The 56,541-nt window shown below is 66.1% G+C and carries 54 protein-coding genes and 1 tRNA gene (2 of these 55 running past the window's edge); 24 read left to right on the forward strand and 31 right to left on the reverse strand.

Translation table 11 applies throughout. From position 1 onward, the window contains the following. From C8J45_RS03475 to C8J45_RS03500, 6 genes are all read right to left on the reverse strand, one after another. Positions 1-667 carry the 5' portion of a hypothetical protein gene (locus C8J45_RS03475; protein WP_107961863.1) on the reverse strand. It extends 104 nt beyond the left edge of the window, so the window shows 667 of its 771 coding nt (coding positions 1-667); its start codon is at positions 665-667; its stop codon lies beyond the left edge, outside the window. A 106-nt stretch (positions 668-773) separates the two neighbouring features. Then, entirely contained in the window at positions 774-1,283 is a 510-nt protein-coding gene (locus C8J45_RS03480) for a GNAT family N-acetyltransferase (protein WP_107961864.1), read from the reverse strand. Beyond that, positions 1,280-1,879, reverse strand: coding sequence for a 4'-phosphopantetheinyl transferase superfamily protein (locus C8J45_RS03485; RefSeq protein WP_107962232.1), 600 nt, complete (start codon positions 1,877-1,879; stop codon positions 1,280-1,282). Before C8J45_RS03485 ends, C8J45_RS03480 begins: the two co-directional genes overlap by 4 nt. Then, on the reverse strand, positions 1,876-5,901 hold the full coding sequence (locus C8J45_RS03490) for a Pls/PosA family non-ribosomal peptide synthetase (RefSeq protein ID WP_107961865.1): 4,026 nt from the start codon (positions 5,899-5,901) through the stop codon (positions 1,876-1,878). The genes C8J45_RS03485 and C8J45_RS03490 overlap by 4 nt, the downstream gene beginning before the upstream one ends. Before the next feature lie 283 nt (positions 5,902-6,184). Next, positions 6,185-6,406, reverse strand: coding sequence for a hypothetical protein (locus tag C8J45_RS03495; RefSeq protein WP_107961866.1), 222 nt, complete (start codon positions 6,404-6,406; stop codon positions 6,185-6,187). Between the two features lie 184 nt (positions 6,407-6,590). Continuing rightward, positions 6,591-6,803: a hypothetical protein gene (locus C8J45_RS03500; protein WP_107961867.1), complete on the reverse strand. Its 213-nt coding sequence runs from the start codon at positions 6,801-6,803 to the stop codon at positions 6,591-6,593. Positions 6,804-6,833: 30 nt separating this feature from the next. Here C8J45_RS03500 and C8J45_RS03505 point away from each other — a divergent pair, with 30 nt between their 5' ends. The 9 genes from C8J45_RS03505 to C8J45_RS03545 all read left to right on the forward strand — a co-directional run bounded on the left by C8J45_RS03505 (position 6,834) and on the right by C8J45_RS03545 (position 14,173). Continuing rightward, positions 6,834-7,079, forward strand: coding sequence for a hypothetical protein (locus C8J45_RS03505; RefSeq protein WP_107961868.1), 246 nt, complete (start codon positions 6,834-6,836; stop codon positions 7,077-7,079). A 153-nt stretch (positions 7,080-7,232) separates the two neighbouring features. Next, the gene (gene rpsM, locus C8J45_RS03510; protein WP_056015521.1) at positions 7,233-7,601 is read left to right on the forward strand and encodes a 30S ribosomal protein S13; all 369 of its coding nucleotides are present in this window, start codon (positions 7,233-7,235) and stop codon (positions 7,599-7,601) included. Between the two features lie 84 nt (positions 7,602-7,685). Then, positions 7,686-8,075 (forward strand): 30S ribosomal protein S11, encoded by a 390-nt coding sequence (rpsK, locus tag C8J45_RS03515; RefSeq protein WP_031395237.1) that lies wholly within the window; start codon positions 7,686-7,688, stop codon positions 8,073-8,075. Between the two features lie 97 nt (positions 8,076-8,172). After that, complete coding sequence (locus C8J45_RS03520; RefSeq protein ID WP_031395236.1) at positions 8,173-9,243, forward strand: DNA-directed RNA polymerase subunit alpha; 1,071 nt, start codon at positions 8,173-8,175, stop codon at positions 9,241-9,243. Positions 9,244-9,495: 252 nt separating this feature from the next. Further along, the gene (rplQ, locus tag C8J45_RS03525) at positions 9,496-9,918 is read left to right on the forward strand and encodes a 50S ribosomal protein L17 (RefSeq protein ID WP_056047937.1); all 423 of its coding nucleotides are present in this window, start codon (positions 9,496-9,498) and stop codon (positions 9,916-9,918) included. 94 nt (positions 9,919-10,012) lie between these two features. Beyond that, entirely contained in the window at positions 10,013-11,569 is a 1,557-nt protein-coding gene (gene guaA, locus C8J45_RS03530; RefSeq protein ID WP_107961869.1) for a glutamine-hydrolyzing GMP synthase, read from the forward strand. Positions 11,570-11,750: 181 nt separating this feature from the next. Continuing rightward, the gene (gene bla / locus C8J45_RS03535; RefSeq protein WP_107961870.1) at positions 11,751-12,575 is read left to right on the forward strand and encodes a subclass B3 metallo-beta-lactamase; all 825 of its coding nucleotides are present in this window, start codon (positions 11,751-11,753) and stop codon (positions 12,573-12,575) included. Between the two features lie 6 nt (positions 12,576-12,581). Beyond that, positions 12,582-13,235 (forward strand): DUF969 domain-containing protein, encoded by a 654-nt coding sequence (locus C8J45_RS03540; RefSeq protein ID WP_107961871.1) that lies wholly within the window; start codon positions 12,582-12,584, stop codon positions 13,233-13,235. Continuing rightward, positions 13,232-14,173 carry a DUF979 domain-containing protein gene (locus C8J45_RS03545; protein WP_107961872.1) on the forward strand — a complete coding sequence of 314 codons (942 nt, stop codon included), beginning with the start codon at positions 13,232-13,234 and terminating at the stop codon, positions 14,171-14,173. Before C8J45_RS03540 ends, C8J45_RS03545 begins: the two co-directional genes overlap by 4 nt. Here the strand turns inward: C8J45_RS03545 and C8J45_RS03550 are convergent. From C8J45_RS03550 to C8J45_RS03565, 4 genes are all read right to left on the reverse strand, one after another. Next, a complete protein-coding gene (locus C8J45_RS03550; protein WP_107961873.1) occupies positions 14,152-14,643 on the reverse strand; it encodes a cupin domain-containing protein in 492 nt (163 codons plus the stop codon). The two genes, C8J45_RS03545 and C8J45_RS03550, sit on opposite strands and share 22 nt — an antisense overlap. Beyond that, complete coding sequence (locus C8J45_RS03555; protein WP_107961874.1) at positions 14,643-15,740, reverse strand: Gfo/Idh/MocA family protein; 1,098 nt, start codon at positions 15,738-15,740, stop codon at positions 14,643-14,645. The genes C8J45_RS03550 and C8J45_RS03555 overlap by 1 nt, the downstream gene beginning before the upstream one ends. After that, on the reverse strand, positions 15,740-16,624 hold the full coding sequence (locus tag C8J45_RS03560; RefSeq protein ID WP_107961875.1) for an alpha/beta hydrolase: 885 nt from the start codon (positions 16,622-16,624) through the stop codon (positions 15,740-15,742). Before C8J45_RS03560 ends, C8J45_RS03555 begins: the two co-directional genes overlap by 1 nt. Before the next feature lie 70 nt (positions 16,625-16,694). After that, the gene (locus C8J45_RS03565; protein WP_181321110.1) at positions 16,695-17,219 is read right to left on the reverse strand and encodes a gluconokinase; all 525 of its coding nucleotides are present in this window, start codon (positions 17,217-17,219) and stop codon (positions 16,695-16,697) included. Between the two features lie 236 nt (positions 17,220-17,455). Here C8J45_RS03565 and C8J45_RS03570 point away from each other — a divergent pair, with 236 nt between their 5' ends. Both C8J45_RS03570 and C8J45_RS03575 read left to right on the forward strand, forming a co-directional pair. Next, positions 17,456-20,491, forward strand: a complete 3,036-nt coding sequence (locus tag C8J45_RS03570) for a glycosyl hydrolase family 28-related protein (protein WP_107961877.1) — start codon at positions 17,456-17,458, stop codon at positions 20,489-20,491. 67 nt (positions 20,492-20,558) lie between these two features. Then, the gene (locus C8J45_RS03575; protein ID WP_181321080.1) at positions 20,559-21,671 is read left to right on the forward strand and encodes a lactonase family protein; all 1,113 of its coding nucleotides are present in this window, start codon (positions 20,559-20,561) and stop codon (positions 21,669-21,671) included. A gap of 15 nt (positions 21,672-21,686) precedes the next feature. Here the strand turns inward: C8J45_RS03575 and C8J45_RS03580 are convergent, their stop codons facing one another. The 6 genes from C8J45_RS03580 to C8J45_RS03605 all read right to left on the reverse strand — a co-directional run bounded on the left by C8J45_RS03580 (position 21,687) and on the right by C8J45_RS03605 (position 30,274). Continuing rightward, entirely contained in the window at positions 21,687-23,258 is a 1,572-nt protein-coding gene (locus C8J45_RS03580; RefSeq protein ID WP_107961879.1) for a carboxylesterase/lipase family protein, read from the reverse strand. A gap of 102 nt (positions 23,259-23,360) precedes the next feature. Next, complete coding sequence (locus C8J45_RS03585) at positions 23,361-24,245, reverse strand: exonuclease domain-containing protein (protein ID WP_258191262.1); 885 nt, start codon at positions 24,243-24,245, stop codon at positions 23,361-23,363. A 69-nt stretch (positions 24,246-24,314) separates the two neighbouring features. Further along, positions 24,315-25,889 (reverse strand): alpha,alpha-trehalase TreF, encoded by a 1,575-nt coding sequence (gene treF, locus C8J45_RS03590; RefSeq protein ID WP_107961880.1) that lies wholly within the window; start codon positions 25,887-25,889, stop codon positions 24,315-24,317. Between the two features lie 69 nt (positions 25,890-25,958). Continuing rightward, positions 25,959-28,655: a TonB-dependent receptor gene (locus C8J45_RS03595; protein WP_258191263.1), complete on the reverse strand. Its 2,697-nt coding sequence runs from the start codon at positions 28,653-28,655 to the stop codon at positions 25,959-25,961. Between the two features lie 99 nt (positions 28,656-28,754). Continuing rightward, complete coding sequence (locus C8J45_RS03600; protein ID WP_107961881.1) at positions 28,755-29,741, reverse strand: FecR family protein; 987 nt, start codon at positions 29,739-29,741, stop codon at positions 28,755-28,757. Continuing rightward, a complete protein-coding gene (locus C8J45_RS03605) occupies positions 29,738-30,274 on the reverse strand; it encodes an RNA polymerase sigma factor (RefSeq protein ID WP_258191264.1) in 537 nt (178 codons plus the stop codon). The genes C8J45_RS03600 and C8J45_RS03605 overlap by 4 nt, the downstream gene beginning before the upstream one ends. Before the next feature lie 174 nt (positions 30,275-30,448). Here C8J45_RS03605 and C8J45_RS03610 point away from each other — a divergent pair, with 174 nt between their 5' ends. Continuing rightward, positions 30,449-31,114 carry a UPF0149 family protein gene (locus tag C8J45_RS03610; protein WP_107961883.1) on the forward strand — a complete coding sequence of 222 codons (666 nt, stop codon included), beginning with the start codon at positions 30,449-30,451 and terminating at the stop codon, positions 31,112-31,114. 100 nt (positions 31,115-31,214) lie between these two features. Here the strand turns inward: C8J45_RS03610 and C8J45_RS03615 are convergent. The 3 genes from C8J45_RS03615 to C8J45_RS03625 form a co-directional block, all read right to left on the reverse strand. Then, positions 31,215-31,291: transfer RNA gene (locus C8J45_RS03615), tRNA-Arg, on the reverse strand. Positions 31,292-31,473: 182 nt separating this feature from the next. Beyond that, positions 31,474-31,734: an SWIB/MDM2 domain-containing protein gene (locus C8J45_RS03620; protein WP_031394799.1), complete on the reverse strand. Its 261-nt coding sequence runs from the start codon at positions 31,732-31,734 to the stop codon at positions 31,474-31,476. 47 nt (positions 31,735-31,781) lie between these two features. Then, positions 31,782-31,985: a DUF2945 domain-containing protein gene (locus tag C8J45_RS03625; RefSeq protein WP_107961884.1), complete on the reverse strand. Its 204-nt coding sequence runs from the start codon at positions 31,983-31,985 to the stop codon at positions 31,782-31,784. Between the two features lie 119 nt (positions 31,986-32,104). Here C8J45_RS03625 and C8J45_RS03630 point away from each other — a divergent pair, with 119 nt between their 5' ends. The 3 genes from C8J45_RS03630 to fghA are packed head-to-tail and all read left to right on the forward strand — an operon-like array spanning position 32,105 to position 34,441. Further along, the gene (locus tag C8J45_RS03630; RefSeq protein WP_107961885.1) at positions 32,105-33,211 is read left to right on the forward strand and encodes an S-(hydroxymethyl)glutathione dehydrogenase/class III alcohol dehydrogenase; all 1,107 of its coding nucleotides are present in this window, start codon (positions 32,105-32,107) and stop codon (positions 33,209-33,211) included. 10 nt (positions 33,212-33,221) lie between these two features. Beyond that, positions 33,222-33,605, forward strand: coding sequence for a VOC family protein (locus tag C8J45_RS03635; RefSeq protein WP_107961886.1), 384 nt, complete (start codon positions 33,222-33,224; stop codon positions 33,603-33,605). After that, entirely contained in the window at positions 33,605-34,441 is an 837-nt protein-coding gene (gene fghA / locus C8J45_RS03640) for an S-formylglutathione hydrolase (RefSeq protein ID WP_107961887.1), read from the forward strand. The genes C8J45_RS03635 and fghA overlap by 1 nt, the downstream gene beginning before the upstream one ends. A gap of 272 nt (positions 34,442-34,713) precedes the next feature. On the opposite strand, the gene C8J45_RS03645 is transcribed toward fghA, so the two are convergent. Continuing rightward, positions 34,714-37,773 (reverse strand): TonB-dependent receptor, encoded by a 3,060-nt coding sequence (locus tag C8J45_RS03645; protein WP_107961888.1) that lies wholly within the window; start codon positions 37,771-37,773, stop codon positions 34,714-34,716. A 203-nt stretch (positions 37,774-37,976) separates the two neighbouring features. Here C8J45_RS03645 and folE point away from each other — a divergent pair, with 203 nt between their 5' ends. From folE to C8J45_RS03665, 4 genes are all read left to right on the forward strand, one after another. After that, positions 37,977-38,615 (forward strand): GTP cyclohydrolase I FolE, encoded by a 639-nt coding sequence (folE, locus tag C8J45_RS03650; protein WP_107962235.1) that lies wholly within the window; start codon positions 37,977-37,979, stop codon positions 38,613-38,615. Further along, positions 38,615-39,385, forward strand: coding sequence for an SDR family oxidoreductase (locus tag C8J45_RS03655; RefSeq protein WP_107961889.1), 771 nt, complete (start codon positions 38,615-38,617; stop codon positions 39,383-39,385). Before folE ends, C8J45_RS03655 begins: the two co-directional genes overlap by 1 nt. Next, entirely contained in the window at positions 39,378-39,728 is a 351-nt protein-coding gene (locus C8J45_RS03660) for a dihydroneopterin aldolase (RefSeq protein WP_107961890.1), read from the forward strand. The genes C8J45_RS03655 and C8J45_RS03660 overlap by 8 nt, the downstream gene beginning before the upstream one ends. Positions 39,729-39,822: 94 nt before the next feature. Continuing rightward, on the forward strand, positions 39,823-40,500 hold the full coding sequence (locus C8J45_RS03665) for a type 1 glutamine amidotransferase domain-containing protein (RefSeq protein ID WP_107961891.1): 678 nt from the start codon (positions 39,823-39,825) through the stop codon (positions 40,498-40,500). A 44-nt stretch (positions 40,501-40,544) separates the two neighbouring features. Here the strand turns inward: C8J45_RS03665 and leuA are convergent, their stop codons facing one another. The 6 genes from leuA to miaA form a co-directional block, all read right to left on the reverse strand. After that, positions 40,545-42,203: a 2-isopropylmalate synthase gene (gene leuA, locus C8J45_RS03670; protein WP_107961892.1), complete on the reverse strand. Its 1,659-nt coding sequence runs from the start codon at positions 42,201-42,203 to the stop codon at positions 40,545-40,547. Between the two features lie 195 nt (positions 42,204-42,398). Then, a complete protein-coding gene (locus C8J45_RS03675) occupies positions 42,399-43,004 on the reverse strand; it encodes a YceI family protein (RefSeq protein WP_107961893.1) in 606 nt (201 codons plus the stop codon). 444 nt (positions 43,005-43,448) lie between these two features. Next, complete coding sequence (gene ilvC / locus C8J45_RS03680) at positions 43,449-44,468, reverse strand: ketol-acid reductoisomerase (protein ID WP_093397093.1); 1,020 nt, start codon at positions 44,466-44,468, stop codon at positions 43,449-43,451. A gap of 91 nt (positions 44,469-44,559) precedes the next feature. Further along, complete coding sequence (ilvN, locus tag C8J45_RS03685; protein ID WP_056048113.1) at positions 44,560-45,075, reverse strand: acetolactate synthase small subunit; 516 nt, start codon at positions 45,073-45,075, stop codon at positions 44,560-44,562. Position 45,076: 1 nt separating this feature from the next. Next, a complete protein-coding gene (locus C8J45_RS03690) occupies positions 45,077-46,825 on the reverse strand; it encodes an acetolactate synthase 3 large subunit (protein WP_107961894.1) in 1,749 nt (582 codons plus the stop codon). An 82-nt stretch (positions 46,826-46,907) separates the two neighbouring features. Further along, positions 46,908-47,837 carry a tRNA (adenosine(37)-N6)-dimethylallyltransferase MiaA gene (miaA, locus tag C8J45_RS03695; RefSeq protein ID WP_107961895.1) on the reverse strand — a complete coding sequence of 310 codons (930 nt, stop codon included), beginning with the start codon at positions 47,835-47,837 and terminating at the stop codon, positions 46,908-46,910. Here miaA and serB point away from each other — a divergent pair. Next, on the forward strand, positions 47,830-48,711 hold the full coding sequence (gene serB / locus C8J45_RS03700) for a phosphoserine phosphatase SerB (protein ID WP_107962236.1): 882 nt from the start codon (positions 47,830-47,832) through the stop codon (positions 48,709-48,711). The two genes, miaA and serB, sit on opposite strands and share 8 nt — an antisense overlap. 203 nt (positions 48,712-48,914) lie before the next feature. Here the strand turns inward: serB and C8J45_RS03705 are convergent, their stop codons facing one another. The 3 genes from C8J45_RS03705 to C8J45_RS03710 form a co-directional block, all read right to left on the reverse strand. Next, positions 48,915-49,397 carry a hypothetical protein gene (locus tag C8J45_RS03705; protein ID WP_107961896.1) on the reverse strand — a complete coding sequence of 161 codons (483 nt, stop codon included), beginning with the start codon at positions 49,395-49,397 and terminating at the stop codon, positions 48,915-48,917. Positions 49,398-49,497: 100 nt separating this feature from the next. Beyond that, complete coding sequence (locus C8J45_RS19075) at positions 49,498-49,707, reverse strand: hypothetical protein (RefSeq protein ID WP_181321081.1); 210 nt, start codon at positions 49,705-49,707, stop codon at positions 49,498-49,500. Between the two features lie 90 nt (positions 49,708-49,797). Then, positions 49,798-50,802, reverse strand: a complete 1,005-nt coding sequence (locus tag C8J45_RS03710; protein ID WP_107961897.1) for an SPOR domain-containing protein — start codon at positions 50,800-50,802, stop codon at positions 49,798-49,800. A gap of 179 nt (positions 50,803-50,981) precedes the next feature. Here C8J45_RS03710 and C8J45_RS03715 point away from each other — a divergent pair, with 179 nt between their 5' ends. Genes C8J45_RS03715 through C8J45_RS03725 form a run of 3 tightly spaced genes read left to right on the forward strand, consistent with a single transcriptional unit; the run spans position 50,982 to position 53,503 of the window. Beyond that, positions 50,982-51,686, forward strand: a complete 705-nt coding sequence (locus C8J45_RS03715; RefSeq protein WP_107961898.1) for a ParA family protein — start codon at positions 50,982-50,984, stop codon at positions 51,684-51,686. A gap of 4 nt (positions 51,687-51,690) precedes the next feature. Then, entirely contained in the window at positions 51,691-52,146 is a 456-nt protein-coding gene (locus C8J45_RS03720; RefSeq protein WP_107962237.1) for a hypothetical protein, read from the forward strand. Positions 52,147-52,162: 16 nt separating this feature from the next. Beyond that, positions 52,163-53,503: an SPOR domain-containing protein gene (locus tag C8J45_RS03725; protein ID WP_107961899.1), complete on the forward strand. Its 1,341-nt coding sequence runs from the start codon at positions 52,163-52,165 to the stop codon at positions 53,501-53,503. 157 nt (positions 53,504-53,660) lie between these two features. Here the strand turns inward: C8J45_RS03725 and C8J45_RS03730 are convergent, their stop codons facing one another. Continuing rightward, positions 53,661-54,881, reverse strand: coding sequence for a dihydroorotase family protein (locus C8J45_RS03730; RefSeq protein ID WP_107961900.1), 1,221 nt, complete (start codon positions 54,879-54,881; stop codon positions 53,661-53,663). Further along, complete coding sequence (locus C8J45_RS03735) at positions 54,878-55,864, reverse strand: aspartate carbamoyltransferase catalytic subunit (RefSeq protein WP_107961901.1); 987 nt, start codon at positions 55,862-55,864, stop codon at positions 54,878-54,880. Before C8J45_RS03735 ends, C8J45_RS03730 begins: the two co-directional genes overlap by 4 nt. A gap of 134 nt (positions 55,865-55,998) precedes the next feature. Between C8J45_RS03735 and C8J45_RS03740 the strand changes: the two genes are divergently transcribed. Continuing rightward, on the forward strand, positions 55,999-56,541 hold the 5' portion of the coding sequence (locus tag C8J45_RS03740; protein ID WP_107961902.1) for a hypothetical protein. The gene runs 978 nt beyond the window's last position; only the first 543 of its 1,521 coding nucleotides appear in the window; it begins with the start codon at positions 55,999-56,001; its stop codon lies beyond the right edge, outside the window.

Here is a 56,541-nt window from a genome sequence, read left to right on the forward strand (position 1 = left end):
TCGCCTGGCCAAAAGCGGCATCGAACTGCGGCATCGCCATGTTCGCCAAAGCGCCTTGGCCGGGCAGCAGATCGACATGCGGATCGCGACAGTAGAGACTTCGGTCCGCCAGTACCCGGCAGGTCGCGGTGATCCGCGTTCGAGCGTCCGCGCGAAGGGCGGGCGGGGGATAGAAATCGGCAATGTCCGTAATCGATGCGGGATCGATCTTCACGTCGCCCTTGGCAACGGCACCGTTTGCCGTGCTCGGCGCCTTGTCCGCGGACGAAATGGTCACGCGAACCAGGACCGAGCGATCGGCGTCGCGCTTGGCGGGGCTCGATGCGCGAACGCGGTAGAACTGCGCCCGTGCGAGCGCTGCCCCGACGACCGGGTCGACTGGCGTACCTCTGATCCAGCCAAAGAGCCGTTGCCTGAAGACCTTGATGTCAGCCGTGCCGCCGTCGTCCGCGGGAATGCAGTCCCCGAGAGTATTATTCGGCCGAACGAGGCACTGGATCGCGACCGTCACGGGTTCGGCGGGCAACCGGGGTAGATCTTGAACGGTGATCGCACGCGCGGCCATGGAGGGGACAGCCTGCATCGCAGCTGCATCCAGCGGTTCCGGGGACGTGATCGCTTTGGCGAGCAGTGCTTGTAACATCGCCGTGATGACGAGCGTCGACATGGTGTCCTCCTTCCGGCGCGCCGCCGGGTATCAGCAGTCTCGATCCGTTCTTGGCGAGGGATACAGGATTTAGCGCGTCGGGAAACGGCCGCCATCGTCGCCCGCTCTACCTTGGCATTGCCGCGTCGCGTTTTTGGATGAGGCTGGAAACGGACACGGCCGCGAGGTCGAAGCGGAGTTCGTGCATGTCCATACCGGAACGGTAGCCGCCGGGCCAGATGCTGGTCAGTTCGAAGCCGCAATGCTGGAAGAACGGCGAGACCTGCGGCGAGGTGTCGACGGTGACGTAGCGCGTGGGTGGCTCGGCCGAGGTGGCGACGTGGAGCAGGCGCTCGAACAGCAGCAGCTTGCCGAGGCCCGAGCCATGGTACGTCCGCGCGACCATGCCCCAGAAGAGCAGCGCCTTGTTGTAATGCTCCCAGATCTCGTAGCCGCCGAACGCGGCGGGGACGCCGTCGACGTCGACCACGAATGCCGGGCCGTCGGGCTCGTCGAGCGTCTCCTCCAGCCATTCACGGTCGCCGGCGCCGAAATACTCGGGGAGGTTCGAGTCGAAGATCGCGAGGACGGCGGCGCGGTCCTTGTCCTCGTAGCGGCGGGTGAGGATTCTGGTCATGGCTGGCTCCACTGCGCGATGGTTTCGATCGCGTCGGGCATGGAACGGCTCCAGCAGCGCGATGTGCCTTCGAACGTCGCAGTCGCGTGGGTCGGATCGGTCACGACAGTTTCGATCGACTCGGGGCGGATTTGGCGGGGTTCGCCGATGAGCTTCGCGTGTGCTTCCTTGATCGTCCAGCGACGGAGCCAGGCTTGGGGCCGGGCGAGGGTGGGCAGGCGGCGGAGCGCGTCGGCTTCGGTCGGGGTGAGCATGTCCCAGAGCGGCGGGTGGTCGTCGATGACCTCACGGTCGACCGCGATCGGTTGGCGTGCAACGCCGATCAGGGCGCGTGCACCGCGACTGGAGAGGCTCAGACACCAGCCGCCGGGGGCGGAAACGATCGGCGCGCCGGCCGGACTGCGTGTCAGGCGGACGTCGACGGACTCGCCCGCCAGTTGGCGGATCAGCGCGGAGGCCAGGCCGTGTCGGATCGCGCGCGCATCGTCGGGCAGGCCGGCGGCATACGGTCCGGTCTCGGCAACACTCCATGCGACTGGCGACTGACCGTCCCAGACGAGCGCGTCGAGCGGACCGTCATGCCAGACCGGCGTCACGTCGCGACGGCGATCCGCGCCGGGCTCCCGTCCCAACTCGTGCCGTCTGGCAAGGTCTCGCCCTTCATCACCACCGACAGATCGCCGAGTTGCGCGTCCGCGCCGATCTCCGCGTCGTACAGCACGATCGCGAGCGAGCCGATCGTCGCGCGGTCGCCGACGCGGATCGCGCCGACCTTCATCACGCGATCCTCGAACAGATGCGTCTGCAGGCCGGCGAAGTCGTTGAGCGCGACGTCGTCGCCGATATCAACGAGGTCGTGCTCGGTCAGATCGGTGGTGTCGATGTAGCAGCGCTTGCCGATCCGCGCGCCCATCAGGCGGAGGTACAGCGCGATCCACGGCGTCCCGCGGAGTGGTTCGAGCAAATTGGCGACGGCGAGGTTCTCGTAGGTCGCCGTGACGAGCTCGGTGCGCCACACAAAGGTGCTCCAGAGTGGCGCGGTGGTGACCTTGTAGCGGCCGACGGCGAGCCATTTGAGCGCGAGCACGAAAATCCCGCAGGCAAGGCAGAAGCCGACGTACAGGAACGGGAAGGTCGCCGCGACGACCAGCGCACCGTTGTCGAGATCGTCGAGGTCGCCGACTACCGACAGCAACAGGCTGAAGAACACGAGGAACGCGGTCAGCGACAAGGTGGTACGGACCGCCTCGATCGACAGGCGCGTGGCGATCAGCGCGCGCGACGGATTGAACCGCGCGCCCTCGTCGAACATCGTGTTGACCTGTCGGACCGGCAGCTTGATCGCGGGCGAGCCGAACCAGGTGCTGCCCGCCTCGGTGGCGAGAGCGGGATCGCTCGGCGGCTTCGAGAGGACGCCGACGAGCACCTCGTCGCCGATCTGCGTGCCGCTCGGCAGCAGCGCGGAATTGCCGATGAAGCTGCGGCGGCCGATCTTGGTATGCGCGAGTTCGATCGTGCCGTGGCCGATCCGCGCCGCGCCGAAGATCACCGAGTCGGCGATAAAGCTCTCCTCACCGATCTCGACGAGGTCGGGGACGATCGCGCTGGCGGTCGAGATTTCCGCACGACGGCCGACTTTCACGCCAAGCGCGCGATACCACGGCACCACGTACAGCGTCGCGAAGATCGGGTGGAGCAGGCGGAGCGCGAGATCGTTGATCTGCTGGACGAACCAGTAGCGGACGTAGAATCCGCTGTTCAGCGCATAGACCGCGGGTGCGACGCGGCCGAGGATCAGGCGCTTGGCCGCCACCGTCAGCACGCACATCATCACGACATAGGTGACCGCGAGCAGCGGCGCGACCGCGACATAGGCATAGCCGCTGGTCGCCCAGTCGAGCTCGATCAGCGCGATCAGGCCGGGGGCGATCGGCAGGATCGCGACGAGCGGCAGGATCAGCGCGCACAGGAACAGGCCGATCGCCGGCCCGGCGTTGCGCGGGGCGGGGGTGGCGGGGCGGCGGGGCGCATCGCCATCACGCGCGGCGGGCGAACCGGCCCAGCGCTGGCCGGCGGGGATCGTCGTATCGGCGGGCAGCGCGGACAGGTCGTCGAGCATCGCATCGTCGCCGAGCGCGGCGTTGCGGCCGACCACCGCCATCGATCCGACGAACGCGCCCTTGCCGAGCTTTACCGTCCCCAGTCGGAGCAATCCCCGCTCGACCGAACTGGTCGACAGCACCGACTGGTCGCTGATGATCGCATCGTCGTCGGCGTGAAGCAGGTCGGCGGTGTCGATGATCCCGGTGCCGATATGGACGCGCTTGCCGATCTTCGCGCCCATCATCCGGTAATAACCGCGGATCATCGGCGTGCCCGCGAGATACGGCGTCGCGGTGACGCCGATGATCCGGCGGACCAGCCACCAGCGGAAATAGTAGCTGCCCCAGAGCGGGTAATCGCCCGCCTTGAACCGCCCGACGATCAGCCATTTGAGCACGATCGACAAGAACATCGACGCGATCGGCACGACCGTGAAAAACAGCCCGCTCAGGATCAGCGCGTCGACCCGCGGCATGTCGCCCGCGAGATGTGTGTAGGCGAGATAGGGCGAGAACCACTGCAGCCCCGCCAGCGTGTAGATCGGCAGCAGCGCGAGCGTCTGCGCGGCGACGCACAGCCGGCGCTTCCACGGCGCGATATGGTGGAAGCTGGTCTCGTCGAGGATTGCGACGGGCGTGGTGCCGCCGATCCGTAACGCCAGAGCGCGGATCGTCGGCGCGGCGTAGACGTCCTCGAGCGACAGCCCTTCGAGGCCGCGGACCTTTCGCGCCGCCGAAACGAGCCGTGCGGCCTTCAGCGAATGGCCGCCGAGATCCTCGAACAAATCGTCGAGCACCGACACCGGCTGCGGCGCGAATGCCTCGGCCCAGACGCGGTGCAGGCTTTCTTCCATCGGCGTGGCGGGTGCAACCATCTCGCGGTCCGACGTAACGGTGATCTCGGGCTTGACCAGCGCCTTGCGGTCGACCTTCCCCGAGGCGGGCAGCGTCGGCATGTGCGAGAGGATCTGATACCCTGCCGGGCGCATGTAATTGGGGAGCCGCTCGGCGACGCGGGCCTTGAGGCCGGCCATGTCGACGTCCTCGCCCGGACGCGCGATCAGGAACGCGGCGAGGAATTCGGAGCCGTCGCCGTCGGTGAAGAGCTGGACGACGGTCTGCGCGACGCCGGGCCATTCGCCGATCACCGCTTCGATCTCGGCAAGTTCGACGCGGAAGCCGCGAATCTTCACCTGTGTATCGATGCGGCCGACGAAATCGATGTCGCCCGCCGCATCGAGCTTCACCAGGTCGCCCGACCGGTAGATACGTTCCGGGGCACCGGAAGGCCCGTCGAACGGCGTCATGATGAACTTTTCGGCGGTCAGGTCGGGGCGGTTGACGTAGCCGACGCCGACGCCCGGCCCGCCGATGACGAGTTCGCCTTCCTGGCCGTCGGGGACCGGCTGCATGTGCTCGTCGACCACCCAGGCGGTGTAGCCGGGGAGCGGCTTGCCGATCGTGATGCGCTGGCCGGGGAACACCTCGGTCCAGGTCGCGGTCACCGACGTCTCGGTCGGGCCATAGGTGTTGAGCAGGCGGAGGCCCGGCCGCGCGAGCCGGCGCGGCAGGTCTGCCGGGCATGCTTCGCCGCCCATGTTGAGCAGCCGCAGCGTCGGCACCGGATGCTCGACCAGTGCGATCAGCGAGGGGACGACGTGCCAGATCGTCGTGTTGGCTTCGGCGAGCGCGATCGCCACGTCGGGCCCGCTGGTCGCCAGCGCCTCGGTCGCGACCAGCACGACTGCACCGACGAAGAACGCGCTCCACATCGTCTCGACCGACATGTCGAACGCAAGGCTGAACCCGCCGAACACCACGTCGGCAGGGGTGAGATCGAGGATCGCGCTTTCCGAGCGGACCAGGTGGCAGGCGTTGCCGTGCGAGATCATCACGCCCTTGGGCCGGCCGGTCGTGCCCGAGGTGTAGATGATGTAGGCGAGGTCCTGCGGGTTCGCCTGCGTGACGTCGCGGCCGATCGGCTCGGAGGGCTCAGCCGCGAGATCGCCCAGCGCGGCGTCGAGCGCGAGGGTTTTCCCCTTGAGGTTGGCGACGCGGCTGGCGACCGTGATCGTCAGCGCGGCTTCGCTGTCCTCGACGATGAAGTCGATGCGGTCCTGCGGATAGCCCCAGTCGACCGGCACATAGGCGGCGCCGGCGCGCAGCACGCCGAGGATCGCCATATACTGGTCGAGCCCGCGCGGCAGGCACAGCACGACACGGTCGCCGCGGCCGATCCCCATCGCGCGCAGGCGGTGCGCGAGAGCTAAGCTGCGCGTGGCGAGGTCGGTATAGGTCCAGCGCGTCTTTCGGTCGTATTCCTCGTCCGCACCGATCAATCGCAGCGCAAGCGCGTCAGGATGTGCTGCGCGCGTGGCGTCGAGCAGTTCGTGCAGCAGTTCGTCGCGCGCGTACGGCTCAGCAGCCCGCAGCGCCGGAGCGGGCGCGATCGACGCTACCCCGGTTCGGGGCATTATGGCGTGATCCGAGTGGCTTACGGGAGTGTCGCTCTGCATGCGACGGCTTTAGCCGAACTGTCGCGCGGTTTGCTACCTGATGTTGCCGCGAAATCGGTCCTAGATGTGCGACGGTCGGGAACCGACGGTGCGGTTGTCATGCGACAGGTCGTGTACGCGAGCTACCTTCGATGTCTTCCATCGCGGAGATGCCACCGGCGGTTCGGGGACGTTCGCAGGATTCATGGAATGTCCTATCTGAATCGAGACCTGACGCGATCCGGTCCTGCGGCGGATCAAGTCGGCGGGCCGTCATCGCATATGCATGACGGCCCGCCGTTGCTCAGCGGTGCGCCCGGGCTGCGGCCTTCTGCGCGCGTGCCTGTTTCGCGTAGTGGTGGTGCGCCACGACGCAACCGGCGGCTGCGCCCATGACCGCGTGTCCCTTGCCGACGAAATGGCCGCCGACGCCGCCTGCCGCTGCACCGCGGATACAACCCTTCGCCAACGCGGGCGATACCGACATCATCAACAGGGGCACGGCGAGAAGGGGAGCAAAACGCATATCGGTTTCCTCGAACTAGGGGGTTCTGACACGTTAGATACCGACGACGCGGCCGCGGTGTTCCGTGAGAAATCGTTCATGTTGCTCGGCATTTTGAAGACAATGGCCAGCAGGTCGGAATGCTCGGCTGACGGCATAAAGCGACCTCGCGCAGCTACGAGTGGCGCAGGATAAGTGGTGCCAGTCAGTCGCACGGGGGGATGGCGTCCTTCTCGGGCAGGGTGCAACTCATCTGGAACAGTAAGCAGATCGATCCGCCGATATCGTGGTCGGCGCGCAACATCCCGACGGCGGCCGTCAGGATCACGTACTCGCTGCGCGCGACCTGTTCGAGCTCGCCCCAGGGAGACGTCGCGGCAGGTGCTCGACTACGGAATGCGACCCGACGCAGTGGCATTGTTTCGCCGTTCGGGGCATTGGGTGCGTTATGGACTCCCTTTCCCTATTTGGCCTAGCCGCGGTCTCCTTCACGCTGCTATGCTACGCCAAGGAAGCCGGTTCGCACTGGTGGACGCTCGGTTTCGCATTCGGCTGCGTGCTCGGCTCGATCTACGGTTTCCTCCAGGGCGCTTGGCCGTTCGGGGTGGTCGAGCTCATCTGGACGGTCGTCTCGTTCCGTCGCTGGCTCAAGCTGCGCCAAGCCGTACCGCCTGCCGTGGAACCGCTCGCTTGACACTGCGTTCGCCCGCGCCTAGTTGAACCCTCCCCGACACGACGGTTCCGGCGGCGCTTGTTTGCGTTCGTCGCTATCGTGCGTTCGGATCATCGCTAAGAGATGGGCTTTGTGCAGCCATGCCGAAGCCCGTGGAGCAGGAGAACCAAGTTCATGGCACGTATCGCGGGTGTTAATATCCCGACCAACAAGCGCGTGGTGATCGCGCTGACCTATATTCACGGCATCGGTTCGACCAAGGCCAAGGAAATCGTCGCGAAGCTCGGCATCGCCGACACCGCCCGCGTCCAGGACCTGACCGACCAGGAAGTCCTGCACATCCGCGAGACGATCGACGCCGATCACACCGTCGAGGGCGATCTGCGCCGCCAGACCTCGATGAACATCAAGCGCCTGATGGATCTCGCCTGCTATCGCGGCCTGCGTCATCGCAAGGGCCTCCCGGTCCGCGGCCAGCGCACGCATACCAATGCGCGCACCCGCAAGGGCAAGGCCAAGCCGATCGCCGGCAAGAAGAAGTAATCCACTTTTTCAATGGATTACTCCGCCGGCGCTGGTCCCAACGGGCCGCCCGGCGTCACGCAGATACAGGTCAGGAAATACACCATGGCACGCGAACCTCAGCGCATTAAGCGGCGCGAGCGCAAGAACATCACCTCTGGCGTCGCTCACGTGAATGCCAGCTTCAACAACACCATGATCACGATCACCGATGCCCAGGGCAACGCGATCTCGTGGTCGTCGGCCGGCGCAATGGGCTTCAAGGGCTCGCGCAAGTCGACCCCGTACGCGGCCCAGGTCGCAGCGGAAGACGCCGGCAAGAAGGCCGCCGAGCACGGCGTCCGCACGATCGAAGTCGAGGTCAAGGGCCCCGGCTCGGGTCGCGAATCGGCACTGCGCGCGCTTCAGGCAGTCGGTTTCCAGATCACGTCGATCCGCGACGTGACCTCGATCCCGCACAACGGCGTGCGCCCTTCGAAGCGTCGTCGCGTCTGATTCTCCGCCTCCCGTGCGCGGTTGATCGCGCCGCACGGGTGTATTTTATTGGTCGGCGGACACACCCGTTCGCCGGCCCCCAAATTAGGGGAAGCATGTGTCTGTCAACGCAAAGAACTGGCAGGAACTCAAGAAGCCCAGCGGCCTGGAGAAAAAGGCCGGTGGCGACACCAAGCGCAAGGCGACTTTCATCGCCGAGCCGCTCGAGCGTGGCTTCGGCCTGACGCTCGGCAACGCGCTGCGTCGCGTGTTGCTCTCGTCGCTGCAGGGCGCGGCCGTCACCTCGATCAAGATCGAGAACGTGCTGCATGAGTTCTCGTCTCTGGCCGGCGTCCGCGAGGACGTGACCGACATCGTCCTCAACGTGAAGCAGATCGCGATCCGCATGCAGGGCGAGGGGCCCAAGCGCCTCCAGCTCTCGGCAACGGGTCCGGGTGAAGTCAAGGCCGGCGACATCGCCGTCTCGGGCGACATCGAGATCATGAACAAGGATCTCGTGATCTGCCACCTCGATGAGGGTGCGACGCTCAACATGGAGCTGACCGCCGACATCGGTAAGGGTTACGTTCCTGCGACCGCAAACCGCCCGGCCGATGCGCCGATCGGTCTGATCCCGGTCGATGCGCTGTATTCGCCGGTACGTCAGGTTTCGTACAAGGTCGACCCGACTCGCGTCGGTCAGGACCTGGATTACGACAAGCTGACGCTGACGATCGAAACCGACGGCACGATTACCCCGGAAGACGCAGTCGGCTATGCCGGTCGCATTCTCCAGGACCAGCTCGCGCTGTTCGTCCACTTCGACGATTCGTCGGTGACGCGCTCGTCGGCCCCGATCGGCCAGGCAGCACCCGCTGCCGGTGGTGCGGAGCCAGCAGGCGATACCCAGCAGATCAACCGTTACCTCCTCAAGAAGGTCGACGAGCTGGAACTGTCGGTGCGCTCGGCGAACTGCCTCAAGAACGACAACATCATCTACATCGGTGATCTGGTCGGCAAGACCGAAGCCGAGATGCTGCGTACGCCTAACTTCGGCCGCAAGTCCTTGAACGAGATCAAGGAAGTGCTGTCGTCGATGGGTCTTCGCCTGGGTATGGAAATCCCCGGCTGGCCACCTGAGAACATCGAAGAGATGGCCAAGAAGCTCGAGCAGGAGATCATGGGTTGATTTCGCACCGAGGCAAGCAAGCTTGCCCCGGAGACGAAACAACCCGGCCGGCGGGTCGGTTTCGACCGACCCGTTCGACGACACGGCTTCGCCGGGTCGTCACCCGGCTGGAGACGAGTGGAAGGGCCAAGGAAGCGTCCTAGGCGTGACCTTATCCTAACCTTTGAACGAATGGCGATCGGTCGCGGCCTCAACGGCGACCAGCTCCCGGGTACCTCACACGGCCCCTGAACGAACGAAAAGGTATTAAACATGCGCCATCGCGTAGGCGGCCGTAAGCTTCAGCGGACCTCGGCCCACCGTCTTGCTCTGTTCCGCAACATGAGCGCCGCGCTCATCAAGCACGAGCAGATCACCACCACCGTCGCCAAGGCGAAGGAACTGCGTCCCTACGTCGAAAAGCTGATCACGCTCGCGAAGAAGGGTGGCCTGTCCAACCGTCGTCTCGCGCACGGCAAGCTGCTCGACGACGCGCAGCTGATCAAGTTGTTCGACACGCTTGCGACCCGCTACGCGGATCGCAACGGTGGCTACACCCGCGTCATCAAGGCCGGTATCCGCATGTCGGACGCCTCGCCGATGGCCGTCATCGAGTTCGTCGACCGCGACGTTTCGGCGAAGGGCCAGGACTCGGGTCCGGTGATGTCCGACGAGGATTACAACGAAGCGGCATAATCCCCGCCTCTCGTTAGTCGAATTGCAGGCCGCGTTTCCCATCCGGGAGGCGCGGCCTCTTTCGTTACGGGTCCCATCCGGCTATGCGCCCGACATGGAGCACCCAGACAGCATTCTCATCGTCGATTTCGGCAGCCAGGTAACCCAGCTGATCGCCCGCCGCGTGCGCGAGGCTGGCGTCTATAGCGAGATCGCCCCCTTCCAGTCCGCCGAGGCCGCGTTCGACCGGATGCAGCCCAAGGGCATCATCCTCTCGGGCGGCCCCGCCTCGGTCACCACCGAGAACTCCCCGCGCGTGCCGCAGCGCTTCTTCGAGGCGGGCATCCCGATCCTCGGCATCTGCTACGGCCAGCAGGTCATGTCCGCACAGCTGGGCGGCAATGTGATCGTCTCGGGCGATGGCGGCGAGTTCGGCAGCGCGTTCATCGAGGTCAAGTCCAACTGCGCGCTGTTCGACGGCCTCTGGGCCGAGGGTGAGCGCCACCAGGTCTGGATGAGCCACGGCGACAAGGTCGACGCGATCCCGCCCGGCTTCACCCCTGTCGCCACCTCGGCCGGCGCGCCTTATGCGATCGTCGCCGACGAGGCGCGGCGCTTCTACGGCGTGCAGTTCCATCCCGAGGTCGTCCATACCCCCGATGGTGGCAAGCTGATCGCCAACTTCGCGCGCCACGTCTGCGGGCTGAGCGGCGACTGGACGATGGCCGAGTTTCGCGAGACCAAGATCGCCGAGATCCGTGCGCAGGTCGGCAAGGGGCGCGTCATCTGCGGCCTGTCGGGCGGCGTCGACTCGGCAGTCGCCGCCGTTCTGATCCACGAGGCGATCGGCGAGCAGCTCACGTGCGTGTACGTCGACCACGGCCTGATGCGCGCGGGCGAGAGCGAGCAGGTCGTCAGCCTGTTCCGCGGCGCCTACAACATTCCGCTGATCCACGTGAACGTCGAGGAGCTGTTCCTGAGCGGCCTGGCCGGGATCACCGACCCGGAGCTCAAGCGCAAGTTCATCGGCAAGACCTTCATCGACGTGTTCGATACCGAGGCGAAGAAGCTCGGCGGCGCGGAGTTCCTTGCGCAGGGCACGCTGTACCCGGACGTGATCGAGAGCGTCAGCTTCACCGGCGGCCCGTCGGTGACGATCAAGAGCCATCACAATGTTGGCGGTCTGCCCGAGCGCATGAACATGAAGCTCGTCGAGCCGTTGCGCGAGCTGTTCAAGGACGAGGTCCGCGTGTTGGGGCGTGAACTCGGGCTCCCCGAGATCTTCGTCGGTCGCCACCCGTTCCCCGGCCCCGGCCTCGCGATCCGCATCCCCGGCGAAGTCACCAAGGAACGCTGCGACATCCTGCGCAAGGCCGATGCGATTTATCTTGAGGAGATCCGCGCGGCGGGGCTCTACGACACGATCTGGCAGGCGTTCGCGGTACTGCTTCCGGTCCGCAGCGTCGGCGTGATGGGCGACGGCCGCACCTACGACAACGTGCTGGCGTTGCGCGCGGTCACCTCGACCGACGGCATGACCGCGCAGGCGTTCCAGTTCCCCGGGGACTTCCTGCCGCGCGTCGCGACCCGGATCATCAACGAGGTCAAGGGCATCAACCGGGTGACCTACGACTACACCTCGAAGCCGCCCGGCACGATCGAGTGGGAGTGAACTAGACGCACACTACGCGATCCTCCCCCGCCAGGGGGAGGTGGCTGGCTCTTGCCAGACGGAGGGGGAGGATAAGATGCAGAGGTTACCGCTGACCGCTCCCTCCGTCAGGCTACGCCTGCCACCTCCCCCTGGCGGGGGAGGATCGTTAGGTCGTCGCACCAAATCGCTGGTTGTCGCGATGGCGATCGCTGCCAGCGCACCGTTGCTCCTCGGCGCGGCCGATCCGCGTGCCTGGACGCGTCCCCAAGCGCCTTTCCCGATCGCCGGCCCGATCACCTATGTCGGCAGCGAAGGTATCGCCGCCTACCTCATCAAGACCAGCGCCGGCGCGATCCTGATCGACGGTACGCTCGCAGAGAATGCGGGCATGATCGAACGCAACATCGCCAACGCCGGAGTCCGTTCCCGCGACGTAAAGCTTATCCTCGTCACGCACGCACACTTCGATCACGCCGCCGGCGTTGCCGCGCTGAAGCGTGCGACCGGCGCTCGCGTAGTCGCCGGCGCTCGCGATGTCGGCGCGCTTGAAACCGGCGTGCCACCGGGCGAGACCAGCTACGGCGTCATCCGTTTCCCGCCCGTCCATGTCGACCGCGGCGTACGTGACGGCGACAAGGTAAAGCTCGGCAACGTCACGCTGACTGCACGCGCCACACCCGGCCACACGCCCGGCTGCACGACCTGGACGATGCAAATCCCCGCCAAGCCGCGCGCCCTCGACGTCGTGTTCCCGTGCAGCGTCAGCGTCGCCGGCAACCGCCTGATCGGCAACCGCGCCTATCCCGGCATCGTCGCCGACTACCGCCGCAGCATCGCCATGCTCGGCATGCTGCACGCCGATATCGTCCTGCCGTCGCACCCCGAACTCGCCGACGTGATCGCGCGCGGCCAGCGCCGCAAGGCCGGTGATACCAACGCGTTCATCGATCCGGCACTGCTCCCGAAGATCGTCGCCAAGGCCAAGGTCGCGTTCGACGCCGATCTCGCCAAGCAGGCGCGCTGAGCGTCGATGCTGGTCCTTTGCGGCATCGCGGTGATCGTCGCGGGCTTCCTGCTCCGGTTCAATCCGCTGCTCGTCGTCGCCGTCTCCGCGCTCGTCACCGGCCTTGCCGCTGGACTTGCCCCGCTAGCGATCCTCGCCGCGTTCGGGAAGGCGTTCAACGAGAACCGCTACGTCACCGTGATCTACATCGTGCTGCCGGTGATCGGGATGCTCGAACGCCACGGATTGCAGGAACGTGCGAGGCTCGCGATCGGCAAGCTGCGTGGCGCGACGGTCGGGCGCTTGCTGATCGGGTATCTGCTGTTCCGCCAGCTTACCGCGGCACTCGGGCTGACCTCGATCGCCGGCCCGGCGCAGAGCGTCCGCCCGCTGGTCGCGCCGATGGCCGAAGCCGCAGCGGAGGCTCAGGGCGTCGCGCCCGGCGGCGACCGCATCCCGGCGATGGCGGCCGCGACCGACAATATCGGGCTCTTCTTCGGCGAGGATATCTTCATCGCGATCGGCTCAATCCTTCTTATGAAGGGGGTCCTCGAAGGCTATGGCATCGTCATCCAGCCGCTCCATCTCTCGATGTGGGCGATCCCGACCGCGATCGCCGCATTCCTGATCCACGGCTTCCGCCTTTGGCTGCTCGACCGCAGACTGGCGAGTGCGCGATGATCGGCACCGGCTTCATCTACGGCGTCGCTGGCCTGATGTTCGCGGCATTCGCGATCCTGAGCGCGACCGATCGCACCAACCCGAAGCGTTTTGGCAACGCGGCGTTCTACGCGGTGCTGGCGATCAGCTTCCTGCTTGGCGGAAAGCTCGGCGATATCGGCAACGGCGTTCTCGTCCTGGCGCTCGTCGCGATCGCCGGCTCGGGCGCGATGGGGAGGGGCGGGCGTGCTACGACCACGCTCGACGAGCGTCGCACCGAAGCCACCCGGCTCGGCAACCGGATATTCCTCCCCGCACTGATCATCCCGGCCGCAGCACTCGGCGGGACGGTCCTGTTCCGCGCAGTCCCGAGCCTCGTCGACCCGAAGCAAGCAACGCTCGTCGCGCTGACCTGCGGCGTCCTGATCGCGCTGGTCGCGATGCACCTATGGTCCCGCCCCCGCATCGCCACGCCGCTTGCGGAGGGTGTCAGGTTGATGGACGCGATCGGCTGGGCCGCCGTGCTCCCCCAGATGCTGGCGAGCCTCGGCGCGGTGTTCGCGCTCGCCGGCGTCGGCGACGTCGTCGGCGGTATAGCCGGCCACGCGATCCCGGAGGGCAGCCTGATCGGCGCGGTGCTCGCCTACACGCTCGGCATGGCGCTGTTCACTATGGTCATGGGCAACGCGTTCGCGGCGTTCCCGGTGATGGCCGCAGCGATCGGGATCCCGCTGCTCGTGCGGCATTACGGCGGCGACCCCGCGGTGGTCGCGGCGATCGGCATGCTCAGCGGGTTCTGCGGCACGCTGATGACGCCGATGGCGGCGAACTTCAATCTCGTCCCCGCCGCCTTGCTCGACCTCAAGGACAAGAACGCGGTCATCCGCGCGCAGATACCGACCGCGCTACCGTTGCTCGCGGTCAATATCGGGCTGCTCTACTGGCTGGGCTTCCGCTGACCTGACGTCCGGATCTTCGTCCCGAGCATCACCAGCTTGCCGTCGATGCCGAACCAGTGCGGCGTCCCCGCCGGGATCAGGAAGACGTCACCGACCGCAAGCTTCCGCGTCGTGCCACCCTCGATCCGGTCGCCCTCGACCAGCCCCGGAAAACGCAGCTTTGGCGCGACCAGCGTCCCACCCGAGACGAGCGTCCCCGATCCTGCCATCACGGTCGCGTATTCGGCCTCGTCGGGATGCACCGCGGGCTTGCCCGGCGCCCTCCAATATTCGAGCGCGGCGCTTGTCCCGTCAGCCTGCACCAGCGACGCCATGGCGAACCCCTGGCCCGGCTTCATCGTCTTCTCGAGCGCAACGATCCGCGCGCGCACGTCGGCCGATCCGGCAAAGCTCGTCGGATCGCCTGCAGTCTGCGCGGGTAGGGAGGAGGTCGCGCCAATAGCTAGCACGATCGCAAGCAACGGCCGCATCACAGCTTCACCGTCCGGCCTTCGCGCACGGACCGATAGATCGCCTCGACGATCCGCATGTCGCGCAGGCCCTCTTCGCCCGAGACGATCGGTTCGCGCCCGTCGAGGATGCTTTCCGCCAGATGATCGAGCTGCCCCGCGAACTGCGTCTTGCCGGGGCCGGGCGGGGGGCTGGTGATCGCAGTCTCGCGACCGTCGCGCCCGGTCCACATCTTGTTGCCGTCATAGCGCGTCGCCGGCTCTAGCTCGATGCGGCCCTTGTCGCCCATCAGCAGGATGTGGTTCTGATTGGCGCTGTACATCGATTGGCATCCGGCGATCGCACCCGAGGGAAATTCGAGCGTCCACTCGATCATGTCCTCGACCTCCCGAAACCGCGGATCGCGGCGGTCGGTGGATTCGCGCGCGGTGACCGCGATCGGTTCCTCGCCGGTCATGTAGCGCGCGGCCTGAAGACTATAGATGCCCATGTCCATCAACGAACCGCCGCCCGACAATGCGCGCTTCAGCCGCCACTTGTTCGGGTCGCCCTGGACGAAACCATGCTCCGAACGGACGTAGCGGATCTTGCCCGCTGAACCGGACTTGGCGAGCCGCATCGCCTCCAGGTTGAACGGCTCGAAGTGGCAGCGATAACCGATCATCAGCTTCTTGCCGGCGGTCTTGCACGCCCGGATCATCGCCTCGCATTCGGCTACCGATACAGCCATCGGCTTCTCGCACATCACGTGCTTGCCGGCCTTCGCCGCGCGGATGGTGTATTCGGCGTGCATCGAATTGGGCAGGCAGACATAGACGATGTCGACGTCCGGATTGTCACGAATGCGGTCGAAGTCGGCGTAGGTATAGATCGACCGCTCGGGCACGCCGTACTTCGTCGCGGTCGCGAGCGCCTTGGTCCGGTCTCCGCTGACCAGTGCAGTCACGCGCGAATGCTCGCAATTGACGAACTGCGGCAAGATCGTCTGCAACCCGTAATAGCCGAGCCCGACGATCGCATAGCCGAGCTTGCGATCGGGGGCCGCACGAGCCACGCCGCTCGAGGTTGCGGCCAGCGTTGCCGCGGCGACCAGGAGATCACGCCTGCCGAATTCCATCAGGGTTCCCTTCGAGAAACTGGAAGCATCTTTGCCGATCCGCGCGGAATGAGCCAGCCTCCGTCGGCAAGCCAGTCGGCCAACCGATCCGGCCAATGCTGGATCGAGATCCTTTCCGATCGCGTGCCCAGATTGAACGCATGATCAGTGTCCGCGTACAGATGCAGTTCTGCGGAAACACCCGCGCTGCGAAGCTGCGAATACAGCGTCATTGCCGATGTCGCGCAGCACTGGTCGAGCGAGCCCGCGATGAGGAACGCAGGCGGCGCGTTTGCGGAGGCCTTTGCCGGCGTGCCGAGCGGCCCCGGATAGACGAGCACCTGGAAGTCCGGCCGTGCACTCACGCGGTCGACCGAGTCCGTCGGCGTCTGAGCCGGCGCGGGGTTGTCGGCGACGAGCGACACGAGTTCGCCGCCTGCCGAAAAGCCCATCACGCCGATCCGGGCAGGATCGATCGCATAGTCGCTCGCATGCGCGCGGACCCACCGGACCGCACGCCGCAGATCGGCCGCCGCGTCGCGCTCGATATCGTACGATGAGCCGACATCACGCGCGAGGCGGTATTTCAGGACGAACGTCGTGACGCCGTAGCGGTTGAGCGCTTTGGCGGGCACCTCGCCCTCGTTGATCCACACCAGCATGCGGTGACCGCCACCGGGCGCGACGATCACCGCGGCACCGTTGGCATGGCTGGGGGCGGGACGGTGGATCGTCAGCGTGGGGTTGTGGACGTTGCTGACATAGCTGTCTTTCACCGTCTCTGCCTCGGTCCGCCGCGTTTCCGATCCGGGCGCGCCGTTCGGCCAGAGCGCCACGACGGGCGCCTGTTGCGCAGCGGCGGGCGCTGCAACCAGCATAAGGGCGAAAGCAACGCGTAGCGACATCAACGACCCTCGACCGCGCTCCTGCGCGAGTACTGCCTGCGAGTGTCAGCCTTGTCGGCCGGCTTGGCTATTACGACCTTCGTCGTGCGTTCTCGGCCGCGCCGGACATTTCGCGTCCGATCCACGCGAGCGCTTCGGCGCAAAGCCGATCGGGCGCATCTTCCGCATCGAGCGTGACGGCGCGCTCGTCGGGGCCGAGCGCCTCCAACGTATCGAGCTGGCTCGCGAGCAGGCTGGCCGGCATGTAATGGTCCGCACGGTGAACAAGTCGCCGTGCGAGTTCGCCGCTGTCCTTCGTATCGAGGAACACGAACAGCAACGGCATCCCGACCGCTCGCGCCAGCCGATCGCGATAAGCGCGCTTCAACGCCGAACACGCTGCAACCGCAGTACCATCCGTCCGAGCGGCATCTTGCAATCCGGCTGCAATCCTATCGAGCCAGGGCCAGCGATCCTGGTCGTCGAGCGGCTGGCCCGACCGCATCTTCGCCACGCTGTCGGCACTATGGAAGGCATCGCCTTCGAGGAATTCGCAGCGCAGACGTCGCGCAAGTTCGGCACCCAGCGTCGACTTGCCGCTGCCACTGACGCCCATCACGATGATGGCATAGCGCGGCGCGTCACGGCCTGGGATCGGAGTTGGTTCGGAGGAAGGAGGCACTGGCTCTCCATAAGCTGCGCGCGGTCGGTTCGTCACCGTCTATCGTTGGTGCGCGCGGGATCGGCTACTACGACCTTGGTCGTGATCGCCTATGGTCGCGCGCGCCACTACCTGCGGTGCAGACTGGCGGACATCGTCCGGTGCGTCCCACAACAATCTCGGGTGAGCCTGTGAAACTGACACTAGCGATCGCGCTTCTCGGGACGACCGTTCCAGCGTTTGCAGCCTCCCGTTCGGCCTCTCCGTCTCAATCGGTATTTCTCACCGCACCGTCGGATCCACGCGCGGTGACGGTTCGCGGCCGCGGTGACGGCCGAACCGACGATACCGCCGCGATCCAGGCCGCGATCGACAGCGCGGCGAGCGCGAAAGGCGGCGAGGGCATCGTCTTCCTGCCCGCCGGCCGCTACCGCATCTCGCGAACCATCTTCGTTTGGCCCGGCGTGCGCGTGTTCGGCACGGGCAAGACGCGCCCCGTCATCACGCTCGGCGCGGCGACCCCCGGTTTCCAGACCGGCGTGGCGAACATGCTGTTCTTCACCGGTTCGCGCGCCGACACTCGCGCCGCGCCGCCAAAGGTACCTGTGCCACCACCGACCAGCGTACCGTTCGACGCCACCATCGCCGACGCCAATTCGGGGACGTTCTATTCCGCGCTCAGCAACGTCGATTTCGAAATCGGCGACGGCAATCCTGCGGCGACCGCCGTCCGGTTCCACTTGGCGCAGCACGCATATCTGAGCCATGTCGACTTCCACATCGGCTCCGGGCTCGCCGGTATCTACCAGGTCGGCAATGTCGGGCAGGACCTGCGCTTCTTCGGCGGGCGCTACGGCATCCTCAGCGAGAAGACCTCGCCCGCATGGCAGTACACGTTGCTGGATTCGTCGTTCGAGGGCCAGCGCGACGCCGCGATCCGCGAGCATGAGGCGGGGCTGACGCTCGTCAACACCAGTATCCGCAACGTCCCCGTCGGAATCGAGATCGACCGTGGCTATGGCGACTGGCTATGGGCCCGCGACGTGCGGTTCGAGAACGTCTCGGACGCCGCCGTCGTCATCAGCAACGAGGACAATGTCTACACGCAGATTGGCTTCCAGGACGCGACCGCCAGCGCCGTGCCGATCTTCGCGCGGTTTCGTGATAGTGGGAAGACCGTAGCGGGGCAGGGCGCTCGATACCGGGTCAAGGCGTTCTCCTACGGTCTGACGCTGCCGGGGCTCGGCGCGACCGGCAAGTACGAGACGCGCGTCGATGCCGCGACGATCCCGGCAATGCCGAAGCGGATACCGCCCGCGATCCGCTCGCTGCCGCCCGTCGCGCAGTGGTTCGACGTGCGTGGCGCGGGTGCGAAGGGTGACGACGCGACCGACGATACCGCAGCGATCCAGCGCGCGATCGGTACGCACCGCGTGGTCTATTTCCCGACCGGCTTCTACCGCGTTTCCGATACGCTGAAGCTGCGGCCCGACACGGTACTGATCGGCCTGCATCCGGACATGACGCAGATCATCCTGGCGGACGACTCGCCAGCGTTCCGCGGGATCGGTGCCGCCAAGGGGCTGATCGAAAGCGCGAAGGGTGGCACGGCGATCGTCTCCGGCATCGGCCTGACCACCGGCGGCATCAACCCGCGCGCGACCGCGCTGCTGTGGAAGGCCGGCGCGGACTCGCTGGTCGACGACGTCCGCTTCCACGGCGGTCATGGCACCAGCCGCGCCGATGGCAGCCGGATCGATCCGTACAACGCCGACCACACCGGCGACGCTGATCCGCGCAAGCGCTGGGACGGGCAATATGCGAGCCTGTCGGTCACCGATGGTGGCGGCGGCACGTTCAACAATTTGTGGACCCCCAACACCTTCGCCGCCGCCGGGCTCCACGTCTCGAACACCAGCACGCCGGGCCATGTGTACGAGATGTCCGCCGAGCATCACGCGCGCGCCGAAATCGTCCTTGACGGCGTCAAGAACTGGGAGTTCCTCGCGCCGCAGACCGAGGAAGAGGCGGGCGAAAGCCGCAACGCGCTGTCGCTTGAGGTTCGCAATTCGAGCGACATCCTGTTCGCGAATTATCACGCTTACCGAGTGACGCGGTCGCTCCAGCCGGCGCCATCGGCGGTGCGGATCTACAATTCCGACGATATCCGCTTCCGCAACGTGCACGTGAACGGCGAGAGCGGGCTGGCGTTCTGCGATGCGGAGGGTTGCGGCACCGACCTGCGCGCGAGCAAGTTCCCGTACGAGAACGCGATCCAGGACATGACCTTCGGGCTGGAGGTGCGCGAACGCGAGTTCGCGGTGCTAGACGTGAAGCGCGGCGCCACGCCGGTCGCGACGACCACTGGCCCGGCCGTTCGCAAGCTGGAAGACGGGTTCTACTCGATCGCGGGCGCGGCGGTGGATGCGAAGGGCAAGCTCTACTTCGTCGAGCATAATACACACCGCATCTATGGTTGGACGGCGGGCGAGGGGCTGTCGGTCGCTGCCCACGCGCCCGTCGATCCGGTCAATCTCGCGGTCGATCGCTCAGGTAACTTCATGGTGTTGTCGTCGGACGGCGCGGCAGGGACGGTCTACAGCATCAAGCCCGGTGATCCCGACAGCATCGCCGTGATCCCTCCGACGCCGGTCACTCCGCACCGCGATGCGCGCGTCGCGCTACCCGCCAATTTCTGGGTGAATGGCGAGTTCAAGGATCAGATCGATCCGACGACCTACCAGTTCACGACGCTTGGCGAGATGTTCGCGCGCGACATGGCCGTGCCCAAATCCCGCGAATATGTCTCACTGGACGGCTCGCTGGTCCTGCCCGCGTATCGCACCGTCCAGCAGGGGCCGCCCAACCATCTCGGCTGGCGCTTCTCGGACGCACTCGACACCTACGGCTTCGTGAAGGCCAAGCTCGGCGAGCGTGTGTTCGTCAGCAATGGCTCCGAAGCCAAAACGTATAGCGGGCTGGTCGGCGCCGGCGGCAGTGTCACAGACCTGAAGCCGTTCGCCAATCGCGGCGGTGAGAGCGTCGCGGTCGGGCCGGACGGCCGCGTCTATCTCGCGAACGGACAGGTGTTCGTGCACGACGCCGACGGTCGCGAGTCCGGACGGATCGACGTCCCCGAACGCCCGCTGCAACTGATCTTCGGCGGCGCGAATGGGCGGACGCTGTTCATCCTGACGCACCACGCGCTCTACGCGGTCGAAACCTGAGCCGCGTTCGTTGCCTCGGTGGTACCGCTGACGCATGACACCCGCCGATAGCTGCAAAGGAACGGGCATGACCGACTGGACCACGACACGACGGTCGGCCCTGACCGCGATGGCGGCCACGATCGCCTTCCCGGCGGTCGCGGCCGGCGGCGGCAAGCGGCGGGTACGGTTGATCGCAGGCACCTACGCCCGCGAAGGCGGCAAGGGCGTGTATCCGATCTCGTTCGACCCGGATCGCGACGCATGGCAGGTCGGCAAGCCTGTATCGGGGATCGACGATGCTTCGTTTGGCGTCGGCGGCGGCCCTGCTGGTGCGTATTACTTCGTCAGTGAGAAGGCCGCGGGCGAGATCGCTGCCTACGCGTCGGACTGGTCGCACCGCGGCACGGCCGCCACGTCGGGCGCCGACCCGTGTTACGTCGCGATCGACCGCGCCAGCGCCTGCCTCGCGGTCGCCAATTATTCGAGCGGCAGCGTGGCGTTCCACCGGCTCGACGCGCGCACCGGCGTGCCAGGCGAACCGGTCGTGTTCCGCCACACGGGGCATGGCCCGAACAAGGCCCGACAGGAGGCGCCGCATGCGCACTGGGTCGGCTTCAGCCCCGATCGCCGATGGCTGCATTCGGTCGACCTGGGGACGGACACGATCTTCGCCTATCGCTTCGATCCGCGAGCGCGCGCATTGGCCGAGCCGGTCGCGGCATGGCGTGCGCCGCCGGGCGCGGGGCCGCGCCATCTGGTCCACGATCCACGCCGTCCACTCGCCTACGTCGTATGCGAACTGTCCAACACGGTCATCATGCTAGACTCCCGCGCAGACGGCAGTTTCGCCACCCGCCATACGGTCTCGACACTGCCGAACGGGTACGAGGGCGCCTCGCAGGCCGCGCATATCGCGATCGACGAGGCCGGGCGGCGGCTCTACGTCTCGAACCGCGGCCATGACAGCGTCGCCGTCTTCGCGCTCGACGCGTCAGGCGTGCCGAGCCTGCTCCAGCATATCCCCAGTGGCGGCAAGTGGCCGCGCTTCCTGTTGGTTCTCGAAGCGCAGCGCCGTGTCCTCGTCGGCAACGAGCGATCAGGCACGCTGGCGATATTCCGGATCGAACCCGATGGCCGGCTCACCGCAACCGGACAGACGCTGTCGGTCCCAGGTGCGGTGTTCGTCGGCCAGATCTAGCACGCGCCCAATAGTTCAGGGCACCCGCCGTTCGAGCAACGGCGTCGCCGCGACATAGCGTGCCTGCTCGACGAACGGTTCCGAACGCGTCTGCACGTCCACGATCTGGCGCGGAATGACGCCCCCCGCGGGCGGTGCAGGCGACCAGTTCGGCAACCCCGCAGCGTTCGGATTGCCGGTCTTGATGAACGCGGTGAAATACCCCTGGAACACCGTTGAAATCCGGCGATCGTCCGCCGTCCATGCATAAGCCGGGTTCGTGTCCAGGTTGCCCAGCGCGTATTCGATCTCCGCGCTGTGCACTGCCCCGATCGGCGGCACGTCGGGGTTGGTCAGCGGCGGCAGCGCAGCTGGGCGAGGATGCGCGAAATGATAATAATAGGTCGGCTGTCGCGTCCGGCGGTGCAGGTCGAACCACTGCCACGTCGACGCGCCGAGAAATGCATCGCTCGCCAGCGCGGTGGCCGCGACGGGGACGCCGGCATCAGACTTCGCCGGGTACAAGGCGAGCAGGGCGTCCGGATCGGTAAAGAGCTTCGCGACGCCCGCGCGGTAATTCGCCACCGTCGGCGGTTGCCCGGCAAGAATGCTCGTCCAGCTTCCCTCTTGCGAGTTCGCCCCGACCAGCAACGGCACGCGCGCCGCGTGCCCGGCGGTGTAGGTATCGATCGGCGGCTCCGTCAGGAACTGGCCGTCGACGATGAAGTCTGCGCGGAACCGCTGCGTCCCCTGCGCAGCAAGCAAAGCCTCGGCCGGCACCGCCCGAAGTGCCTCGAGCGATGGCGCACCCGCCGCCACTGTGAACGCGTCGCCATCTTTCGTCGCCACCGCGAGCGGCTTGGGGCGGAAGGTCGGCGGCAGCACGCCACCGCTCTCGCCGATCGCCCCGGCGAACTGCGTGCGGGTGAGTGGCGAGGTCATCAGCACGCTGACCGACATAGAACCCGCGCTCTCGCCGCCGATCGTGATCCGCGCGGGATCGCCACCGAAGGCGGCGGCGTTGCGCCGGACCCAGGCCAGCGCCGCAGCCTGATCGAGCAGGCCGTAATTCCCCGCGGAATGGGTCGGTGATTGCGCCGCCAACGCGCTGGTCGCGAGGAACCCGAACGCGCCCAGCCGGTAGTTGATCGTCACGACGACGATGCCCTTCTGCGCCATCGCCGCCCCGTCATAGCGCAGTTCCGACCCGTCACCCGCGATCGCGCCGCCGCCGTGGATGTAGAACAGCACGGGCATTCGCGCGCCCGGTTTCCCGCCCGCCGGCGTCCAGACGTTGAGCGTCAGGCAGTCCTCGCTGATACCCGGCGAGCGGAACTTCATGTCGGCGAACAGCGGCTGCTGCATGCAACGCGCACCGAACCGGTCTGCTTTACGAACACCCGTCCATTGTGCTGCCGGCCGCGGTGGCTGCCACCGCAACGGGCCGATCGGTGCCGCCGCATAGGGGATGCCGAGATACGCATCAATCGGCGTTGCGGCGGTCGAAACGTGCGTGCCTTCGAGCGTTCCGCTCGCGACTTGCACGCGCTGCGCCATCGCCGGTGCGGCCAGCAAGCCGACCGCCATTACCCAAGTCGCCCACCGCATATCGCCCTCCGCTATCGCTTTGGGACAATGGTCGCACCCCATCTGGCGTTTGCCAAGGCGGACGGTCGCTATTCCTTCACATTGCCGGCAGCACGCGCCTGCTCAGCTTGCCGTAACGCTGGCAGCGATAGCCGGCAGATCGAGCTCGACTTCGGAGACCACGCGGATCGTTCCGCCAAGTCGCCGATACTGTTCCGCACGGCGATACGCGCCGCTGTTGCGCACCGAATAGCTGAACGGCGCACGCCCGGTGATGACCAGCATCGTCGTCGTGTTGCCAACCGCCGACACGATCCGTCCACCAAGCGCGGCAATCGCGCACGCAAGCCGGCCGTCGCGAGGCTCACCGAGGATCGCGATACGTTCGCCGCTGAGCGGTCCGGTTGGTGCAGGGCGCGGCGCAGGGCCGGGCTTGCGCGGCGGTTTCAGCCACTCGTCGAGCGCGATGCCGGTATGGTCTATCGCCTTGACGATCACCCAGCCGGCGGCGCGCGCATCGCTCAGCGCGTCGTGATGCTGGTGCGCGATCCCGAGATATTGCGCGAGGCCGCCTAGCCGGTGGCTCGCCAGATCGGGCCAGGCGCGCTGCGCAACGCGGACGCTGTCGAGCCACACCGTCTCGATCGCGGGACGGTCATGGATACGGCACGCCGCGGCGAGCGCGCCCTTATCGAAATAGGAATGCGCCACCGTCGTCCGGCCCGACAAATGACCATCGACGATGCCATGGATGTCGCCAAAGCATGGTTTGCCCGTGACGTGATGCTCGGTGATCCCGTGGATTCGGGTGTTGAACACGTTGAACTCGTCACGCGGGTCGACCAGCGTCTCGTATTCGAAGATCTCGCGGCCGTCGCGAAACCCGACGATACCGACCTGGCAGATGCTGCTGACGCGAGAGCACGCCGTTTCGACGTCGATGACGACGAAATCCGGGGTTAGCATGTCGGCGACGTCGGTCTGGCTGGCGGGCGCTGGGTCGAGCATTGCACGTCCATATGTGGCGCCGGGTGCCGTAAGCAACCATTGTCGCCGGAACGCTCGCTAGCGCTTGCCTTACTTCGCCTTCTGCGCCAGGTCGGGATAGCGGTCGAGGATGGCGCTGGTCACGCCGTTGGTCCACCCGAAGCCGTCCTGCACCGGATATTCACCGCCGCCGCCGGGGGTTCGTTGCTCGATATTGTATTTCTCGAGCATCTTGCCGGTTTCGGCATACGCCGCGCCGACCGTGCCTAGCCAGCGCTTGGCGATGTCCTTGGCGAGCGCCGGTTCGCCATTCCGCTCCAGCCCGGCAATCGCCACCCATTGCAGCGGCGCCCAGCCATTGGGTTCGTCCCATTGCTGTCCAGTGTTCAGAGTCGTCGTCCGCAGGCCACCCTCCGCCACCAGCGACTTGCGCACCGTCGCGGCCACCGCTTTCGCCTGCGCAGCCGGTGCGAGGCCGACGAACAGCGGATGCAGCATGGCGGCGTTGATGCTGGCGGTGGGCTTGCGCGTCGTCAGGTCCCAGTCGGCGTAGCGCGCGGTCGTCGCCTGCCAGAGATAGCGGTCTATCGCAGTCTTGCGCTTCGCTGCGAGCGTCGTGAACGCAGCCGCGCAGGGTGCGTCGTCAGCCGTACGACAGCCTTCCGCGATGCGGCGCTCCATTGCCCACAACAGGCTGTTGAGATCGACGGGCACGATGTCGGTGGTGTGGACCGTTGCGAGCGACTTCGGATCGCGGAGCCAACGCGAGCTGAAATCCCAACCGCTCTCCGCACCCGCACGCAGGTTGCGCTGCGTGTCTGTGGCGGGGCGGGGTGCCGCCTTCGCCGCAGTCTCGACGTCCTCGGCATAGGATTCGTCACGCGGCGTATCGCGGTCGTCGTAATAGCGGTTCAGCATGCTCCCGTCCGGCATCCGCACCACGCGGAGGCAGGCAGGCTTGTCGGCAATGCAGGCCTCGCCCTTCATCCAGAACGCATGCTCCGCCCGCAGCGCCGCCAGCCGACGCTTGGTTACCGCAGGGTCGGTGTTGGTCGAAAGATCAAGCATCAGCGCATAATAAGGCGGCTGCGACCGACTGAGATAATAGGTGCGCGTCCCGTTCGGGATATGGCCGTACCGCTCGATCAAGCTGGTGAAATCGTCGAGCATCGATTCGACGAGCGGCTGTTGGCCATCGACCTTCAGCCCGAGCATCGTGAAATAGCTGTCCCAGTAATAGATTTCGCGAAAACGCCCGCCTGGCACGACATAGGGGGCAGGGAGCGGCAGCGCGGAGCTGCCTGCGACCGGCGCGACCGGCTGGCGCACGAGCTGCGGCCAGAGCGTGCGGACATGCGTCCTGAGATCGCCCGAGCCGCGATCATTCTCGCCGGGCACGACGAAATTGGCGAGCACGAATGCTTTCAGTGCCGGGCCGGCGGGTTTTGCCCGGGCGTAGTCCGCCATGATCGCCTCGGCGGCACGCTTGGGGACGGCGTCGACGAACGTCTTGCCGTCCGCAAATACATGGCCCTGCTGGACGGCCCGAAACAGCGGCCCGTAAACGTCGGCCGGAGACTGGACCGCTATGGGGGAGGGGGCAGTCTGCGCTGGTGCCATCGCGGCGACCGAGGCCAGAGCGGCAAAACGGCAAAGGGTTTTCATCACGTCGCGACCATCCCGGTAGAGCGATCGATCCCGCCGATGTGGCGGGATCGATCGCCTAAGCCCTTATCAAAACTTGAACGCGGCGGCGAACCGGATCGACCTACCGACGATCGGCCGTGCCAAAATCGTGCCGCTGCCCTGCGATCCGAGCGTACGCGGATTGCCCTCGGTCAGCCCGATCTCGTCGGTCAGATTGTCGCCGATCACCTGGAACTGGATCTGCCGGGTGACGTCGAGCGTGACGCCCGCATCAAGCTTGTAATAGCCCGGCAAGACCTGGGCGTTCTGGACGTCGGAGAACCGGTCGCCGACATAGCCGACCGTCGCATACACGCCCGCCTTCGCATCGCCGCCAAGCTCGAGATCATAGGCGGGGGTCACGCGCCACTGCCATTTCGGCTGGCGCTGGACCCGGTTGCCGGTCAGGTCGGTCCGGCCGCCATCGGTGAAGAAGTCGCGGTACTTGGCATCGAGATAGGTCGCCGAGCCGCTCAACGTGAACCCGCCGAACGGGCGCAGCTGGCCTTCGAACTCGACACCGGTCGCCTTGGCGCCGCCGACCGACGCGATCGGTGCACCGCTGGTGATGACCGTCGTCGCGAGCCCGTCGAAGGTGTTGTGGAACACCGTCGCGTAGAGGTTTGCGATCCCGGTCGATACCTTCACGCCGCCCTCATAGCTGTCGACCTGCGGCGCGACGTCGATGCCGTCGCGCAGATTGTCGAAGAACGGGAAGCTGTTGCCGCGGCTGTAGCGGACGAACGCGCCGACCTGACGGGTCAGGTCGTAATTGACGCCGCCGGTCCACGACCAGGCGTCGCCGCGATAGCGGATCGTCCGGAAGGTGCCGTTCAACTGCGCGTCGCCATTGTCGTACAGCGTCAGCGGATTGCCGTCCGCGCCCGCCGCCGGCACCGTACCCGCGAGGTTCTCGAGCGTGCCGTCGACCGAGTGGTGCTGCCAGCGGACGCCGCCATCGACGCGCAGCTTGTCGGTGATCTGCAGTTCGTCGACCGCGTACCCTGCGACGTCCTCACCGGTGTAGCGCGCGTTGACCTTGAACGTCGAACCGCTCGAAAAGCCGTCGCGCGTGACGATCCGGCCGTCCGCTAGCGTCAGGTTGAGCCGGCGCGCATTGGGTTCCGCGGTCAGCAGCATACTGTTGCCGAGGTTCCACCGATCACGCGACTTGTAGCGCGTGTAATAGACGCCGCCGGTCAGCGTGTTGCTGCCCGACTTCCACTCCAGCGCGAAATCGTTGACGAACGCCTGGATGTGCTTCTCGACGCTCCAGAGCCCGGCCTCGACGACAGCCTGGTTGGGTGAGGCCGCAGCACCGCCGGTCGCGAAGGTGAGCGACCCAATCGTTCCGCCCCGACCGGCGGCATAGGCGGCGGCGGTGATCGGCGGGGTACCGCCGGGGACGAGACCGATCGTATCGGCGTTGCCCTCCATCCAGCTGCCGCGATCGCGCACCGTGATCCCGCTGCCGAGTTCATAGTCGAAGTTGCCGCCGAGATTATAGATCTTCGCGCTGCGCCCGTCGGCCAGATCGACCCGGCTGCCGTCGTTGCGCACGCCGATCCGCGTGTCGCGCCCGACCAGCGTCCCGGTGCCGGCATCGAACCCGGCATATTCACGGATCTTGTCGCCGTCCTGCACCACCGGGATCGGCAGCAGCCACTGGCCGCGATCGTCGAGATAGCGACCGAACAGCAGGATCGAGCCCTTGTCGAAATCATGCCGGATGTTGCCGGTGATCTGGCCGCCGCGCTCCGCCTCGAACTGCGCGTCGCGAATGCCGCGCGAGGTCGAGTAATAGCCGCCGAGCATGTAGGTCGTGCTGTCGTCGATCGGGCCGGAGACATAGCTGTCGACGCGGAACTCGCCGTAATCGGTGCCACTGAGCTTGAGCAACCCGGCCGGCGTCTGCTTGCCCTCGCGCTGGACTAGGTTGACGGTCAGGCCGGGCTGGCCGTTCGAGAACAGGGCGCCGGTGCCGCCACGTACCGCCTCGACCCGCTGGATCGTCTCGTCGATCCGGATCAGCTGCGTGTTCTCCAGGAACGACAGTGTCGGCGGCGGGAAGAACGGCACGCCCTGCGTCTGGAAAGTGACGTATTCCGCATCGCCACCCGACGGATAGCCACGCACGAAGATGTTCGCGCCGGTCTTGCCGCCCGAGCTTTCGGTACTGACGCCCGGTACCGCGCGCAGCACTTCGGCGGTGCTGGCGGTGCCGAGCCGCTGCGCCATCGTGCTGTCGATCGTGGTGACCGCGAACGCCGCATCCTGCCGACGCGTGCCTGCGCCCGCGGTGCCGATCACGACGATATCTGGGGCAGGTTCCTCGGGAGCCTGTGCGGCAGGCTGGTCGGCGGGCGCCTGAGCCGGAGCGGCCTGTACCGCCGCCGGCGTCGTGCCTGCCGCCTGATCCTGCGCGTCGACGATAAGATACGCGCCGCTCGGCGTCAGGCGGTGACCGAGCCCCGAGCCCTTCAGGATCGTGGTCAGCGCATCGCCGACGTCCATCCGGCCGGTGACCGCACGCGCGGTCTTGCCACGGACGAGGTTGGGGGAGAACAGGATCTGCTTGCCGCTCTGGCGCGAGAAGGCGAGCAACGCGGTGCTCATGTCCTGCCGCGCGATCCGCACGCCGACCGCAGCCTGTGCGGTCACGCCGATCGGGATACCGCCCGCGGTGAGTGCCAAAGCGGTCATCATCATGCCGCGCAACAGCACGGTCCTGCCTGTGGATGTCATGCAATCCTCCTTGTTCGTGCGATCCCTCTTCCGGGGTCGATCCAAAGGTAAAGACGCGGGCGTTCGAAAAACCCGAACCGCGTTTTTGCGATCGGTCGATTATTTCTTCGAGGCGATCGTGATGCCGCCATTCGCGTACCGGTCGACCGTCACCGGGAAGCCCATTTCGAGCGCATCGAGGAACGGCTGCACCTCGCCCGTCCGGAACGCACCGCTGATCCGCAACCGGCCCGCCTCTGCGTCGGTGATCGCGATCTGCGGGGCACCGTAGCGGTTCATCTCCGCGACCGCCTGGCGCAACGTCTCGTCCTCGAACACGAGCCGGCCTTCGCTCCAGCTCGACAGCGCGAGCGCACGACCGGGTATGTGTTGCACCGATACGCCACCGACCGACGCGGTGAGGACGTCGTCCGGTACCATCGCAACAGGTTTGCCGTGCACGCCCTTGGTAGCGACGCTCACCAGCCCCTCGACCAGCGCGACCTGTACCGCATGCGGATCGAACCGCACGTCGAACGCGGTGCCGTGCGCGGTGACCGATTGCGCACCGGCGGTCACGACGAACGGGCGCCTCTGGTGCTTCGCGACCTCGAACAGCGCCTGTCCGCGTTCCAGCACCAGCCGCCGCTCGGTGGCGGTGTACGCCATCCGGACCCGGCTATCGGTATCGAGCGTCAGGCGTGATCCATCGGTCAGCGTGACCATGAGGCGCTGGCCGGTTGCCGTCCGGTACACCGGTGCCTCGGCGATACGCACCGCGGGCGCATCGTCGGCGAAGCGCCAGAGCGTCAACGGCGCGACCACTGCGGCGCAGGCGGCCGCGGCCAGCATCCACGGCGCGACCCGTCGCGGCGCGCGACCCAGCGCCGCTCTCGCCACCGCGGCGTGCCGCAGCGCCAGCATGTCGGGATGGTCCGCAAGGCTCGCGCTGGTCGCCCGCGCGTCGGATACCGCCGCCCAGGCTGCTGCGTGGCCGGGCCGCGCATGCCAGTCGTCGAACCGCGCACGCGTCGTGCCGCCGCCGTCACGGTCGCGGTCGAGCCGCTCGGCCCATTCCGCCGCTTCGATCATCGCGGGATCGGTCACGGTCGCCAGTCCTTCAGCCGTTCCGCGACATGCACCAACGCGCGCGCCTGATGCTTTTCCGCGGCGCGCGTCGAGATCGCCATGGCATGCGCGACATCGGCCATCTTCAATCCCTCCAGCATCCTGAGCACGAACACGTCGCGCGTCCGTTCGGGCAGTTCGGCAAGCGCACGACGCAGCGCGTCGGCGATATGCCTACTTTCCAAGACGCGGTCCGGCGCGAAATCCGAACTTTCGATGGCAAGATCGTCGATCGGATCGGACAACCCGGCGCCGCGCCCCTGGTTTCGGCGCGCTTGATCCTTGAGGACGTTGGCGGCGGTTACGAAGATGAAGCTGTCGTGCTGGCGAATGTCGTTCGGGTCCGCGAGCCGGCTGAGCCGCAGGAACACCTCCTGAACCAGGTCGGGAACGTCGTGCGACGCCGACACGCGCCGATTGAAATACCGGCTCAGCGGTCGGCTATACGTCTCGACCAGCGTCCGGAGGATCGTCGCCCTCTCGCCCGGATCGGACGACCTCTTACCCGCCACGCCCATAGCCACGGTCTAAAGGGTCCGCATCGGCCGTCAACGGCTATGCGCACGCGCCTCGACACCGCACTTTGCACTGCCTGCGATCGGCACCGTCGGCCTACTCGGCGCTAGCAGCCGAGGTGGTTCGCGCTATGATGCACGCCTATTCTCCAACGCAATTGATCGAAACGAATGAGACACTTTCCTTCCCGCTTCCGTCGGCTCGACGGGGCTCTTGCCGATCTTCCTCTCGACGAGCCGATGCTGCTCACCGAACTGGACGGCTTCCTCACCGGCATCGTCGTAGGCCCGGACCGAATCCCGCCGAGCGAATGGCTGCAGGGCATATGGGGTATCGATGATGGCGAGACCGCGCCCTTCGAGGATCCCGCCGACGTCCAGTGGTTCGTCGATGCGGTGACGGCGCGCTGCACCGAGATCGTCCGCGATCTGGGCCGTGGCAAGCCTCAGCCGATTTTCGACGTCGACGAACGCAATGGCGAGGTGCTCTGGGAGCTGTGGGTCGACGGTTTCTCCGAGGCGATGGCGTTGCGTCCCGACAGTTGGGCGATGCTTGCCGCCGGGGCAGACCACGACGCCGCCGACGCGCTGGCACGCCTGTCGTCCCTGATCGCGATCGCGCATGACGAAAGCCCTCTCGACAGTATCGAGATCAACGTCGTCAACGACCGGGCGCTGGCTGATCTGAACGACAGCATCGTGCGTCTGTACGCGGCGCGCATCCGCGCCGGCGAGCTCGGCTCGATGACACCGCTCCCGCCGACGGCCACGAAGATCGGCCGGAACGATCCATGCCGGTGCGGATCCGGGGTCAAGTCCAAGCGCTGTTGCGGATGATTTTCGGGTTAGATCGACGCTGTCCTTAAAGCCGCTAGTCGGAATTCCGTAGCTCGGGATTTCGAGCTCGCCCCCTCAGGCGATCGGATTTTAGGCGTGGTGGTGCCCCCGGCGAGATTTGAACACGCGGCCTACGGTTTAGGAAACCGTCGCTCTATCCGGCTGAGCTACGGGGGCACTGGCGGGCGCAATACGCCGGTCGGGTGGGACGATCAAGCTCAGGGCTTACGTCCGGTCGTGCACGATGGAGTTCGGGCGACAACAATATTTCGATAGTTCGAACCCTCGATGGGGTCCGATCAAGGGCGACGGGTATCGCTTACGATGCCCCGTCGCCGCTTGCCGTGCAGTGCGGGCGGTTAGGCCTTGACGTGCTGCGAGATGTACTTGTTCATCTCGAACATCGTGCACTTGTCACGCCCGAAGACCTTCTTCAGCTTCTCGTCCGCGAGGATCTCGCGCTTGTTCTCAGGGTTCTGCAGGTTGTGGGCCTTGATGTAGACCCAGACCTTGCTGATCACTTCGCTGCGCGGGAGCTTGTCGTTGCCGACGATCTCGCCGAGCTCGGGAGAGGGCTGGACGGGGGCGTGGATGCCGCCGGTCTTGGGAGCTGTAGCCATAAGCATTCCTTCCTGTTGCGCGCGTGCGTTAGGCACTGCGCGCGTGGTCACGCCTTGGTGAGCGCGTCCGCCTTGTGCGCTGCCTTGCCGCCCTTGTCACTCCTTACGATGAACTGGGGCTCCTCCTTGGACGCCTTGACGGTGTGGCCCTTGATCTTCGTGTCGCTGGTCTGCTTCTTCTCGACCGTGCCGTGCGCCTCGCCGCCGTGCGATTTCCAGGTGACCTCGTCGCCCTTCTTCAGATCCTTCACGCTGCCATCTCCTTGAAATTCAAGGATCAAGCGTGCGGGGCGCACTTTGGTTGCATCGCCTGCGCCTTGCGGATGCGAAGCCGCAAAGGCATCAGGGCGGCAATCAAGGAGACCGACCGATGAAGACCCGCGCCGCCGTAGCCTTCGAGGCAAAAAAACCGCTTGAGATCGTCGAACTCGACCTCGAAGGGCCGAAATTCGGCGAAGTCCTCGTCGAAATCATGGCGACGGGCATCTGTCATACCGATGCCTACACGCTCGACGGGCTTGATTCGGAAGGGTTGTTTCCGAGCGTGCTCGGCCATGAAGGCGCCGGCATCGTCCGCGAAGTCGGCGCGGGCGTGACCAGCGTCGCGGTCGGCGATCACGTGATCCCGCTTTACACCCCCGAGTGCCGCCAGTGTAAGTCGTGCCTCAGCGGCAAGACCAACCTGTGCACCGCGATCCGCGCGACGCAGGGGAAGGGGCTGATGCCCGACGGCACGACGCGGTTCGGCTATAAGGGCCAGCCGATTTTTCATTACATGGGCTGCTCGACCTTCTCGAACTTCACGGTGCTGCCGGAGATCGCGGTCGCCAAGATTCGTACCGACGCGCCGTTCGATACGTCGTGCTATGTCGGCTGCGGCGTGACGACCGGCGTCGGCGCGGTGGTGCACACGGCGAAGGTCCAGCCGGGTGATACGGTCGTGGTGTTCGGGCTTGGCGGGATTGGGCTCAACGTGATCCAGGGCGCGCGGCTTGCCGGGGCCGGCATGATCGTCGGCGTCGACATCAATCCCGACCGCGAGGAATGGGGGCGCCGCTTCGGCATGACGCACTTCGCCAACCCCAAGGATGTCGGCGACATCGTCCAGCACATCGTCGCGATTACCGATGGCGGTGCGGATTACACGTTCGACGCGACCGGTAATACGACGGTGATGCGGCAGGCGCTGGAAGCGTGCCATCGCGGCTGGGGCACCTCGATCGTGATCGGCGTAGCAGAGGCGGGCAAGGAGATCTCAACGCGGCCGTTCCAGCTCGTCACCGGGCGCAACTGGCGCGGGACGGCGTTCGGCGGCGCGCGTGGGCGGACCGATACCCCGAAGATCGTCGACTGGTACATGAACGGCATGATCGAGATCGACCCGATGATCACGCACCGCCTGACGCTCGACGAGATCAACAAGGGCTTCGACCTGATGCACGCCGGCGAGAGCATCCGCTCCGTCGTGATCTACTGAGGACGCGCGGATGTTCAGCCATATCATGCTCGGCGCCGACGATATCGCGGCATCGAAGGCGTTCTACGACGCGGCGTTGGGCGCGCTCGGCGTACCCGGGGGCGTCGTCGATGAATGGGGACGGGTGGTCTATGCGCACGCCGGCGGCCGCTTCCTGCTGACGAAGCCGATCGACGGGCAGCCGGCGAGCCACGGCAACGGCAGCACGATGGGCTTCGTGGCCGCGTCGCCCGAGGCTGCCGATGCGTGGCACGCCGCGGGCCTCGCAAACGGCGGCACCGCCTGCGAGGATCCGCCCGGTATCCGCCAGGGTACCGCCGGTCGCACGCTGTATCTCGCCTATCTGCGTGATCCGGCGGGCAACAAGCTTTGCGCCGCACACCGGGTCGCGTAATGGAGACCGTCTCCACCAGCAAGGCCTATGGCGGTACGCAGGGCGTCTACCGCCACGCCTCCACCGCGACGGGTGCCGACATGACCTTCGCGGTCTATGTCCCGCCGCATGACGAAGGCGCAACGTTGCCTGTGCTGTGGTTCCTGTCGGGGCTCACCTGCACGCACGCCAACGTCATGGACAAGGGCGAGTATCGGCGCGCATGTGCCGAACTGGGCGTGATCCTGGTCGCGCCGGATACGTCGCCACGCGGCGACGACGTGCCGGATGACGACGCGTATGATTTCGGTAAGGGTGCAGGCTTCTACGTCGATGCGACGGAGGAACCCTGGGCGAAGAATTTCCGGATGCGGTCCTATGTCGAGGATGAACTGCCGGCGCTGATCGCGACTGCGTTTCCGATGGCGGATATGGCGCGGCAGGGGATCTTCGGCCACTCGATGGGCGGCCATGGTGCGCTGACGATCGCGCTCCGCAACCCGGATCGTTTTCGCAGCGTGTCGGCGTTCGCACCGATCGTGGCGCCGCTGCAGTGCCCATGGGGCGAGAAGGCGCTCGGCGGATATCTCGGCGCGGACCGGGCGGCGTGGCGCGCGTATGACGCATGTGCGTTGATCGACGATGGCGCGCGCGTGCGGGAGATACTGGTCGATCAGGGGGCCGCGGATGGCTTTCTCGAGGAACAGCTCAAGCCCGAGTTGCTGACCAAGGCGTGCGAAGCAGCGGGTATCGATCTGACGCTGAGGATGCAGCCGGGATACGACCACAGCTACAACTTCATCTCGACCTTCATGCCGGATCATGTCGCGTGGCATGCCGAGCGGCTGAGGCTTTAACCAAAGCTTCGAGCCCGGGTGCCGCTTAACCTCCCCGTCATCCTGACGAAAGTCAGGACCCAGAGCCAAGTAGTGCAGCGTTCGTGATCCTGGGTCCTGACGTTCGTCAGGATGACGGAGACGGCATGCGACCCTCCCCCGCAAGGGTGAGGTGGCGCCGAAGGCGTCGGAGGGGGGGAGGACACGCAACGGCGGTTATCGTTCACCGCCCCCTCCGTCTGGCAAGCGCCAGCCACCTCCCCCTGGCGGGGGAGGATCGCTCCAGTCGTCCCTCAGAACTTGAACCCGGCGGCAATCCCATACCGTCGCGGGTCGATCGTGAAGATATTCGTGAACAGCCCCGACGACTGGTCGCCGACCGCCTGGCCCGTGATCGAATCGTTGTTCGTCAGATTCTGCACGAACCCGCGCAGGAACCAGCGGTCGTCGGCGCCGTTCAACTGCACCTGTGCGTTGACCACCTCATAGCCCTGCACGCGGTCAACCAACTGGTTGAAGATCGATGCGGTGAAGCCGCCGGTGTAGTTGAGATCCACGCGGGGCACGAACGACATGCCGTTGCGGAATGCGATGGTGTACTGCGCGCCCGCCGAGAATTTATAGGTCGGCGCCTGCGGCAGTTTGCCGCCGCGGATGTTGACGCCGACGCCGTCGGTCACGCTGAACGGCAGCGCACCGGTCGGCACGCCGAACAGCGCACGGAGTGGCGCGGGCGGATTGGCCGCGGTCGCGGCGAGAACCGAGCAGAGGCTGTATGCCCCGGTCGTGTTGGTCGACGGGATCGCCACGGGTCCACGCAGGCCGAGACCTGAGTTCACCGCGCCGACATAGGTGTTCACGCCGACGATATTGCCCGCGGTGGTTGGCACGACCGCGCAGTTGGCGGCGCTCTGCAGGTCCTTGATTATCACCGCATCCGAGCGGCCACCCGACGGATCGCGCGGATTGACCAGGAACTTGTCCGCCGACACCTCGCTGTGGAGGTAGCTTGCGTTCATGTTGACGACGAACGCAGGGATCGGGCTGAGGATCGCTTCCGCCTCGACGCCGTAGACATTGGCGTCGACATTGTCGTTGACCGCGGTCCGCGCGACGATCCGGCTTAGCTGCAACTGCTTGTACTTGTAGTAGAAGCCCGTGACGTTGAGCCGCAATGCGCCGTTACCGAAGGTGTTCTTCGAGCCGATCTCGAACGAGTCGATCTTCTCGGGCGTGAAGGTGGTCGGCACCGAGAAGGTCGCGGGCAAGGGCGGATTAATGCCGCCCGACTTGTAGCCGCGTGAATAGGACGCGTAGATCAGATTGTCGGGCGAGATCTTGTAGTCGATCACTGCACGCCCCGTCAGCCGCGAGAAGCTGACCTTGTCGAGCGCATATTCCTGCACCCCGGCGCGCGTCGAGTCGAAGTCGGTGGTGGTGTAGTTCAGCCCCTGCGTCATGTTCGACGCGCCGATCGGGGTCAGGACGTTCAACGTGATGTTGCGCGCCTTCACGTCCTTCTCGTCGTGATTGTAGCGCAGACCGAGCGTCAGCTTCAGCTTGTCGTTGAACTCGAAATAGGTCTCGCCGAAGATCCCGTAGGATTTCAGGCGGAAATCGTCGCCGTCGTTGCGATAGAACGGCGTCGCGAGGAACGCGTTGCCGTTGACGCCCGGGATCGCCGCCGAGCTGGCCGCGCCGAGCACGCCCGATGCGTAATCCAACCCGAACGCGTTGACGAAATAATCGGTGTTCTGGCTGCGCGAGTCGACATAGATGCCGCCGAGCAGGAAGTTGAACATGCCGTCGAACGAGCTGTCGATATGCGCCTCGGCCGAATATTGCCGGTTGACCTGGCGCGAGCGATCGACGTCGAGGCTCTGCGCGTAACAGCCGATGCCGTTGCCGCCGAACACGCCGACATTGTTCGTATCGGCACCCGACTGGCACGCGCCGCCGGCCGGGCCATTAGGGATCAGTACGGAACGGACGCCATTGAGATAGCCGGTATTGACCAGCGTGCCGCCGGGCAACGGGATCACCACGCCGGGGCGGCCGATCGCGTTCAGTGTATTCAGGCCGACATTGGCCGCGAGGGGATTCTCGACCGCGAGGTTGAAGTCGGTCGTGCTGTCGACCGTGTTGCGTGAGAACCCGCCCGTGAAGTTGAACGAAACCGGACCGAAATCATGGAAGATCTTGGCCGTGTACTGCTCTTCCTCGGCGAAATAGGTCGGGTTGGAATCGATCCGGACGGTGCGGACGTCGCCGGGATTGACGACCCCGGCATAGGTGTCGGTCGCATACAGGTTCTGCAGGCCGATCGCCGCAATCTCGGGATGCCCGAGCTGCGTGCCGGCGATCCCGAAATATTGGGTGGAGGCGAGCGTCGCTGCCAGCGTCGAATTGCCGTTCGGCGTCTCGTTGGCCAGCCGGTCGGGAAGGCAGCCCAGGATGCCGGTCGGATCGCGGTGGCAGAGCTGCTTCTGGATGCGGCTGCGATTGTCCTTCTCGCGGAAATAATAGCCGATCAGGTCGACGCGGGTATCGTTGGTCGGCTCCCAAGACAACGTGCCACGGATCGAATACAAGTCGCGCCCGTCGATTTTCGAATTGTCATAGGTGTTCTTGGTATAGCCGTCGCGGTTGAGATACGTGCCCGCGACGCGGATGCCGAGCGTATCGGTGAAGGGCAGGTTGATCATCGCGCGGGCGCGCTTCGAATCGTAATTGCCGTACTCGGCCTCGGCGGAGGCATGGACCCCCGACAGGTCGGGCTTGGCGGTGATGAAGTTGACCACGCCCGAGGTCGCGTTGCGGCCGAACAACGTACCCTGCGGTCCGCGAAGGACTTCGATCCGCTCAAGGTCGAAGAACTCGCTTTCGAACAGTCGCGTGGTGACCAGCGGCATGTCGTTGACGTGGATCGCGGTCGCCTGGTCGCAGGTCGCGCCGACGCAGAGATCGCCGATGCCGCGGATCGTGAAGCTCGACGTGGTGAAATTGGTCTTGGTGAAGGTGACGTTGGGCAGCGTCTGCTGGAGCGCACTCGGGTTGACGATCTGCTGCTTCGAGATCGTATCCGCGGTAAAAGCGCTCACTGCAATCGGAACATCCTGCAAACGTTGCGATTGGCGTTGCGCGGTAACCACGATATCCTGCGACGCATAGGCACTGGCCGCGGTATCGGCGGGATTGGTCTGCGTCGATGTGCCGGGCGTGGATGGCGCCTCTTGCCCGGGGCCATTAGTGGGGCCGGGGTTTTCAGCCGATGTGGTGGCCGTCTGAGCCATTGCCGGCGCAATCGACAGGAGTATCATCGCCGAGGCGGCGAGCAATTCGAACTTGGCCATGTCAGTCCTCTCCCCGATCGTGCCGGTCTGTGCCGATTCACGATTTAGATTTTCAGGTATGGCGAAGTAACGACGAAAAAATTCCACCGTCAACGCTTTTTGAAGCCCGGATTACTTGGATTTATGGCGCGTTGCCGAAATGAAACAGTTGCAAAAGAGGACCCATGTTCTGATGTTTGGGTATGCTGGCAAAGGGTGTTGCGATGCGGGATGAACTGAACGGGGCCGAGGAGCGGTCGGTTGATGGAGATGTACTCGGTCCCGACGGCAAGGTGATTGTGCCCGAAGACGTAGCGTCGGCGATCCGTACGCTGATCCGCTGGGCGGGCGACGATCCGACCCGCGAGGGGCTGCTAGACACGCCGCGTCGTGTTGCACGTGCGTGGAAGGAATATTGCGCGGGCTATGGCGACGATCCGGCGAAACATCTCGAACGCGTGTTCGAGGAGGTCGGCGGGTATGACGAGATCGTCCTGCTGAAGGACATCCCGTTCCAGTCGCATTGCGAGCATCACATGGCGCCGATCATCGGCAAGGCGCACATCGCGTACCTGCCGCGCAATCATGTCGTCGGCATCTCGAAGCTTGCGCGCGTGCTGCACGGGTTCGCGCGGCGGTTGCAGGTGCAGGAGCGGCTGACCGCGGAGGTGGCCGACTGCATCTGGGACAACCTCAAGCCGCAGGGCGTCGCGGTGGTGATTGAGGCGAGCCATGCCTGCATGACCGCGCGTGGCGTCCGCACGCCGGGGGTGACGATGGTCACCAGCCGGATGATGGGCGTGTTCCGCGACGACGAGCGCAGCCGCAAGGAAGTCCTGGCGTTAATGGGGCGCGGCGTTTGATGCGAACCGTGCTGGTCACGGGCGGGGCGAAGCGGCTGGGTGCAGCAATCGTTCGGCGGCTGGCTGCGGACGGGCATGCCGTGGTCGTGCATCAGGGACATTCTCCCGACGAGGCGGCCGCACTGGTAGAGGAGGTCGTCGACGGGGGAGGGCGCGCTGCTTCGATAGCGGGTGACCTGAGCGATCTGGGCACGATCGGCGACCTGTTTGCGGCCGCACGGTCGGCAATCGGCGGACCGATCGACGGGTTGGTGAATTGCGCGTCGAAGTTCGAATTCGACCGACCGCCGACCGTCGATCCGGTACTGTTCGCCGAACTTGGCGCGATCAATTGCGGGGCGCCGGTGCTGCTCGCGTCCGCGCTCGCGTCGCAGGACGACGTCGCGGACGGCGCGGTGGTCAATGTGCTCGACCAGAAGGTCGCGAACCTCAACCCGGATTTCTTCTCGTACAGCTGCGGGAAGATCGCGCTGGAGGGGGCGACGACGATGCTCGCACAGGCACTCGGCCCGCGCATCTCGGTCAACGCGGTGTCGCCGGGATTGACCCTTCCGAGCGGAGACCAGACCGAAGAAGAGTTCGCGGCCGTGGCGAGCGAAAATTTGCTTGAGCGGCCGGTCGGAGCGGAGGCGGTCGCGGACGCGGTCGCGTGGCTGCTGACCGCAAAAGGCGTGACGGGGCAGAATGTGTTCGTGGATTGCGGACAGCGGTTTCTGACGCGTGACGGCGACGTGATGTTCGATCGGGACCCTGGGGGGCGGAATGGCTGAATTCACGACGATCCTGGACGGACTCGAGGTGATGATGCGCCTCGGCATTCACCCGCACGAGGTCGCGCCGCAACGCGTGGTCGTCTCGGTCGAGATGACGGTCGTGTATCCGGGGCCGCTCGGGGAGGATGCGATCGGGGAGGTGCTCGACTACGATTTCGTCCGCGCCGGCATCCTGGCGATGGTAGCGGAGCGCCCGTTCGCGTTGCAGGAGACGCTCTGCGAGGCGATCGCCGCGCTTTGCCTGAGTGACGAACGGGTGAGGCGGGTCGAGATCGAGACGATGAAGACCGATGTCTACCCAGACGCCGCGATCGGCTGCCGCATCGTGCGGGAGCGATAGTCCTTCGACCGGACGCATTTGGTTTCCCAGTCGGAAGGCGCCGATCCTAGAGCCGGTTCGTTCTCTCCCCACGAACCTTATCCGGAGATCCATCTTGAAAATTCTCGTCGTCCTCACCTCGCATGCCGACCTCGGCGATACCGGCCGAAAGACGGGCTTTTGGCTCGAGGAACTTGCTGCGCCGTATTACGTGTTCAAGGACGCCGGCGTGGACATCACGCTCGCATCGCCGGCGGGTGGCCAGCCGCCGCTCGATCCCAGCAGCGCCAAGCCCGACGCGCAGACCGACGCGACGCGGCGGTTTGAGGGGGACGCCGAGGCGACCGCCGCACTCGCCGATACGCGCAAACTGTCGGAGATGCGGATCGCCGACTATGACGCGGTGTTCTATCCGGGCGGGCACGGGCCGCTCTGGGACCTCGCCAACGATCCGGCCTCGATCGCGTTGATCCAGGACACGCTCGGCGCGGGCAAGCCCGTCGCTCTCGTCTGCCACGCACCCGGCGTGCTGCGCGATGTGAAGGCCGCGGATGGCACGCCGCTCGTCAAGGGCAAGACGGTCACCGGCTTCACCAACAGCGAGGAGGCCGCAGTCGGGCTCAGCGACATCGTGCCGTTCCTGGTCGAGAATATGCTCGGTCAGCAGGGCGGCAACTATTCGAAGACCGCCGACTGGGGCGTGCACGTCGTCGAGGACGGCTTGCTGATCACCGGCCAGAACCCGGCGTCGTCGGAAAAGGCGGCGCAGGCGTTGCTGGCGAAGCTGGCGTAAGGAGGAGCGGCCACCGGTTCAGCCGGTGGCCGTTCTTTAGAGGGTCAAGCGCGGTTGGCGGCGCTCAACACGGCACGGACCGAGGCGGTGGCGATGTCGGTATCCATGCCGACGCCGAACACGGTCCGACCCTCGGCAGTCCGGCATTCGACATACGCCGCCGCCTGCGCGTCCGCCCCGTGACCGATCGCGTGCTCGTTGTAATCGACCACGTCGAGCGTCGGCCCGGTCGACTCCGCAATCGCCGCGATCACGCCCGAGATCAGCCCGTTGCCACGCCCCGAGATCGACCGCTCCTCGCCATCGATCGCAACCCGGCCGATGAACACGCGCTGCCCCGACGCACCGCTTTCCTCATAGTCGCGCAACTCGACCCGGTCGTCCGCCTGCGGCATGTAGGTCCGCTCGAACAGCGCCCAGATACCGGCCGCGTTCAACTCGCGGCTGGTCTCGTCGGCATAGGCCTGCACGTGCCGGCTGAAGTCCGCCTGCAACCGCTTGGGCAGCTTCAGGCCCTTGTCCTGCTCGATTACCCAGGCGACGCCGCCCTTGCCGGATTGCGAGTTGACGCGGATCACCGCCTCGTAGCTGCGGCCGAGATCGGCGGGGTCGATCGGCAGATACGGCACCTCCCACAAAATGTCGTTCTTCGCCTCCTGCGCCGCGAAGCCCTTCTTGATCGCGTCCTGATGCGACCCCGAGAACGCGGTGAAGACGAGGTCGCCGGCATAGGGCGTGCGCGGATGAACCGAGATGTTGGTGCAGTAATTGACCGTGTTCACGACGCCATCGATGTCCGACAGGTCGAGCTTCGGGTCGACGCCTTGCGTGTACATGTTGAGCGCGACGGTCACGAGATCGCAATTGCCGGTCCGCTCGCCATTGCCGAGCAGGCAGCCCTCGACCCGGTCCGCGCCCGCCATCATGCCAAGCTCCGCCGCCGCGACGCCGGTGCCGCGGTCGTTATGCGTGTGCAGCGAGATCGCCACCGCGTCGCGGTTGCGGATATGCCGCCCGAACCATTCGATCTGGTCGGCATAGATGTTCGGCGTCGCGCACTCGACCGTGGCGGGCAGGTTGAAGATGATCGGATTGTCGGGCGTCGGCATCAGGACGTCCATCACCGCCTCGCAGACTTCCAGCGAGAAATCGAGTTCGGCGGTCGAGAAGGTCTCGGGGCTATATTCGAACTGCCAGCGGACGTTGGGCTGCTTGGCGGCTTCGTCGCGCAGCACCTTGGCGCCATCGATCGCGATCTGCTTGACCTGCGCGCGGTCCATCCCGAACACGATCTTGCGCCAGGCGGGGGAGACCGCATTGTAGAGATGCACGATCGCGGTCTTCGCGCCGACCAGGCTGGCGAAGCTCGTCTCGATCAGGTCGCGGCGCGACTGGGTCAGCACCTGGATCGATACGTCGTCAGGGATGCGGCCGGTCTTCACGAGGCCGGAGATAAAGTCGAATTCGGTCGCGCCCGCGCTCGGGAAGCCGACCTCGATCTCCTTCAGCCCGACCTTGCAGAGCAGGTCAAAGAAGCGCGTCTTCTTCTCAGCATCCATCGGGTCGATCAGCGCCTGGTTGCCGTCGCGCAGATCGGTCGACAGCCAGCGCGGCGGCTTGACGATCGTCTTCGACGGCCATTGGCGGTCGGGCAGGTCGACTTGTGGGAAGGGACGGTATTTGGTCGATGGGTCGCGCAGCATGGCTCGTGTCTCTCGTGTCGTCGGGAGCGTTCGGGTCAGCCCTTAGGCACGAGGCGCGGGGCATGGCCACCGCGCAAACGATCGGCGCGCCTAAGGGCGCGTAAGTCGTAGCAGCAGGAGGCGGCCATACGTCATTGATAGCGTCCCTATCGCGCGGACATACTCGATGTCCAGCGCGATAGAGATTTTGGTAGTTTATTGCGCGGAGAATGCCGCGTTGATCGTCAGGTCGACCTTGTCCGACACCACCGGGGCGTAGGCGCCGATGTTGAAGTCGCTGCGCTTAATCGAGGTCGTCGCGCGGAAGCCGAAGTTCAGCTTCTTGTTCATCGGGTTCGCGCCAGCACCGATAAAGGTCGCCTGGAGCACGACGGGCTTGGTGACGCCCTTGAGCGTGAGGTCGCCGGTGATCGTCGCCTTGTCGCTGGTCGCGACGACCTTGGTCGAGACGAACTTGGCGGTCGGGTAGGTCGCGGCGTCGAAGAAGTCCTTCGACTTCAGATGGCCTGCGAACGGCGCTGCGGTGACCGAAAGCTGGTCGATCGCGAAGTTCACCTCGACCTTGGTCGCGTTCGGCTTGGCGGGATCGATCGTGATGCTGCCCCCCGACGCGCCGAGCTGCCCTTCGAGCATCGAGAAGCCCATGTGGTTGACGGCCCACGTGACCTGCGTGTGGTTCGGATCGACCGCGTAGGTGCCGGTGGCGACGCGCGCCTTGACGGGGGCGCCGGGGATGGCGGCGGTCTGCGCCATGATGGGCGCGGCGGTGAGGGCGAGGATCGTGGCTAGGACTAGGCGCATGCGGGGTCTCCTGTTGATCGCGCGATGCTGGCCGAGGGGAGGGGGCGCGTCAAACGACGTTATGCCAACGCTGTGTTTCGGAATTGGGTTGGTGGGGTGAGGGGGGCGAGGGGGGCGCACCCACTTGTTCCCCCGCGGAGGCGGGGGGCCAGTTAAACCAAGGTCACCGCCCGAGACCCTAGTCCCACGCGTCCGCGAAGGATCAAGAAAGGGGAACGCCTTTTCCGACGAAGACTACCACCCCGGCGAAGGCCGGGGCCCAATTGGGGGACGTCGCTAACGGAAGACAGCGTTCCGTTACTCGAACCTTCCCAATTGGGCCCCGGCCTTCGCCGGGGTGGTGTGGAGTGCGCGGGAACGCCCGCCCGTCGGACCCGGCGAAGCCGTGCCCTATGGGCAGGCTCCGTCGTGCCGGCCGCGCTCACGCGCTAGCGTGCGCTCGCGTCAGTTCTTTGCCTTGTCAACCAAAGCATTCTTCCCGATCCAAGGCATCATCCCACGCAACTCCGACCCGATCTTCTCGATCGGATGCGCCAGCGCCTGCTTGCGCGCCGCCTTCAGCTCAGGCTGCCCCGCACGGTTGTCGAGGATGAAGTTCTTCACGAACCGCCCCGACTGGATATCCGCCAGCACTCGCTTCATCTCGGCCTTGGTCTCCGCCGTGATGATCCGCGGCCCCGTCGTGATGTCGCCATATTCGGCGGTGTTCGAGATCGAATAGCGCATGTTGGCGATGCCGCCCTCATACAGCAGGTCGACGATCAGCTTGGTCTCGTGGAGGCATTCGAAATACGCCATTTCGGGAGCGTAGCCGGCCTCGACCAGCGTCTCGAACCCGGCCTGGATCAGGTGGGTGATGCCGCCGCACAGCACGGCCTGCTCGCCGAACAGGTCGGTCTCGCATTCCTCGCGGAAGTTGGTCTCGATGATCCCCGAGCGACCGCCGCCGACACCCGATGCGTACGCCAGAGCGATGTCGTGCGCGTTGCCGCTCTTGTCCTGGTCGATCGCGATCAGGCAGGGGACGCCGCCGCCGCGGACATATTCGCTGCGCACGGTATGACCGGGGCCCTTGGGCGCGATCATGATGACGTCGAGATCGGCGCGCGGCTCGATCAGGCCGAAATGCACGTTGAGACCGTGGGCAAAAGCAATCGTCGCGCCCTGCTTGAGGTTGTCGTGTAGGTCGGCAGCGTAGATCGCCGCCTGATGCTCGTCGGGCGCGAGGATCATGACGATGTCCGCCCAGGCGGCAGCTTCCTTGTTCGACTTGACCGCGAAGCCCGCCTCGATCGCCTTCTTGGCGGTCGCCGAGCCTTCGCGCAGCGCGATCGCGACGTCCTTGACGCCCGAATCGCGAAGGTTCTGCGCGTGGGCATGGCCCTGCGAGCCGTAACCGACGATCGCGATCTTCTTGTCGGTGATGAGGTTCAGGTCGGCGTCGCGATCGTAATAGACACGCATTTCGGGTTCCTTTCGATACGGGGTGTCCCTCCGCGAAGGCGGAGGTCCAGACTGGGCTCCCGCCTTCGCGGGAGAACAAAACTTGTGGTTGTTAAGCCGGCTCTTTGCCGCGGGCGATCGCGACTATGCCGGTTCGGGCTACTTCGATCAGACCGACTTCACCCATAAGTTCGACGAACTTGTCGATCTTGTCGATCCCGCCGGTGACCTCGAACACGAAGCTCGACGTCGTCGCATCGACGACGCGCGCGCGGTATACGTCGGCGAGGCGCAGCGCCTCGATCCGGTGGTCGCCGGTGCCGCGGACCTTCACCAGCGCGAGCTCGCGTTCGACGTGCGCGCCCTGTGCCGTGAGGTCGGTGACCTTGTGCACCGGCACCAGCCGGTCGAGCTGGGCGATGATCTGCTCCATCGTCGCCGGCGAGGCGCTGGTGACGATGGTGATCCGGCTGACCGACTTGTCCGCGGTGATCTCGCTCACCGTCAGGCTCTCGATATTATAGCCGCGCGCGGTGAACAGGCCGGCGATCCGGGCGAGGATGCCCGGCTCGTTGTCGACGATGACGGCGAGCGTATGCCGTTCGGCCTTTTCCTGGGAAATGTGCATCTTAAACCAGCGCCTTCGCTTCGTCGTCCATCGTGCCGGACACTTCGTTCGCCTGCAGGATCATGTCGGTATGCGCCGCGCCCGACGGGATCATCGGGAAGCAGTTGGTCAGCTGCGACACCCGGCAATCGACGATCACCGGGCCGTCATACGCCAGCATCTCGGCGATCCCGCTGTCGAGCTGATCGCGCGTCTCGATCAGGATGCCCTTCCAGCCATACGCCTCGCCGAGCTTCACGAAATCGGGCAGCGAATCCGAATAGCTCTCGGCATAGCGGCTCTCATAGGTGAGCTCCTGCCACTGGCGGACCATGCCCATATACTGGTTGTTGAGGATGAAGATCTTCACCGGCAACCGGTATTGTGTTGCGGTCGCCAGCTCCTGGATGTTCATCTGGATCGATGCCTCGCCGGCGATGTCGATCACCAGCGCGTTCGGGTTGCCGAGCTGCGCGCCGATCGCGGCGGGCAGGCCGTAGCCCATCGTCCCGAGACCGCCGCTGGTCAGCCACTTGTTCGGCTTCTCGAACCCGAAATGCTGCGCGGCCCACATCTGGTGCTGGCCGACCTCGGTCGTGATGATCGGCGACTGCGCGTGCGTCGCGTCGAACAGCGCCCGGATCGCACGCTGCGGCATGATCTCGTTCGGGTCGTTCTCGGGGAAGTCGAGACACTTCACCGCGCGCCAGCCGGCGATGCGACGCTGCCAGTCGGTCGTGTCGGGTTTCGGATGCTGGCGGCTCTTCCAGATCCGCACCATGTCCTCGAGCGCGTGGCCGACGTCCGCGATGATCCCGAGATCGACGCGCACGGTCTTGTTCACCGACGAGCGATCGATGTCGATATGCACCTTCCGCGAGTTCGGGCTGAACGCGTCGAGCCGCCCAGTCACGCGGTCGTCGAAGCGCGAGCCGAGCGCGACGACGAGGTCGGCCTGGTTCATCGCCATGTTGGCCTCGTACGTGCCGTGCATCCCAAGCATGCCGAGCCACTGCGGGCCGGACGCGGGATAGGCGCCGAGGCCCATCAGCGTCGACGTCACCGGCGCGCCGGTGATGCGGACGAGTTCGCACAACAACTGGCTCGCGGCCGGGCCCGAATTGATGATGCCGCCGCCGGTATACAGGATCGGGCGTTCGGCCGCGGCGAGCATGTCAACGAGCTGCTCGATCTGCGACTGGTCGGCTTTCACCTGCGGGCGATAGGTCTTGTGCTGGATCGGCCCAGGCTTCTTGTACCGGGCGGTCGCGACCTGCACGTCCTTGGGAATGTCGACGACCACCGGGCCGGGACGCCCCGAGGTGGCGATGTGGAACGCCTCGTGGATCACGTCGCCAAGCTTGGCGGGGTCCTTCACGAGGTAATTGTGCTTCGAGCAATGGCGCGTGATGCCGACGGTATCGGCCTCCTGGAACGCGTCGGTGCCGATCAGTGCGGTCGGCACCTGGCCGGTGATCACGACCATCGGGATCGAATCCATCAGCGCGTCGGTGATGCCGGTGACCGCGTTGGTCGCGCCCGGGCCTGAGGTGACGAGCACCACGCCGGGCTTGCCGGTCGAGCGCGCATACCCTTCGGCGGCATGCGTCGCAGCCTGTTCGTGGCGCACGAGGATGTGCTTGATCCGGCCACTGCGAAACAGCGCGTCGTAGATCGGCAGCACGGCACCACCCGGATAGCCGAAGACGACCTCCACGCCGAGATCGCACAGCGCCTCGATCAGGATATCGGCTCCACTCTTCTCGGTCATTTCATATCATCCTTTGCGAGAACGCTGCCTTTAGCGTCTCCTGGTGGGGCCGGCTACCGATATAAAAGATGCGTGTCAAACATCATTTGAGCAATATAGTTTCAAATTGCTGCAAGCGCGTTGGGAGGTCGAGCGCTTCGGTGCGGGGCCAGGCGGCGGGCGGCTGGTGTCGGAGCCACGTATATTGGCGCTTGGCGTAGCGCCGCGTGGCGAGCGATCCTGCGCCGATGGCGTCGGGTTTCGAGGTCTCGCCGCGGACCAAGGCGGCGATCTCGGGCACACCGATCGCGCGGCGGATCGGGGCGTCCTGCGGGATGTCGGTGCGCGCGAGCAGCGCAGTGATTTCGTCGCGGCTGGTGTCGGCCATTTCGGCGAAGCGCTGGTCGATGCGCGCGTTGAGCCAGTCGCGGTCGGGGATCAGGATCAGCGCGGGGACGTCGACCGTATCGCCGATCCCGCCGACCTTCTCGGTCTGCCAATCGGCGAGCGTGCGGCCGGTGCCGCGGACGACTTCAAGCGCTCGGGCGACGCGGGTGGTGTCGGCTGCGTTGAGCTTGGCCGCAGCTTGCGGGTCGAGTTGCGCGAGTGCGGCGTGCGCCTCCGCCACGGGTAGGGCGCGGACCTCCTCGCGGAGGGCCGGGTCGATCGCAGGGACGGGCGCTATGCCGTCGAGCAACGTGCGGATGTAGAGCCCGGTGCCGCCGACCAGGATCGGCAGCTTGCCCTCGGCGAGCGTGTCGCGGATCGCCTGCGTTGCCTCGGCGGCCCAGCGCGCGGCGGAGTAGGTCGCGTCGGCGGCGTCGACATGGCCGAACAGTTTGTGCGGGGTGCTGGCTTCTTCTTCCGGCGAGGGGCGCGCGGTGACGATGCGGAGGTCGGCATAGACCTGCGCGGAGTCGGCGTTGATGACGACGCCGTCGTGGCGCGCGGCGATAGCGAGCGCGAGCGCGGACTTGCCGCTCGCGGTCGGCCCTGCGATGAGCGCCACCTTCGGGAGAGTTTCTATGTTCACGGCAACGCTTATAGCCTCGGGCACGCTGACCGCAGGCGATATTTCGACCGCGATGGACCGCCTGCGCGATGCCGGCTGCGCGCCGGGCGTCAGCGGCTGGATCGACGAGGGCGACGCCGCCGACCTGATCTTCGGGATGGCGCCGGACGCGGCACGGGTCGCGCTCGAGGGGGCATTCCCCGCCACTGACGTCGTCGTGCAATCGAGCCTGACGCGGACCAAGACGCTGCTGGTTGCCGACATGGATTCGACGATGATCGCCGTCGAATGCATCGATGAACTCGCCGACTACGCGGGCATCAAGCCGCAGATCGCAGAGATCACCGAACGTGCGATGCGCGGCGAACTGGATTTCGAAGCTGCACTCGATGCCCGCGTTGCCCTCCTGAAGGGGCTGGCCGAAAGCGACATCGAACGCTGTCTGACCGAACGCGTGAAGATCATGCCGGGTGCGAAGGCGCTGGTGCGGACGATGCGGTCGCGGGGCGCGCTGGCGGTGCTGGTGTCAGGCGGCTTCACGCGGTTCGCGGAGCCGGTAGCGGAAGAGATCGGTTTCGACCGCGCGATCGCCAATGTGCTGGAGATCGAGAGTGGTGTGCTGACGGGGACGGTGACCAAGCCGATCGTCGGGTCGAATACGAAGCTGACGACGCTGCACGCTGCGATCGCCGAGCGCGGGATCGCGGTCGAGGAATCACTCGCGGTCGGTGATGGCGCGAATGATCTGGCGATGATCGAGGCGGCCGGGCTTGGCGTGGCCTATCACGCCAAGCCGATTGTTGCGGCTGCGGCAGCCGCGCGCATAGATTATGGCGACCTGACGGCGTTACTTTACGCCCAGGGCATCGCAAAGCGCGACTGGGTCACGGCCTAGAACTTCACAGTGATTATGCTCATCCGACATATAATTATTGTCATCCCCGCGGAGGCGGGGACCCATATCCTCGGAAGTCGGCGATTTCGCCGTGAGGTTTGCCAGTATGGGTTCCCGCCTGCGCGGGAATGACGGCTGCATGCCTTCAAGGTATAATCACCGAACTACACCCTCCCTTCTTGGGAGGGGCGCAGAAGTGAGGGTCAGCCCTTCGCCAGCGGCGTGCCGCTCGCGTCGCAGACATACGTCGCTAGTTCCTCGCGCAACGGCAAGCCCTTGATCGGGCGCAGCGGACCGTCATGCGCGACGTTGGTCTCGACCAGCGCGCGGTTCGGGCCGACGCCGAGGACGTGAAACAGGCGATTGGCGCAATCGGTCTCGGTACGCGCATAGGCGACCTTGCCGTCATGCTCCTGGCGCAGGATCGCGATGATCGTCCCGCCTACAGCCTTGCGCTCACGCAGCAGGAAGTGGCGCGACGTCGGATCGGAGGGGGTAGGGATCAGCCGGCCCTTGACCGTCAATTGTTCAGGCTTCGGCACCGCTACGTCGGTCTCGGCGAGGTTGCGCAGCGATACGCCGTTATCCGCCATCGCATCGGTATTGGTAGTCGCAGGCTGCTCGCCAGAACACGCGGCCAACAGCGTTGCGCCGGCAAGTGCCAGCGCCAAGGTCTTCGAAATCATTCATCTAGCTCCCGGTCGATGTCGAAACGAAACGACCGGTCCGGCTATTTGATCCCTGCCGCACCGGATCGCTCGACCGCCGGGTAGCAGGCGACGTCGCTCAGCGCGCCCTCTTGTCGAGGCCACGATCCGTTCGCGTCACGGTCTTCGGCGGGACGGCAGGTTCGCACACGCGACGGGTGGGTTGGCAGGCTATGCCGACTGTCGAACATCCTTTGATGCTGCCTTCGGTGGGGCACGCGCGGCATTGCTGCTTGATCTCGGTGCAGGTCGATGGCGCCGACACCAACGCCAGGGTCAGGAACAACATTCGCACGTCCTTATCAGGAATATCGGGCTTATCAGAAGCATCCGGCTCATCACGAGCATCCTGCTCATCACGAGCATCCGGGGGATCAGATCAAGGCGCGACGATCACGCAGGGCACGCCAGCCGCCGAGCAAGCCCGCGTCGCATCCGCCTTCGACGCGAAGCCGCCCGCCTGGAGCCGGGTCACGCTGCCCGCCTTGGGATAGGAAGGCTGTGCGCCACGGAGCTTGCCGCGAACCTTGTTCCACAGCGTCTCGGCATTGCCCTGGTCGCGGAAGGCGCCAAGCTGGATGCGCCAGTTGCCGGTCGCACGCGCTGGCGCCGGCTTCGCGACGGCAGGCTTCGGTGCGTTGGCTTTCGGCGGCACGGGCTTCGGTACGGGTTTGGCTACCGGCTCCCGCGTGGGGGCCTGGACGCGGGCGGGCAGCGAACTCGGCGCCAGCCTGGTCGGGCGCGGCGTTTCGGCGATGCGGGACGGCGGGACGGGCGTCTGTCCGACCGTCGAGCGCGGTGCTGCTGCGGGCCTGGCCTGCAACGCATATTGCTGCGCCAGTGCGGTGCCCTTCTCGCGGTCTGCGGGCGAGATATACTGGTCCATCTGCGTCAGCGTCTGCGAGGCGGACTGCAACCCGGACGCCGACGCGCGCGTCATCAGCGCATAGGCACGCGGAAAATCGCGCGGGACGCCGTCGCCGTTGAACAGCATCGTGCCGAGTACCAGCTGGGTCCGCGGTTCGCCGCGCGCAACCGACTTCTCCAGCCATGGCAGCGCGTCGGATTTCTTCCCCGCCTGGAACAGCGCGAGCCCGTAATTATCCTCGGCCTGCTGATGCCCCTGCATCGCCGCCTTGCGGAACCAGCTCTCGGCGAGCGCCGGATCGAGCGGTACGCCGCGGCCGAGCTTGTACGCCTGGGCGAGATTGAACTGCGCATCGGCATCGCCGCCGATCGCGAGCGGGCGCCATTCGCCGACCGCCTTCGGGAAATCGCCCTTGGCCCAGGCATCGACGCCGGCCTTCACGTCGGCCATCGCGGGAACGGCGACGAGCACGCCGCTCAACGCGACCGCACCCAAGAGAAGCTTCCCAACCGTCATCGCTCTACCTCAACATCCACTCGTCGCTACCATGCCGCCGTTCGGCGCGCATGGCAAAGGGAGCTTGTGCGGATTTCGCACCAATGTCGCTTGATTCGAACCCATTATGAAGCCGCGTTAACCGCTTCTTAGAGCCGCGCATGGCACTCCCGTCGCGAATACCAGGGGTTGGGCCGATTATGCGCGTTCTAGCGTTCGCATCGCAGAAGGGGGGATCGGGGAAGACGACCTTGACGGGTCATCTCGCCGTCCAGGCCGAGCGTGCCGGACACGGGCCCGTGGTCCTGATCGACATCGATCCGCAGGGGTCGCTGACCGACTGGTGGAACGAACGCACCGACGAAGACCCCGCCTTCGCGCAGACCACGGTATCGCGGCTGGCGGCGGATCTGGAGATCCTTCGCCAACAAGGCTTCAAGCTGGCGATGATCGATACGCCGCCTGCGATCACGATGGCGATCCAGAGCGTGATCCAGGTCGCCGAGCTGATCGTCGTGCCGACCCGGCCCAGCCCCCATGATCTGCGCGCCGTCGGCGCCACCGTCGACATGTGCGCGCGGGCCGGCAAGCCGTTGATCTTCGTCGTCAACGCGGCGACACCGAAAGCGCGCATCACCGCCGAAGCCACGCTCGCCCTGTCGCAGCACGGCACGGTGGCGCCGACGATCATACACCAGCGCACCGACTTCGCGGTGTCGATGATCGACGGACGTACCGTCATGGAACTGGACCCGAAGAGCAAGTCGGCCGCCGAGATCGAGGCGTTGTGGACCTATGTCTGCGACCGCCTGGAAAAGAATTTCCGTCGTACCGTGTTCACCGTGCCGACCGCCGCAGGGCATCGCCCCGCCCCCGGTGGCTTCGGTCGTCGAGTGGTCGGCTAAGACCATGGTCCAGCCGAAACCCGCCGCATCGCTGTCGTCCTCGCTGCTGGCGCGCAAGGGCGATGCACGCCCCGCGATGCGCGCGCAGGACGAACGCGCGCCGGACGATGCAGGCGACGATCTGGGCTGGAACGACATGGGATCGCCCGTGCCGCCCGTGTTGATCGAGCGCGAGGCGTTGAAGGCCGGGATCGAGACGCCGCCGATCGCCGTCGCCGATGTTTCGCTCGCGACTGCCGTACGGATCAGGCGCCAGGCGGCGCCGACGACGCCGGGATCGAAGGCGGCGTTCACGTTGCGCCTCGATGCCGACCGGCATCTGCGGCTTCGGCTGGCGAGTGCAATCACCCGACGTTCGTCGCAGCAACTGATGACCCAGGCGCTCGACGCTTTCCTGCAATCCTTGCCCGAGGTGGAGGCGCTCGTCGCGCAACTGCCGCCCGCAAAACCCAAACGTTGAAACAGGGATCATCCCGATGAACACGCGCGCACTTCTCCTCGGCGGCATATCGGCCCTCCTGCTTGGCGGTACGATGGTCGGTTGCGCCGCCAATGGCGCCATGAGCAACGGGGGCGTCGCCTCGGCCAGCGATCGCAGCGAGGCGCTGGCGTCGAAGGGCGCGGCGCGCGACGCGGGCAAGGCGCAGATCGCGCTCGCCAATCGCAACGGATCGGCGGCGATCGGTCTTGCGGAGAATGCCGTCGCGCTGGTGCCGCGGTCGGCGGAGTATCGCATGCTGCTCGGGCAGAGTTATCTGCAGGGCGGTCGGTTCGCATCGGCATCCCGCGCCTTTGCAGACACGCTCCAGCTGTCGCCGGGCAACGGCAAGGCTGCGCTGAACCTCGCGCTGGCGCAGGTCGCGACGGGGGACTGGCAGGCGGCGCGGCAGACGCTGGCGGCAAACGCTGCGATCATCCCGGCGACCGATCGCGGGCTGGCGCTATCGCTGGCAGGGGACACGGCCGGCGGCATCGCGGTGTTGACCGAGGTTGCGCGTTCGCCCGCGGCGAGCGCCAAGGTGCGGCAGAATCTGGCGTTGAGCTATGCGCTGGCAGGGCAGTGGCCTGCGGCGCGCGTGGTCGCCGCCGCGGACATGGCGCCAGCGGACGTCGATGCGCGGCTCGAACAATGGGCGACGTTCGCGCAGCCCGCCAACGCATCGGACCAGGTGGCGGGGCTGCTCGGCGTCCGTGCGGTGGTCGATCCCGGGCAGCCGGCGGCGCTGGCGTTGAACGCGCCCGCGCCTGTCGTGCCGGGCGTTCCCGAGCAGGCTTTGGCGGCGGCCGATCCGGTCGAGGTTCCCGGTGCGCCGCTTCCCGTCGAAACGGCTGCGGCACAGACGGCGGGGCCGGTCGCAGGTTTCTCCAAGGTATCGTTCGGACCGCGGCAGGAGGTTGTCCAGTCGCTGCCGTCTATGATGATGCGCCCGGCTGGTGGCCCGATCAAAATTGCCGCGGCGCCCGCGCAAACGGGTCGTGGCATGGCGACGGCCGCGTACCGGGTGAAGGCTGCTGCGACCGGCAACTGGTACGTACAGCTCGGCGCGTTCGAAAGTGCCGGCGTTGCGAAGGACGCCTGGGGCCGCGCCGCGCGCCGGTTTGCGGTGCTCGCCAGCTATTCGCCGAACGGCACGGCCTTCAAGGCGAGGGGCGAGGATTTCTACCGGCTTTCGGTCGGCGGGTTCAGTCGGTCGGCGGCCGATTCGATGTGTCGCCAGTACCGCGCCACGGGCGGGGCGTGCTTCGTCCGGCAGGGCGCTGGCGATGCGATGGCGCAGTGGTTGCGCAAGCCGGGTATGCAGATGGCGTCGCGGTAAGCGGATCAGGCTGGCCGTTCGGCGCAGGACCACCCCGGCGAAGGCCGGGGCCCAATTGGAAAGGTCGGCGTAACGGAGGGTATCGCTCAATTGGCGACGTTCCCCAATTGGGCCCCGGCCTTCGCCGGGGTGGTGCTTGTGGGCTATCGACCCCGCACTACCGAACCTCGCGGCCACCCTTCCACAATCGCAACACGCGACCCTGCACCGGCAATCCGTCGAACGGGGTGTTGCCAGCCTCGGCCGCAAACTCTTCCCCGACGATCTGCCAAGGCGCCTGCTGGTCGAACAGCATCAGGTCGGCGGGCTTGCCCACCTCTAACGTCCCGGTATCGAGCCCGAGCACGCGCGCCGGGTTGCTCGCCAGCAGCGCGAACAGCCGCTCCAGCGAGATGCGCTCGTCACGCACCAGCATCAGTGCGAGCGGCAACAGCGTCTCCGCGCCCGCCATCCCGCTGCTCGAATCGGTAAACGGCAGCCGCTTCTCTTCCGGTCCGCGCGGCTCATGGCCCGAACAGAGCACGTCGATCGTGCTGTCTGCGATCGCCTCGAGCGCTGCACGACGGTCGCTGTCCGCGCGCAACGGCGGCGAGAGCAGTGCGAACGAGCGGAAGTCACTGACCGCGATCTCCGACAAATGCAGATGCGCGGGCGTGATGCCGCACGTGACGGCGACGCCGCGACGCTTTGCCGCGCGGATCAGGTCGAACCCGGCCGCCGTCGTCACCTGGCGAATGTGGATCCGCGCGCCGGTATCCTCGGCGAGCATCAGGTCGCGCGCGATCGCGAGCGCCTCGGCAACAGCCGGCGCGGCGGGGAGACCGAGCCGCGTGGCGGTCTCGCCTTCGGTCGCGACCGCGCCAGCGGTGAGCCCCTCGTCCTCGGCATGCGCAATCACCGTCACGTCGAGATCGCGCGCATAGGCGAACACGCGCCGCATCACGCCGCTGTCGGCGATCCAGTGCTTGCCCGTGCCGACCGCCTTCGCGCCCGCCGAGAGACAGATCGCCATCTCGGCGAGGTCATGGCCTGCGAGTCCGCGCGTTGCGGCGGCGATCGGATGGATCCAGAGGTCGGGCTTGCCGATCAACGCCGCGCGCTGAACGATGCCGGGGTCGTCGAGCACCGGCGACTGGTCGGGCATCAGGCCGATCCGCACGATCCCGCCGGCACGGAAGGCGGCACGGTCGACCTTCGCGACGCCGAGGTCGACGATCCCGGGTGCGACCGTCTTGCCGCCGCAATCGACGACCGTCGCATCGGCGGGAATATCGACGATGCCGGTCGCGCCGATCACGCCGTCGCGGACCAGCAGATTGCCCTTCGTCACGCCGCCGACCGGGCAGGCGAGGGTTGCGTTGGTGAGCGCGAGGATCATGCCCAACCCTCCACGCCGCGCGCGCGCCTGGTCAGCACGTCGAGGCACGCCATGCGGACGGCGACCCCCATCTCGACCTGCTCGGTGATCGCCGATCGGGCGTGATCGGCGACGGCGGAGTCGATCTCGACGCCGCGGTTCATCGGGCCGGGGTGCATCACCAGCCCATTAGGCGCTGCCTTCGCCAACCGGTCCAGCGTCAGCCCGTAGCGGAGTCGATACTCACGTGTGGAGGGGACGTAGGCGCCGTCCATCCGCTCGTTCTGGAGCCGGAGCATCATCACCACGTCCGCACCCTCCAGGGCCTTGTCGAAATCGGTAAATGCGGTGACGCCCATCCGCTCGATCATCGGGGGCATCAGCGTCGACGGCGCGCAGACGCGGACCTCGGCGGCAAGCGCGGTGAGCGCCAGGATGTTCGAGCGCGCGACCCGGCTGTGCAGCAGATCGCCGCAGATCACGACGCGCTGCCCGGCGATCGAGCCCTTCCGTCGCCGGATCGTCAGCGCGTCGAGCAGCGCCTGCGTCGGATGCTCGTGGCGTCCGTCGCCGGCGTTCAGCACCGGGCAGTCGACCTTGTCCGCGATCAGCCTCACCGCGCCGCTCGACATATGCCGGATGACGATGACGTCGGCGCGCATCGCATTGAGTGTCATCGCGGTATCGATCAGCGTCTCGCCCTTCTTCACGCTGGACTGCGCGGCATGCATGTTGACGACGTCCGCGCCGAGCCGCTTGCCGGCGATCTCGAACGACAGGAGCGTGCGCGTGCTGTTCTCGAAGAACGCGTTGATCTGGGTAAGCCCGGCCAGCCGCTTGTCGGGCGTGGCATGCGTGCGGTTGGCGCCGACCCACGTCTCCGCCTCGTCGAGCAGGAACGCGATCTCGTGTGGCTGGAGCCCGTCGATGCCGGTGAGATGCCGGTGCGGGAAGACGGCGCCGCCTTCGATGAGGGCGGCGGGGCGGTGATCTGAGGTTCGCATTAAAGCTGCGGGATAGTGGCGCGCGGGGCAGGGGGCAAGCGCTCCGCGATGCGTCGCCGCAAACCGCATGGTTAACCGGAATTTAGCGTGGGTGTGGGATGGCGTTTGCAGATGGGGCGAGGGCGCAGGACGAGATGACAAACGCGAACGGTGCCGGATGGTGGGAAACGCGCGCGTTTGCCGTGACGCTCGTTCTGCTGTCCGCGGTGCCGCTGTTGTGGCCGGCGCTGCCTCCGCTCAGCGATCTGCCGGGCCATATGGGGCGCTGGCATATCGCGATGGCGCTGCCGACCTCGCCCGATCTTCAGCGCTATTACGACTATCGCTGGGCGTTGATTCCCAATCTGGGGATGGATTTGCTCGTACCGGCGCTGGCGCACCTGTTTCCCTTCGAGGTCGCGACCAAGCTGGCGGTGATCGCGATCCCGATGCTGACCGTCGCCGGGCTGTTATGGGCGGCGCGCGAGGCGCATGGGCGCGTGCCGCCGACCGCGATGTTCGCGGTGCCGCTCGCCTATGCCTGGCCGTTCCAGTTCGGCTTCGTCAATTTCGCGCTGTCGCAGGCGCTGGCGTTCTGTGCGCTGGCGTTGTGGATCCGGCTGGGGCGGCAGGATCGACTCGTCCTGCGCGCGCTGCTGTTCGTGCCGATCGCGTGCGTGCTGTGGATCTCGCACAGC

Source organism: Sphingomonas sp. PP-CE-3G-477, from assembly GCF_003050745.1.
Classification (GTDB): Bacteria; Pseudomonadota; Alphaproteobacteria; order Sphingomonadales; family Sphingomonadaceae; genus Sphingomonas.

Bases quoted from the DNA above. Each gene is read 5' to 3' on its own strand.
- C8J45_RS03620 (WP_031394799.1), bottom strand. From the start codon at position 31,734: ATGGCTACAGCTCCCAAGACCGGCGGCATCCACGCCCCCGTCCAGCCC.
- C8J45_RS03730 (WP_107961900.1), bottom strand. From the start codon at position 54,881: ATGATCCTCGCGCTCACCAACGCAACCCTCGCCTGCCCGGTCGGCGGC.
- C8J45_RS03660 (WP_107961890.1), top strand. From the start codon at position 39,378: ATGGCTGAATTCACGACGATCCTGGACGGACTCGAGGTGATGATGCGC.
- C8J45_RS03565 (WP_181321110.1), bottom strand. From the start codon at position 17,219: ATGGGCGTCAGTGGCAGCGGCAAGTCGACGCTGGGTGCCGAACTTGCG.
- guaA (WP_107961869.1), top strand. From the start codon at position 10,013: ATGGAGCACCCAGACAGCATTCTCATCGTCGATTTCGGCAGCCAGGTA.
- C8J45_RS03540 (WP_107961871.1), top strand. From the start codon at position 12,582: ATGCTGGTCCTTTGCGGCATCGCGGTGATCGTCGCGGGCTTCCTGCTC.
- C8J45_RS03580 (WP_107961879.1), bottom strand. From the start codon at position 23,258: ATGCGGTGGGCGACTTGGGTAATGGCGGTCGGCTTGCTGGCCGCACCG.
- C8J45_RS03715 (WP_107961898.1), top strand. From the start codon at position 50,982: ATGCGCGTTCTAGCGTTCGCATCGCAGAAGGGGGGATCGGGGAAGACG.
- C8J45_RS03705 (WP_107961896.1), bottom strand. From the start codon at position 49,397: ATGATTTCGAAGACCTTGGCGCTGGCACTTGCCGGCGCAACGCTGTTG.
- C8J45_RS03635 (WP_107961886.1), top strand. From the start codon at position 33,222: ATGTTCAGCCATATCATGCTCGGCGCCGACGATATCGCGGCATCGAAG.
- C8J45_RS03735 (WP_107961901.1), bottom strand. From the start codon at position 55,864: ATGCGAACCTCAGATCACCGCCCCGCCGCCCTCATCGAAGGCGGCGCC.
- rplQ (WP_056047937.1), top strand. From the start codon at position 9,496: ATGCGCCATCGCGTAGGCGGCCGTAAGCTTCAGCGGACCTCGGCCCAC.
- C8J45_RS03500 (WP_107961867.1), bottom strand. From the start codon at position 6,803: ATGCCACTGCGTCGGGTCGCATTCCGTAGTCGAGCACCTGCCGCGACG.
- C8J45_RS03550 (WP_107961873.1), bottom strand. From the start codon at position 14,643: ATGCGGCCGTTGCTTGCGATCGTGCTAGCTATTGGCGCGACCTCCTCC.
- C8J45_RS19075 (WP_181321081.1), bottom strand. From the start codon at position 49,707: ATGTTGTTCCTGACCCTGGCGTTGGTGTCGGCGCCATCGACCTGCACC.
- C8J45_RS03585 (WP_258191262.1), bottom strand. From the start codon at position 24,245: ATGCTCGACCCAGCGCCCGCCAGCCAGACCGACGTCGCCGACATGCTA.
- folE (WP_107962235.1), top strand. From the start codon at position 37,977: ATGCGGGATGAACTGAACGGGGCCGAGGAGCGGTCGGTTGATGGAGAT.
- C8J45_RS03495 (WP_107961866.1), bottom strand. From the start codon at position 6,406: ATGCGTTTTGCTCCCCTTCTCGCCGTGCCCCTGTTGATGATGTCGGTA.
- serB (WP_107962236.1), top strand. From the start codon at position 47,830: ATGTTCACGGCAACGCTTATAGCCTCGGGCACGCTGACCGCAGGCGAT.
- C8J45_RS03480 (WP_107961864.1), bottom strand. From the start codon at position 1,283: ATGACCAGAATCCTCACCCGCCGCTACGAGGACAAGGACCGCGCCGCC.
- rpsK (WP_031395237.1), top strand. From the start codon at position 7,686: ATGGCACGCGAACCTCAGCGCATTAAGCGGCGCGAGCGCAAGAACATC.
- C8J45_RS03710 (WP_107961897.1), bottom strand. From the start codon at position 50,802: ATGACGGTTGGGAAGCTTCTCTTGGGTGCGGTCGCGTTGAGCGGCGTG.
- C8J45_RS03645 (WP_107961888.1), bottom strand. From the start codon at position 37,773: ATGGCCAAGTTCGAATTGCTCGCCGCCTCGGCGATGATACTCCTGTCG.
- C8J45_RS03655 (WP_107961889.1), top strand. From the start codon at position 38,615: ATGCGAACCGTGCTGGTCACGGGCGGGGCGAAGCGGCTGGGTGCAGCA.
- C8J45_RS03575 (WP_181321080.1), top strand. From the start codon at position 20,559: ATGACCGACTGGACCACGACACGACGGTCGGCCCTGACCGCGATGGCG.
- fghA (WP_107961887.1), top strand. From the start codon at position 33,605: ATGGAGACCGTCTCCACCAGCAAGGCCTATGGCGGTACGCAGGGCGTC.
- C8J45_RS03675 (WP_107961893.1), bottom strand. From the start codon at position 43,004: ATGCGCCTAGTCCTAGCCACGATCCTCGCCCTCACCGCCGCGCCCATC.
- treF (WP_107961880.1), bottom strand. From the start codon at position 25,889: ATGAAAACCCTTTGCCGTTTTGCCGCTCTGGCCTCGGTCGCCGCGATG.
- C8J45_RS03720 (WP_107962237.1), top strand. From the start codon at position 51,691: ATGGTCCAGCCGAAACCCGCCGCATCGCTGTCGTCCTCGCTGCTGGCG.
- C8J45_RS03690 (WP_107961894.1), bottom strand. From the start codon at position 46,825: ATGACCGAGAAGAGTGGAGCCGATATCCTGATCGAGGCGCTGTGCGAT.
- C8J45_RS03630 (WP_107961885.1), top strand. From the start codon at position 32,105: ATGAAGACCCGCGCCGCCGTAGCCTTCGAGGCAAAAAAACCGCTTGAG.
- C8J45_RS03725 (WP_107961899.1), top strand. From the start codon at position 52,163: ATGAACACGCGCGCACTTCTCCTCGGCGGCATATCGGCCCTCCTGCTT.
- C8J45_RS03610 (WP_107961883.1), top strand. From the start codon at position 30,449: ATGAGACACTTTCCTTCCCGCTTCCGTCGGCTCGACGGGGCTCTTGCC.
- rpsM (WP_056015521.1), top strand. From the start codon at position 7,233: ATGGCACGTATCGCGGGTGTTAATATCCCGACCAACAAGCGCGTGGTG.
- leuA (WP_107961892.1), bottom strand. From the start codon at position 42,203: ATGCTGCGCGACCCATCGACCAAATACCGTCCCTTCCCACAAGTCGAC.
- bla (WP_107961870.1), top strand. From the start codon at position 11,751: ATGGCGATCGCTGCCAGCGCACCGTTGCTCCTCGGCGCGGCCGATCCG.
- C8J45_RS03505 (WP_107961868.1), top strand. From the start codon at position 6,834: ATGGACTCCCTTTCCCTATTTGGCCTAGCCGCGGTCTCCTTCACGCTG.
- C8J45_RS03555 (WP_107961874.1), bottom strand. From the start codon at position 15,740: ATGGAATTCGGCAGGCGTGATCTCCTGGTCGCCGCGGCAACGCTGGCC.
- ilvC (WP_093397093.1), bottom strand. From the start codon at position 44,468: ATGCGTGTCTATTACGATCGCGACGCCGACCTGAACCTCATCACCGAC.
- ilvN (WP_056048113.1), bottom strand. From the start codon at position 45,075: ATGCACATTTCCCAGGAAAAGGCCGAACGGCATACGCTCGCCGTCATC.
- C8J45_RS03545 (WP_107961872.1), top strand. From the start codon at position 13,232: ATGATCGGCACCGGCTTCATCTACGGCGTCGCTGGCCTGATGTTCGCG.
- C8J45_RS03490 (WP_107961865.1), bottom strand. From the start codon at position 5,901: ATGCAGAGCGACACTCCCGTAAGCCACTCGGATCACGCCATAATGCCC.
- C8J45_RS03560 (WP_107961875.1), bottom strand. From the start codon at position 16,624: ATGTCGCTACGCGTTGCTTTCGCCCTTATGCTGGTTGCAGCGCCCGCC.
- C8J45_RS03595 (WP_258191263.1), bottom strand. From the start codon at position 28,655: ATGACATCCACAGGCAGGACCGTGCTGTTGCGCGGCATGATGATGACC.